This is a genomic window from Chitinophaga sp. W3I9, from assembly GCF_050434025.1.
In the GTDB taxonomy this organism is placed as follows: Bacteria; Bacteroidota; Bacteroidia; order Chitinophagales; family Chitinophagaceae; genus Chitinophaga.
This window is the reverse complement of the sequence record NZ_JBNPWC010000001.1, coordinates 7057892-7115562: the sequence shown is the minus strand read 5'-3', so window position 1 is coordinate 7115562 and position 57671 is coordinate 7057892. Positions and strand designations below refer to the sequence as shown.

General features: G+C 47.6%; 50 protein-coding genes (2 of these 50 running past the window's edge). 28 read left to right on the top strand and 22 right to left on the bottom strand.

Going from position 1 to position 57671, the window contains the following annotated elements:
- Nucleotides 1–195 carry the 3' portion of a 30S ribosomal protein S15 gene (gene rpsO / locus QFZ51_RS28750; protein WP_079470431.1) on the top strand. Its footprint begins 78 nt before the window's first position, so the window shows 195 of its 273 coding nt (coding positions 79–273); its start codon lies beyond the left edge, outside the window; it ends in the stop codon at nucleotides 193–195.
- A gap of 124 nt (nucleotides 196–319) precedes the next feature.
- Nucleotides 320–2680: a polyribonucleotide nucleotidyltransferase gene (locus tag QFZ51_RS28745; RefSeq protein WP_429050840.1), complete on the top strand. Its 2361-nt coding sequence runs from the start codon at nucleotides 320–322 to the stop codon at nucleotides 2678–2680.
- A gap of 90 nt (nucleotides 2681–2770) precedes the next feature.
- Here QFZ51_RS28745 and QFZ51_RS28740 read toward each other — a convergent pair whose 3' ends face one another.
- Nucleotides 2771–3340 carry a hypothetical protein gene (locus QFZ51_RS28740; protein ID WP_370912413.1) on the bottom strand — a complete coding sequence of 190 codons (570 nt, stop codon included), beginning with the start codon at nucleotides 3338–3340 and terminating at the stop codon, nucleotides 2771–2773.
- A 121-nt stretch (nucleotides 3341–3461) separates the two neighbouring features.
- Here QFZ51_RS28740 and prmA point away from each other — a divergent pair, with 121 nt between their 5' ends.
- The 3 genes from prmA (at nucleotide 3462) to QFZ51_RS28725 (ending at nucleotide 5956) form a co-directional block, all read left to right on the top strand.
- The gene (gene prmA / locus QFZ51_RS28735; protein ID WP_429050839.1) at nucleotides 3462–4289 is read left to right on the top strand and encodes a 50S ribosomal protein L11 methyltransferase; all 828 of its coding nucleotides are present in this window, start codon (nucleotides 3462–3464) and stop codon (nucleotides 4287–4289) included.
- A gap of 115 nt (nucleotides 4290–4404) precedes the next feature.
- Nucleotides 4405–5046: a glycerol-3-phosphate 1-O-acyltransferase PlsY gene (gene plsY / locus QFZ51_RS28730; protein WP_429050838.1), complete on the top strand. Its 642-nt coding sequence runs from the start codon at nucleotides 4405–4407 to the stop codon at nucleotides 5044–5046.
- 106 nt (nucleotides 5047–5152) lie between these two features.
- Nucleotides 5153–5956 carry a M48 family metallopeptidase gene (locus tag QFZ51_RS28725; protein ID WP_429050837.1) on the top strand — a complete coding sequence of 268 codons (804 nt, stop codon included), beginning with the start codon at nucleotides 5153–5155 and terminating at the stop codon, nucleotides 5954–5956.
- A gap of 63 nt (nucleotides 5957–6019) precedes the next feature.
- Here the strand turns inward: QFZ51_RS28725 and QFZ51_RS28720 are convergent, their stop codons facing one another.
- Nucleotides 6020–6964: a LysR substrate-binding domain-containing protein gene (locus QFZ51_RS28720; RefSeq protein ID WP_429050836.1), complete on the bottom strand. Its 945-nt coding sequence runs from the start codon at nucleotides 6962–6964 to the stop codon at nucleotides 6020–6022.
- Nucleotides 6965–7089: 125 nt separating this feature from the next.
- Nucleotides 7090–8394 carry a hypothetical protein gene (locus QFZ51_RS28715; RefSeq protein ID WP_429050835.1) on the bottom strand — a complete coding sequence of 435 codons (1305 nt, stop codon included), beginning with the start codon at nucleotides 8392–8394 and terminating at the stop codon, nucleotides 7090–7092.
- 211 nt (nucleotides 8395–8605) lie between these two features.
- Between QFZ51_RS28715 and QFZ51_RS28710 the strand changes: the two genes are divergently transcribed.
- From QFZ51_RS28710 to QFZ51_RS28700, 3 genes are read left to right on the top strand one after another with little or no spacing between them, the layout of a single operon-like run.
- Nucleotides 8606–9343 carry a glycosyltransferase family 2 protein gene (locus QFZ51_RS28710; protein ID WP_370912419.1) on the top strand — a complete coding sequence of 246 codons (738 nt, stop codon included), beginning with the start codon at nucleotides 8606–8608 and terminating at the stop codon, nucleotides 9341–9343.
- A 14-nt stretch (nucleotides 9344–9357) separates the two neighbouring features.
- Nucleotides 9358–10155: an O-methyltransferase gene (locus QFZ51_RS28705; RefSeq protein ID WP_429050834.1), complete on the top strand. Its 798-nt coding sequence runs from the start codon at nucleotides 9358–9360 to the stop codon at nucleotides 10153–10155.
- 37 nt (nucleotides 10156–10192) lie between these two features.
- Entirely contained in the window at nucleotides 10193–10990 is a 798-nt protein-coding gene (locus tag QFZ51_RS28700) for an alpha/beta hydrolase-fold protein (RefSeq protein ID WP_429050833.1), read from the top strand.
- 49 nt (nucleotides 10991–11039) lie between these two features.
- Here QFZ51_RS28700 and QFZ51_RS28695 read toward each other — a convergent pair whose 3' ends face one another.
- The 11 genes from QFZ51_RS28695 to hemA all read right to left on the bottom strand — a co-directional run bounded on the left by QFZ51_RS28695 (nucleotide 11040) and on the right by hemA (nucleotide 24659).
- Nucleotides 11040–12470: a TolC family protein gene (locus tag QFZ51_RS28695; RefSeq protein ID WP_429050832.1), complete on the bottom strand. Its 1431-nt coding sequence runs from the start codon at nucleotides 12468–12470 to the stop codon at nucleotides 11040–11042.
- Nucleotides 12463–15603: an efflux RND transporter permease subunit gene (locus QFZ51_RS28690; RefSeq protein WP_429050831.1), complete on the bottom strand. Its 3141-nt coding sequence runs from the start codon at nucleotides 15601–15603 to the stop codon at nucleotides 12463–12465. The genes QFZ51_RS28695 and QFZ51_RS28690 overlap by 8 nt, the downstream gene beginning before the upstream one ends.
- A 32-nt stretch (nucleotides 15604–15635) precedes the next feature.
- A complete protein-coding gene (locus tag QFZ51_RS28685) occupies nucleotides 15636–16754 on the bottom strand; it encodes an efflux RND transporter periplasmic adaptor subunit (protein WP_429050830.1) in 1119 nt (372 codons plus the stop codon).
- A 138-nt stretch (nucleotides 16755–16892) separates the two neighbouring features.
- A complete protein-coding gene (locus tag QFZ51_RS28680; protein WP_429050829.1) occupies nucleotides 16893–17315 on the bottom strand; it encodes a hypothetical protein in 423 nt (140 codons plus the stop codon).
- Nucleotides 17316–17469: 154 nt separating this feature from the next.
- Nucleotides 17470–18756 carry a glutamate-1-semialdehyde 2,1-aminomutase gene (gene hemL / locus QFZ51_RS28675; RefSeq protein WP_370912426.1) on the bottom strand — a complete coding sequence of 429 codons (1287 nt, stop codon included), beginning with the start codon at nucleotides 18754–18756 and terminating at the stop codon, nucleotides 17470–17472.
- Between the two features lie 37 nt (nucleotides 18757–18793).
- Entirely contained in the window at nucleotides 18794–19765 is a 972-nt protein-coding gene (gene hemB / locus QFZ51_RS28670; RefSeq protein ID WP_429050828.1) for a porphobilinogen synthase, read from the bottom strand.
- Between the two features lie 42 nt (nucleotides 19766–19807).
- Nucleotides 19808–20719 carry an oxygen-dependent coproporphyrinogen oxidase gene (gene hemF, locus QFZ51_RS28665; RefSeq protein ID WP_429050827.1) on the bottom strand — a complete coding sequence of 304 codons (912 nt, stop codon included), beginning with the start codon at nucleotides 20717–20719 and terminating at the stop codon, nucleotides 19808–19810.
- A gap of 6 nt (nucleotides 20720–20725) precedes the next feature.
- On the bottom strand, nucleotides 20726–21754 hold the full coding sequence (gene hemE / locus QFZ51_RS28660) for a uroporphyrinogen decarboxylase (protein WP_429050826.1): 1029 nt from the start codon (nucleotides 21752–21754) through the stop codon (nucleotides 20726–20728).
- Complete coding sequence (locus QFZ51_RS28655; RefSeq protein WP_429050825.1) at nucleotides 21751–22491, bottom strand: uroporphyrinogen-III synthase; 741 nt, start codon at nucleotides 22489–22491, stop codon at nucleotides 21751–21753. Before QFZ51_RS28655 ends, hemE begins: the two co-directional genes overlap by 4 nt.
- Nucleotides 22481–23401 carry a hydroxymethylbilane synthase gene (gene hemC / locus QFZ51_RS28650; protein WP_429050824.1) on the bottom strand — a complete coding sequence of 307 codons (921 nt, stop codon included), beginning with the start codon at nucleotides 23399–23401 and terminating at the stop codon, nucleotides 22481–22483. Before hemC ends, QFZ51_RS28655 begins: the two co-directional genes overlap by 11 nt.
- A 4-nt stretch (nucleotides 23402–23405) precedes the next feature.
- A complete protein-coding gene (gene hemA / locus QFZ51_RS28645) occupies nucleotides 23406–24659 on the bottom strand; it encodes a glutamyl-tRNA reductase (RefSeq protein WP_429050823.1) in 1254 nt (417 codons plus the stop codon).
- Between the two features lie 228 nt (nucleotides 24660–24887).
- Here hemA and hemH point away from each other — a divergent pair, with 228 nt between their 5' ends.
- From hemH to QFZ51_RS28610, 7 genes are all read left to right on the top strand, one after another.
- Nucleotides 24888–25931, top strand: coding sequence for a ferrochelatase (gene hemH / locus QFZ51_RS28640; protein WP_429050822.1), 1044 nt, complete (start codon nucleotides 24888–24890; stop codon nucleotides 25929–25931).
- Nucleotides 25932–25940: 9 nt separating this feature from the next.
- Nucleotides 25941–27287 (top strand): protoporphyrinogen oxidase, encoded by a 1347-nt coding sequence (gene hemG / locus QFZ51_RS28635; RefSeq protein ID WP_429050821.1) that lies wholly within the window; start codon nucleotides 25941–25943, stop codon nucleotides 27285–27287.
- Between the two features lie 60 nt (nucleotides 27288–27347).
- Nucleotides 27348–28478: a Re/Si-specific NAD(P)(+) transhydrogenase subunit alpha gene (locus QFZ51_RS28630; RefSeq protein ID WP_370912434.1), complete on the top strand. Its 1131-nt coding sequence runs from the start codon at nucleotides 27348–27350 to the stop codon at nucleotides 28476–28478.
- Nucleotides 28479–28508: 30 nt separating this feature from the next.
- Nucleotides 28509–28820, top strand: coding sequence for an NAD(P) transhydrogenase subunit alpha (locus QFZ51_RS28625; protein ID WP_079470407.1), 312 nt, complete (start codon nucleotides 28509–28511; stop codon nucleotides 28818–28820).
- Between the two features lie 24 nt (nucleotides 28821–28844).
- Nucleotides 28845–30311, top strand: coding sequence for an NAD(P)(+) transhydrogenase (Re/Si-specific) subunit beta (locus QFZ51_RS28620; protein ID WP_429050820.1), 1467 nt, complete (start codon nucleotides 28845–28847; stop codon nucleotides 30309–30311).
- Between the two features lie 249 nt (nucleotides 30312–30560).
- The gene (locus QFZ51_RS28615) at nucleotides 30561–31964 is read left to right on the top strand and encodes a methyltransferase RsmF C-terminal domain-like protein (RefSeq protein ID WP_429050819.1); all 1404 of its coding nucleotides are present in this window, start codon (nucleotides 30561–30563) and stop codon (nucleotides 31962–31964) included.
- Nucleotides 31965–32245: 281 nt separating this feature from the next.
- The gene (locus tag QFZ51_RS28610) at nucleotides 32246–33208 is read left to right on the top strand and encodes a LysM peptidoglycan-binding domain-containing protein (RefSeq protein WP_429050818.1); all 963 of its coding nucleotides are present in this window, start codon (nucleotides 32246–32248) and stop codon (nucleotides 33206–33208) included.
- Between the two features lie 229 nt (nucleotides 33209–33437).
- Here the strand turns inward: QFZ51_RS28610 and fmt are convergent, their stop codons facing one another.
- Together fmt and QFZ51_RS28600 are read right to left on the bottom strand one after the other, a co-directional pair.
- Nucleotides 33438–34364, bottom strand: a complete 927-nt coding sequence (gene fmt, locus QFZ51_RS28605; protein ID WP_429050817.1) for a methionyl-tRNA formyltransferase — start codon at nucleotides 34362–34364, stop codon at nucleotides 33438–33440.
- Nucleotides 34365–34433: 69 nt separating this feature from the next.
- Entirely contained in the window at nucleotides 34434–35600 is a 1167-nt protein-coding gene (locus tag QFZ51_RS28600; protein ID WP_429050816.1) for an exo-beta-N-acetylmuramidase NamZ family protein, read from the bottom strand.
- A 104-nt stretch (nucleotides 35601–35704) separates the two neighbouring features.
- On the opposite strand from QFZ51_RS28600, the gene QFZ51_RS28595 reads away from it, so the two are divergent.
- Nucleotides 35705–36133 (top strand): FKBP-type peptidyl-prolyl cis-trans isomerase, encoded by a 429-nt coding sequence (locus QFZ51_RS28595; RefSeq protein WP_089904439.1) that lies wholly within the window; start codon nucleotides 35705–35707, stop codon nucleotides 36131–36133.
- A gap of 136 nt (nucleotides 36134–36269) precedes the next feature.
- Here QFZ51_RS28595 and QFZ51_RS28590 read toward each other — a convergent pair whose 3' ends face one another.
- Both QFZ51_RS28590 and metE read right to left on the bottom strand, forming a co-directional pair.
- The gene (locus QFZ51_RS28590) at nucleotides 36270–36476 is read right to left on the bottom strand and encodes a cysteine-rich CWC family protein (RefSeq protein ID WP_429050815.1); all 207 of its coding nucleotides are present in this window, start codon (nucleotides 36474–36476) and stop codon (nucleotides 36270–36272) included.
- Nucleotides 36477–36556: 80 nt separating this feature from the next.
- The gene (gene metE / locus QFZ51_RS28585; protein ID WP_429050814.1) at nucleotides 36557–38848 is read right to left on the bottom strand and encodes a 5-methyltetrahydropteroyltriglutamate--homocysteine S-methyltransferase; all 2292 of its coding nucleotides are present in this window, start codon (nucleotides 38846–38848) and stop codon (nucleotides 36557–36559) included.
- Between the two features lie 194 nt (nucleotides 38849–39042).
- Between metE and pepT the strand changes: the two genes are divergently transcribed.
- The 3 genes from pepT (at nucleotide 39043) to QFZ51_RS28570 (ending at nucleotide 41499) form a co-directional block, all read left to right on the top strand.
- On the top strand, nucleotides 39043–40290 hold the full coding sequence (pepT, locus tag QFZ51_RS28580) for a peptidase T (protein WP_429050813.1): 1248 nt from the start codon (nucleotides 39043–39045) through the stop codon (nucleotides 40288–40290).
- A gap of 86 nt (nucleotides 40291–40376) precedes the next feature.
- Nucleotides 40377–41093 (top strand): MotA/TolQ/ExbB proton channel family protein, encoded by a 717-nt coding sequence (locus QFZ51_RS28575; protein WP_079470399.1) that lies wholly within the window; start codon nucleotides 40377–40379, stop codon nucleotides 41091–41093.
- A 10-nt stretch (nucleotides 41094–41103) separates the two neighbouring features.
- Nucleotides 41104–41499, top strand: coding sequence for an ExbD/TolR family protein (locus QFZ51_RS28570; RefSeq protein ID WP_079470398.1), 396 nt, complete (start codon nucleotides 41104–41106; stop codon nucleotides 41497–41499).
- A 57-nt stretch (nucleotides 41500–41556) separates the two neighbouring features.
- Here the strand turns inward: QFZ51_RS28570 and prmC are convergent, their stop codons facing one another.
- Nucleotides 41557–42411: a peptide chain release factor N(5)-glutamine methyltransferase gene (prmC, locus tag QFZ51_RS28565; RefSeq protein ID WP_429050812.1), complete on the bottom strand. Its 855-nt coding sequence runs from the start codon at nucleotides 42409–42411 to the stop codon at nucleotides 41557–41559.
- A gap of 108 nt (nucleotides 42412–42519) precedes the next feature.
- On the opposite strand from prmC, the gene ribD reads away from it, so the two are divergent.
- The 6 genes from ribD to QFZ51_RS28535 all read left to right on the top strand — a co-directional run bounded on the left by ribD (nucleotide 42520) and on the right by QFZ51_RS28535 (nucleotide 52671).
- Nucleotides 42520–43569 carry a bifunctional diaminohydroxyphosphoribosylaminopyrimidine deaminase/5-amino-6-(5-phosphoribosylamino)uracil reductase RibD gene (gene ribD, locus QFZ51_RS28560; RefSeq protein WP_429050811.1) on the top strand — a complete coding sequence of 350 codons (1050 nt, stop codon included), beginning with the start codon at nucleotides 42520–42522 and terminating at the stop codon, nucleotides 43567–43569.
- Nucleotides 43570–43589: 20 nt separating this feature from the next.
- The gene (locus tag QFZ51_RS28555) at nucleotides 43590–44192 is read left to right on the top strand and encodes an IMPACT family protein (RefSeq protein WP_370908389.1); all 603 of its coding nucleotides are present in this window, start codon (nucleotides 43590–43592) and stop codon (nucleotides 44190–44192) included.
- Between the two features lie 289 nt (nucleotides 44193–44481).
- On the top strand, nucleotides 44482–46290 hold the full coding sequence (locus tag QFZ51_RS28550) for a type VI secretion system Vgr family protein (protein ID WP_370908388.1): 1809 nt from the start codon (nucleotides 44482–44484) through the stop codon (nucleotides 46288–46290).
- A 16-nt stretch (nucleotides 46291–46306) separates the two neighbouring features.
- On the top strand, nucleotides 46307–47677 hold the full coding sequence (locus tag QFZ51_RS28545; RefSeq protein WP_429050810.1) for a hypothetical protein: 1371 nt from the start codon (nucleotides 46307–46309) through the stop codon (nucleotides 47675–47677).
- Between the two features lie 35 nt (nucleotides 47678–47712).
- Entirely contained in the window at nucleotides 47713–52044 is a 4332-nt protein-coding gene (locus QFZ51_RS28540; protein ID WP_429050809.1) for a DUF6531 domain-containing protein, read from the top strand.
- A gap of 15 nt (nucleotides 52045–52059) precedes the next feature.
- Nucleotides 52060–52671, top strand: coding sequence for an Imm25 family immunity protein (locus QFZ51_RS28535; protein WP_429050808.1), 612 nt, complete (start codon nucleotides 52060–52062; stop codon nucleotides 52669–52671).
- A gap of 97 nt (nucleotides 52672–52768) precedes the next feature.
- Here QFZ51_RS28535 and QFZ51_RS28530 read toward each other — a convergent pair whose 3' ends face one another.
- Nucleotides 52769–53653, bottom strand: coding sequence for a 3-hydroxyacyl-CoA dehydrogenase family protein (locus QFZ51_RS28530; RefSeq protein WP_429050807.1), 885 nt, complete (start codon nucleotides 53651–53653; stop codon nucleotides 52769–52771).
- 58 nt (nucleotides 53654–53711) lie between these two features.
- Entirely contained in the window at nucleotides 53712–54317 is a 606-nt protein-coding gene (locus QFZ51_RS28525) for a carboxypeptidase-like regulatory domain-containing protein (RefSeq protein WP_429050806.1), read from the bottom strand.
- A 189-nt stretch (nucleotides 54318–54506) separates the two neighbouring features.
- Here QFZ51_RS28525 and QFZ51_RS28520 point away from each other — a divergent pair, with 189 nt between their 5' ends.
- The 3 genes from QFZ51_RS28520 (at nucleotide 54507) to pyrF (ending at nucleotide 57338) form a co-directional block, all read left to right on the top strand.
- Nucleotides 54507–55604 carry an Mrp/NBP35 family ATP-binding protein gene (locus QFZ51_RS28520; RefSeq protein ID WP_370908382.1) on the top strand — a complete coding sequence of 366 codons (1098 nt, stop codon included), beginning with the start codon at nucleotides 54507–54509 and terminating at the stop codon, nucleotides 55602–55604.
- A 70-nt stretch (nucleotides 55605–55674) separates the two neighbouring features.
- Entirely contained in the window at nucleotides 55675–56301 is a 627-nt protein-coding gene (locus QFZ51_RS28515; protein WP_429050805.1) for an FMN-binding negative transcriptional regulator, read from the top strand.
- 215 nt (nucleotides 56302–56516) lie between these two features.
- Nucleotides 56517–57338 carry an orotidine-5'-phosphate decarboxylase gene (gene pyrF, locus QFZ51_RS28510; RefSeq protein ID WP_429050804.1) on the top strand — a complete coding sequence of 274 codons (822 nt, stop codon included), beginning with the start codon at nucleotides 56517–56519 and terminating at the stop codon, nucleotides 57336–57338.
- A gap of 73 nt (nucleotides 57339–57411) precedes the next feature.
- On the opposite strand, the gene QFZ51_RS28505 is transcribed toward pyrF, so the two are convergent.
- Nucleotides 57412–57671, bottom strand: the 3' portion of a protein-coding gene (locus tag QFZ51_RS28505; RefSeq protein ID WP_370908379.1) for a YciI family protein. 25 nt of this gene lie beyond the right edge of the window; only the last 260 of its 285 coding nucleotides appear in the window; the start codon falls outside the window, past its right edge; it ends in the stop codon at nucleotides 57412–57414.

Genomic DNA, 57671 nt, shown 5'->3' with positions numbered 1-57671 from the left:
GAAGCACAAATCGCACTGCTGACTGAGCGTATCAACAGCATTTCCGGTCACCTGAAACAAAACAAAAAAGATTTTTCTACCCACCGTGGTTTGATGAAGATGGTTGGCCAGAGAAAGCGTTTGCTTTCCTATTTATCTAAAACCAACCTCACAGGCTACCGTGCCCTCATTGAGAAGTTAGGTATCAGGAAATAACCATGACTTAATTATAGCGCTATTCCCAACTTATATGGTTGGGAATAGTTTTTTTGTATGTATACCTTTTGTTATTCTTTAGCGATCAAAAAAGAATAATTTTATTTTTAATCCTCACTTTATTATGAATCTGACACCTATTTCAGTGAAATTCGATATAGGAGACGGTCGTATGGTGACCATCGAAACCGGCAAGTTGGCCCGTCAGGCTGACGGTGCCGTTACGGTGCGTTTAGGGAATTCAATATTGCTGGCCACCGTGGTAGCAAATAAAGAACCCAAACCAGGCCAGTCTTTCTTCCCCCTTACAGTTGATTACCAGGAAAAGTTTGCATCCGCCGGCCGTATCCCTGGTTCTTTTTTCAAGCGTGAAGGCCGGTTGTCTGATTCCGAGGTACTTATTTCCCGTTTGATTGACCGCGCTCTGCGTCCCCTGTTCCCCGATAATTATTTATGTGAAGTACAGGTACTGGTGTCCCTGATTTCATCTGATCCCGAAGTAATGCCCGATGCACTGGCCTGTCTGGCTGCATCTGCTGCATTGGCTGTATCCGACGTTCCCATCCAGGAAATTATTTCTGAATGCCGCGTAGCGCGCATCGATGGTAAATTCGTGATCAACCCTAACCGTACTGAACTGGCTAAAGCCGACATGGACTTCATCATCGGTGCTACCGATAAGAACATCATGATGGTGGAAGGTGAAAGTAAAGAGTGCCAGGAAGAAGACCTGATCCTCGCTATTGAAGCAGCACATGCTGCGATCAAAGTGCAGGTTAAAGCACAGGAAGAACTGCGTGACCTGAAAGGTGTAACCGGCAAACGTGAATACGCACAACCTCATCAGAACGAAGAACTGAAAGCAAAAATAGCAACTTTTGCAAAAGATAAAATTTACCAGGTAGCTAAGTCAGCTTCAGCCAAGCACGATCGCAGCGATGCGTTTGCTGCCATCGGTACCGAACTGAAAGAACACCTGGGTGAATTACCGGAAGAAGACCAGCCACTGGTAAAAGAATATCTGCATGACCTGGAAAAAGAAGTGATCCGCAACATGATCCTGGATGAATCCGTTCGTCTGGATGGCCGTGCACTGGATCAGGTTCGTCCGCTGGCAATGGAAACAGATATCCTGCCTTCTCCTCACGGTTCCGCCCTGTTTACCCGTGGTGAAACACAGTCGCTGACTACCGTTACACTGGGTACTCCGGAAGATGAACTGCTGATCGAAAGCGCAGCCGTTTCCAACTATTCCAAATTTATCCTGCACTACAATTTCCCTCCATTCTCTACAGGTGAAGTGAAAATGATGCGCGGTCCCGGCCGCCGTGAAGTAGGACATGGTAACCTGGCCATGCGCTCCCTGAAGCAAATGATGCCAGGCAGCGACTACGCTTACACTGTAAGGGTGGTTTCTGATATCCTGGAATCAAATGGTTCTTCCTCCATGGCTACCGTATGTGCTGGTTCGCTGGCACTGATGGACGCTGGTGTGCCCCTGCCTAAACACGTTTCAGGTGTGGCAATGGGTCTTATCTCCCGCGCTTCCGATGGTAAATGGGCAGTATTAACCGACATCCTCGGTGATGAAGATCACCTGGGTGACATGGACTTTAAAGTAACCGGTACCCGCGATGGTATTGTGGGTATACAGATGGATATCAAAGTAGATGGTTTAAGCATGGATGTAATGCGCTCTGCACTGGCCCAGGCCAGGAAAGGCCGCCTGCATATCGTGGAAGCCATGTACGAAGTAATGCCGGCTGCACGTCCTGAACCAAAACCACATGCACCACGCATGGAGAAGATCATCATCGACCGTGAATTTATCGGCGCTGTTATCGGACCCGGTGGTAAAATTATACAGGAGATCCAACGCGAAACCGGTACTACCATCAACATCGAAGAAGTTGGTGAAACCGGTGAAGTAAGTATCTTCTCCGCTCAGAAAGAAAGTCTCGATAAAGCAGTTGCATGGGTGAAAGGAATCATTGCAATACCTGAAGTAGGTGAAGTATATGAATCCGTTGTAAAATCCATCATGCCTTACGGTGCTTTCGTGGAGTTCATGCCTGGTAAACAAGGCTTGCTCCACATCTCCGAAGTTTCCTGGAAACGCCTGGAAACAATGGAAGGTGTGCTGACAGAAGGCGAAAAAGTAAAAGTAAAACTGACTGGTACCGATCCTAAAACCGGTAAGTTTAAGCTGAGCCGCAAAGTGCTCATGCCTAAACCGGAAGGTTACGTAGAAAGACCAGAACGTGAAGAGCGTGGCGACAGAGGCGACTTCCGTGATCGTGGAGATCGTGGAGACCGCGGCGGTGATCGTGGAGACAGACGTGGTCCCCGTGACGACAGACGTGGCGGTGATGACAGACGCGGTGGCGGCGAGAGACGTGATTTCAACCGCGACGGTAACCGTGGTGGCGGAAATTACAACGCCGGTCCTGATAAACCTCAGGAGCCTACCTTTGATGCCGAATAGGCGCTGTTATAGCTAGCAGATAACTGGAATTAAATACAAAAGAAAGCAGTCACCCAGGTGGCTGCTTTCTTATTTTTATGACAAGGTGGTTTATCTCCTGGTCAGTTGCTCTACACGGAAAGTGCTTTCCCTGAAAATTTCGCGGCCGCTGTTCAGGCGAAACACCCGGTAATTATTGCCATCCACCGGTTCGGCAATCATCTTATAAGCAGGTTGCAGCGCTTTGGTACTCCTGTCTATCACCCGTACTTCCCCGCCAGCCAGCAGGTCTGGCATAATTTCTTCCACGTAGGGGAGCATAATACCGCCATCTTCTGCCCACAACATATTCATTTTACCGGTACTGTAGCTGAAGTCCTTGTTGGCAGTGTCTTCCAGGTAGCAATAAGCCTTGCGGAAATGATTGCCCATATCTATGGCATTCAGGTGTGCAAACTGCACGCTGTTAAATACCTTGTTACTGTATTTACTGTTGCGCAGGGTGGAATCCATACCCGTCATATATTCCGTGAGATGCTTCCGGTCAAAGATCAATGTTACATTTTCAGTCTGGTAAATGATGGAATCTGTGATAGGTTCAGGAGGCCGTACTTTAATTACCTGGGCCATTCCCGACAGGGACAACGCCACGCCGGTGAGCAGGAGGAACAGTGCTTTCATAGGATATATGATATGATTTATTAATCAAATATAACAATTTTTAATATTGAGTGATGATTTTAGCTGCGGATGGGGTGTCAAAACGCTGAAAGCTAGCAGCTAATGGCTATATTTGCTGCCTATGTCTTACATTGCTATTACCATGCGGGCCGGCGCCGCACAAACAGACCTGCTGATTGCCCAATTATCTGAGCTGAAATATGAAGGGTTTGAGGAGCAGCCGGATACGCTGATTGCTTATATTCCTGCCACTGACTTTGACGAGGCCGTATTGCAGCAGCAATTGGAAGCCTACGGGGTAACCTATACAAAAGAAACGATTTTACCGGTGAACTGGAATGCCCTGTGGGAAAGCAATTTCCAACCGGTGCAGGTAGATAATTTTTGTGGTATCCGGGCGGAGTTTCATCCGCCATTTGATCCGCAGCCCGCATATGAAATTATTATTACGCCTAAGATGGCTTTTGGTACGGGGCATCATGCTACCACGGCCTCTATGATAAAGCTCATGGAGCCGCTGGATTTTAAGGGCAAAAAGGTATTTGATTTTGGTACCGGAACCGGTATCCTCGCCATCCTGGCGGAGATGATGGGGGCTGACACGGCGGATGCAATTGACTACGACGAATGGTCCGTAAATAATACGTTGGAGAACATTGCTGCCAACGGGATGAACAAGGTAAAAGTATGGCAGGCGGACAACCTTGAGGCAATTACCGGAAAATATGATATATTGCTGGCAAATATCAACTATAACATTTTACTGAAATTTATGGGAGATATGGGGCATTTGTTAGTGCCGGGGGGCAAATTACTATTGAGCGGCATCTTACCTACGGATGAAGAAAACATTGCAGCGGCCGCGGTTTCAAAAGGATTTATCATGGAGAAACGGATCGAAAAAGACAACTGGCTGGCGCTCCAATTTTCTGTACCGGACTCAAAATAGATTAAAACTTACATATAAACAGCGTTGATAATCCAACTTTTGTGTTATAATCTTTTCTAATATTCTCTCTATTTTAACACAGAATTTGTTATCTTAGCATTCCTAACTTGTAGTGATGATAGAAATTTTATTGCTTTTTTGTGCTTATCTGATAGGATCTGTTCCTACAGCTGTTTGGGTGAGTAAAGGCGTTTTTGGTATGGATATCCGGGAGTATGGCAGCGGCAATGCCGGCGCCACCAATACATTCCGGGTGCTGGGGCCTAAAGCGGGTACTTTTGTAATGGTAGTAGACATGCTGAAAGGTGTGTTAGCAGTACGTTTAGCTTATCTGGCTCCTTATTATCTTGATCCTGAACATCTTACTCAATTGGTGAACCTCCAGATCGGCCTGGGGCTCGCTGCAGTGGTAGGTCATATATTCCCTATCTGGGCAAACTTCAAGGGCGGTAAAGGAATTGCTACCCTGTTCGGGCTGGTGCTTGCCATACAGCCGTTGGTAGCTTTATGCTGTGTGGGTGTATTTTTAATGATCCTTTTTTTAACGAGATACGTTTCTCTCAGTTCTATTATTGCCAGTATCGCTTTCCCGATCCTGATCCTCTATATCTTCAATGAACCTGAAATCTTTTATCGCATATTTGCTATTGCTGTAGCTTTAATGGTGGTGTTAACCCATCAGAAGAATATCACGCGGCTGTTGAAAGGTGTAGAAAGTAAAGTGCCGTTATTCAAGAACAGAAAAGACAAGAACTAGTTACAGTTATATATTAAAGCAGGAAGCAAAAAGCGACAGCCATAAAAATGTGCATGCTTTTTGCTTTTTGCTTTTTGCGTTTTCGCATATTTAAATTGATGCTCCCATGAAAAAGTATGTTTTATTCTTTACTGCAAGCCTCGCATTGGCGGCCTGTTCTCGTGTACCCATCACCGGCCGTAGTCAGCTGAACCTCGTTCCTGAAAGCACGATGCAATCAATGGCTGTGCAACAATACCAATCATTTTTGTCTGAAAACAAAGTAGTGGCGCAAACTGCCAGTAAAGACGCTGAGATGGTGAAAAGAGTGGGGCAGCGCATTGCGTCGGCTGTTACCAGGTACATGAACCAGAATAATATGGGGGGTGAAATATCCAGCTATAAATGGGAATTTAACCTGGTAGATAACAAAGAAGTAAATGCCTGGTGTATGCCCGGCGGTAAAGTAGTGGTGTATACAGGTTTGCTGCCCGTAACCCAGAATGAAACTGCCCTGGCCTGTGTAATGGGACATGAAATAGCACATGCCATTGCGCGTCATGGTAACGAACGTATGAGCCAGGGACTGGTAATGCAGGGTATCCAGGTAGCCGGCGCTGTAGCGCTGAACAAGAACCCTACCGCGGTAAACCTTTTTAACCAGGCATTTGGCGTAGGCGGCAACTTAGGTACACTCGCCTTCTCCCGTGGTAATGAGCTGGAAGCCGATCACCTGGGAGTAATATTCATGGCGATGGCCGGTTACAATCCGCAGGAATCAATTCCTTTCTGGCAACGCATGGCCAGTATGAGTAAAGGTCAGAAACCACCTGAACTCCTGAGCACACACCCCAGCGACGCTACCCGCGTACAAAAATTACAACAGCTGATGCCGGAAGCAATGAAGTATTATACACCGGCGAAAGCATAGGGTCTTTAAAAAGCAACGGGCTGGTAATGTAGTATTACCAGCCCGTTTTCTTTATATCTTCCCTTATTCCGTTATAATCTCAATTACCTTCTTATTTTTCTGCACCTTCATCTTCTCGGGCACATGTGCCAGGATTTCTTTTTTAAAGGCTTCTATCAGCGCCTGTTTAATAAAGTGACGATGGGTTACCAGGCTGATTTCCCTTACCGGTTCCGGCGCCTTGAAATAGCGGACCATGTTCAGTTGCCGGGAGGAGAGATCCTGTAACGACAGCTCCGGTAAAATTGTATAGCCTTCGTTGAGATCTACCATTCTTTTCAGCGTTTCCACACTGCCGGTATTGTATTCCAGGTTCTTGTTATCGCCCATGGTAAATTTATCCTTACAGATATTCAACACCTGGTTACGCATGCAATGCCCTTCATTGAGCAGCCACACATCTTTGATATCCAGCTCGTCTGTTTTTACGATTTTTTTCTCGTATAAAGGATTGCTTTTAGCAGTGTACACCACAAAGGACTCATAAAATAAAGGATGTTCTTCCAGGTGCGGGTTATGCAGGGGAGTGGCCAGCAAACCACAATCCAGCAGTTCCTGTTTCAGTTGCTGCATAATTTGCTCGGTAGGATATTCCCATATTTCCAGGCGCACCTTCGGATATTTTTTCATAAACCCGGTGAGGATACGGGGAAGCAGGTAAGGCGCCAATGTAGGAATGATGCCTACTTTCAGATTGCCTTGTACTTCCTTTTTCTGGTCTGCTATAATTTCACGGATGCGTGCATTTTCCTTAATGATGATCCTGGCCTGGGCAACCACGGATATACCTATTTCAGTAGGGACTACCGGTAATTTGCTGCGATCAAACAGTTTAATGCCTAACTCATCTTCCAGCTTCTGAATCTGCATGCTCAGCGTTGGCTGGGTTACAAAGCACTTCTCTGCTGCTACTACAAAACTTCTGTATGTATCTACCGCAACAATGTACTCCAATTGAACTGTCGTCATTTCCTGTAAGATTGTGCAGCAAAGGTATAAATAAAATCTATAGGAAGACGTTAAAACCTATAAAAGCAACGGGGGGTAGTGAAATCCTTCACTACCCCCTGTTGCTTTTATAGTAATATGTTTAACTAGAATATCCTGTAACGGTATTTGATTTTTTCTGTATTGCTATACAGTTCCCTGATATTGATAGACGCCTGGATTTCTCCTACTGCTTCTGTTTTCAGGTTCCTGAACTCCGCCTGTTTGGCATCGATGATGCTTTTATCAGCCAAGCCGTTGTCCTGGGCTATTTTCAGCGAGTTGTTTACTTTAGTATAGTAAGAATCCAACAGCGTGAAATATTCGTTATAAAGATTTTCAAATCGCTTGGTTTGTAAAACCAGGTCTTCCAGCTGGTTGTTTACTTCTTTCAGGGAAGAATTTTCGCGCAGCAGGGATTCATAATCGATCCGTTTGCCTTTGGTATATTTCTCTTCCAGTTTCGCGAAGTAATCAACTACCTTTTCTTTCTTAAAATCAAAAAAGTATTCATTCATCGTTTGGCTCAAACCCTGATTCCCTTTCTGTGGAGCAGGGAATTTAAGGGAAGTGGCAGTAAACGAAAGATGATCAAACAGGTTATCCTGTAACAGGCTTAGCTGATCTTTATTAAAGTTCAGGCCATATTCAAATTTCTGGTTGGCATCATTCAATGCGGTGTAGTACACTACATATTTGTTCAGCTCTTTTTCGAAATCCTGTAATGACTTCTGGTTAATCTGTTTGTTGTTCACACTCACACTGTGCAGAAAGTTCATTACTGAGTTGGCAATCGCCAGCGGAGGAGTGAGGGAGGTAAAGCTCTGGAAAATAGGACTGTTGATGATGGATTTGGTAGACTCTACAATTTTAGAATTCTTCTCTCCTTTATCTCCTTTATTTTTCAGGATGATCTTTTCCACCAGCTCTACAATACGGTCGCTCAAAGAAAAGCCCAGCGCTTTACTTTCCGGGTTATTCAGGGAGGTGATGAAAACATCGAGGTTATTGGTCGTAGTACGCGACTTCAGATCGATAATTTTCTTATTCAGCAGATAATACGTTTCACTGGCATTAATGATATTATTTTTTATCAGGTCGTACTTCGTGATATTATCTATTTCCTTTCCCTGTAACAGGGCCTGTATAGCGGTAGAGTTTTGTTTGTCATTGTCGGTGATCCGTTGTACATCTTCCAGCAGTTTGCGGATAGTGGTATCCTGGGTTTTGATAACAGGAGACGTGGTGCTTTTCAGTTCCGGGTCCTGTGCATAAGCTGTCTGGAAAGTAAAAAGTAAAACAAGAGGGGCTGGTAGCACTTTAATCCATCTGGTCGTCAGGAATTTTTGAGCCAGGTGTACTAACGGTAATGACTCATCGGGCTTGCTGGTCAAGCGTTTATCGTGCCTCATTTCCGTTGGTAGGTGTTTTAACATATTGTTTTTGCTTTTTGTTAACAAAAATTTAAGAAAATATGATGCCAAAAACATCATCAGGCAAAGATAAATAATTAATAACAGTTAAAATTAAATCATGATAGGTGGTGTCCGGAATGCATTTTCCGGATATATTTTGAATTATCAGCAGGTGAGTTACCTTTGCTGCCAAATTTGATCCACTTTCATGCTTAATAACAAAAAGATAGTGGTTGTATTACCGGCCTACAACGCAGCACTTACGCTGGAAAAAACATTCCGGGAAATCCCTTTTGACATAGTTGATGATGTAGTGCTGGTAGATGATGCCAGCAGAGACGATACCCTTGAAGTCGGCAAGCGGCTGGGGATTCAGCACCTGATACGCCACGACAACAACAAGGGTTATGGCGGTAATCAGAAGTCATGCTACAATAAAGCACTGGACCTGGGAGCTGATATTGTGGTGATGCTGCATCCCGATTATCAGTATACACCAAAGCTCATTACAGCGATGTGCAGTATTATTGCCAATGAGGTGTACCCGGTGGTTTTTGGGTCCAGGATTCTTGGAAAAGGCGCCCTGAAAGGGGGAATGCCGATGTACAAATACATATTTAATCGTTTCTTAACATTGACACAAAACATCCTGATTGGTCAGAAGCTGAGTGAATATCATACCGGCTACCGTACTTTTTCATCGGAAGTATTGCGTAATATCAACTACATGGCTGATAACGACGATTTTGTATTTGATAATGAAATGGTTTCGCAGATATTTATGAAAGGATACGATATTGCAGAAATTACCTGTCCTACCAAATACTTCGACGAGGCCTCCAGTATCAATTTCAAACGCAGCGCCATTTACGGGTTGGGTGTTTTGAGAGTATCACTGCAGCATCGTTTGCATATGTGGGGCATCGTAAAAGGAAAGATCTATTAAAAAATAATTTAGCAGTGGGTTTAGCGCAACAGTATAATTTAGCCGGAAAATACCTGAAGTATTATTTTACCTCAGGCAATCGTCACGACGTACATTCTCCCTTTGTATTTTCACTGATCGAGGATGTATTGCTGGATAAAAAACAGCAGCCGGCTTTCCGGGAAATAGAACAGTTGCGCAAACAGTTGCTGCAAAGTAATGAAACGCTCCAGGTAACCGACCTGGGCGCCGGGTCGCTGATATCAGCCGGTAATGAACGCCGCGTAAAGGATATTACCCGCTACGCAGCAAAACAGCCTAAATTCGGGCAATTCTTCTACCGGTTGATACAATACCTCCAGCCGGCCCGTATTCTTGAACTGGGTACTTCTATGGGGCTTTCTACAGCGTATATGGCAAAGGCCGCCCCCCATGCCCGCATTTATACCATTGAAGGCTGCCCGAATATAGCAGCCAGGGCCGCCAAGAATTTCGAAGCGCTTCATATCAAAAACATCACGCAGGTAACCGGAAATTTTGATACTGTGTTACCGGATGTGTTAAAACAAATGCAGTTGCCTGATTGGGTGTATATCGATGGCAACCACCGCAAGGAACCCACGCTGGCTTATTTTGAGCAATGCCTGCAGTTTGCAGATGAATACTCTGTTTTTATCTTCGACGATATCCACTGGACGCCTGATATGGAAGCCGCCTGGCATACGATACAGGAACATCCGCAGGTAACCATGACCATCGACCTCTTTTTTATCGGGTTGGTATTTTTCCGGAAAGATTTTAAAGTCAAGCAGCATTTCACCCTGAAATACTGACTTTGCCGTAGTATATTGGGAATAAAAATACCCCGTTATGCGTTACCTTAAATTATTCTTCCTGGCCTGCGCGCTCACCGGTAGCCTGGTGGCGGCTGCACAGGACGATCTTTCCCAGTACAGCAGGGAATCGTTTATCCGTAAGGGTGATACCCTCCGCTACCGTCTGCTGCTGCCCGCCAACTATAACCGTCACAAAAAATATCCGCTGATCGTTTTCCTGCATGGGTCCGGTGAAAGAGGCAGTGACAATAACGCGCAGCTGCTGCATGGCGGCGCCATGTTCCTGCGTGATACCATCCGCGCCAATTACCCGGCATTCGTTGTTTTCCCGCAATGCCCTGCCAATCAAACCTGGGCGCCCATGAAATTTGTGCGCGACAGCACCGGTAAGGTAATCCAGGCAGATTTTCCGCTGGAGGGCGATCCTACACCGCCCACCGCCTTACTCAACCAATTACTGGATAGTTTACTCGCCGGCGGAAAAGTGGATACCAAACGGGTGTACATCGGCGGTTTATCACTGGGTGGAATGGGCACCTTCTACGAAATCACCAAACGCCCCGATATATTTGCAGCTGCATTTCCTATCTGTGGCGCCGGCAACGTAGAGGCGGCGGACAGGTTTGCTAAAAAAGTGCCGGTGTGGATCTTTCATGGCGGCGATGATAAAGTAGTACCGGTAGAAGCCTCCAGGGCGTATGACGCCAAACTGAAAACGCTTGGTGCAGAAGAAAAATATACAGAATACCCCGGCGTGGGTCACAATAGCTGGGATAATATGTTTGTGGAACCAGGCGTAATGCCGTGGTTGTTTCAGCACCGTAAAAAATAAAATATACAGCGGATCGCCTCGTAAAGCGATCCGCTGTGTTTAAAAACAATTAGTTGCCTCCCAGCGCACGATATAGCGATACCATTCCCTGGTACACATTCCGGCGCGTACTAACCAGCGCCAGCTCCGCTTCCAGTACACTCTTCTGTGCAGTAATCACTTCCAGGTAATTGGCATATCCGGTGGTAAAAAGAATGTTAGCGGTAGACACAGCCTCCTGCAATACCAGTACTTCCTTGCTTTTCAGCGCATAGGCTTCCTGCTGGTTTTCCACTTTATTTAAGGCGGAAGCTACTTCCTGGTAGCCATTTACAATTGCCTGCTGGTATTCGTAGAATGCCGTCCAGGCATTGGCGGTACTGATATTGTATTGTGCCTGTATCTGTTTTTTATTGAAGATGGGGGCGGTTAAATTGCCTACAGCGCCCCATGCGATAGACGCGGGTGACTGGAACAACAGTCCTGCTTTGAAAGCGTTAAAGCCCGCATACGGTGTGATGGTAAGTCCGGGTAAGAAGGCAGCACGCGCAGCTTTTACATCTGCTTTTGTAGCAGCCAGCTCCAGCTCTGCACGCTGTATATCCGGGCGTTGCAATAACAGGCTGGCGGGTATCCCTTTTTTAATCGCTTCCGGCAACGCCTGCGCGTCTTTTACCGTGCTGCGTACAATTGGCTGTGGCAGCCTCCCCAGCAGGGCGTTGAGCTGGTTTTCCAGGGAAGCGATTTCCTGTTTTACGCCATATTCCAATGCCTGTGTACTCAGCAACTGGGCGGTGAATTGTTGCACTGCCAGCTCGGTGGCGCGTCCGCCGGCTTTTTGAATATGCACGGTAGCTACCGCCGTTTCCTGCAATTTGATATTGCGTTGTATAATAGCCAGCTCGTTGTCCATCGCAGTGAGCTCGTAATACAGCCCGGTAACGCCTGCCACTATTTGCGTGGTGAGCAGGCGGCGTCCCTGTTCACTGCTGAGAAAGCGTGCATAAGTGGCCTGGCGCTGACTTTTCAGTTTCCCCCAGAGATCTATTTCCCAGCTGCTTCTCAGGCCGGCAAAATATTCAGGTGTGGGGCTGGGAATGCGTTGGTCTTTACTGATATTGGGCGACAGGTTGGTATCGAAATTACCAACGCCATTGAGCGTATAATCTGCATACTTATCCACACCGGCTGACAAGGCAAGGTTCAGCGATGGCAGCCAGGCATTTTTAGCCATCATCAGGTTGGCCTGTGCCGTAGCTACACGCTGTGCGGCGGAGAGCAGGTCGTAGTTGTTACGCAATGCGGTATCAATAAGGCTTCGCAAGTTCGGATCATTGAACACCTGTGCAAAATTGTGCAGCGAAATGGTATCACTGTTATTGCCTGATACAACGGGAACGCTTATACGTTCTGGCAGCGACAGTTCTTTTTGTGTGCTGCAGGCCACTGTTGCAGTGGCCATCGCCGCATATAAGGTGTATTGATATATTCGTTTATTCATTGGTGTAATCTTTTAGTTCAACGGTTTTTTTCCTGATCATGGAAGCAAACAGCACATATAATCCGGGTATGATCAGTACACCGAAAATGGTTCCGATGAGCATGCCACCGGCTGCGGCGGTACCAATGGAACGGTTACCCATGGCGCCTGCACCGGAGGCAATACACAAGGGTATTAACCCGGCAATGAAAGCGAAAGACGTCATGAGAATAGGGCGCAGCCTGGATACGGCGCCTTCTTTAGCTGCGGCCAGGATGGTAGCCCCGTGTTTGTTTTTCAGGATCGCAAATTCCACGATGAGGATGGCGTTTTTACCAAGTAACCCTATCAGCATTACCAATGCTACCTGTGCGTAGATATTGTTTTCCAGGCCCAGTAACTTCAGGGAAAGGAACGCGCCGAAAATACCGGCAGGTAATGATAGCAATACTGGCAGCGGCAGCAGGAAACTTTCGTATTGGGCGGCGAGCAAGAGGTATACAAACACCAGCACAATGATGAAAATGTAGAAGGCCTGGTTACCGGAAAGGATCTGCTCTCTCGTCATACCACTCCATTCATAGCTGTATCCCCTGGGCAGCTCTTTGGCGGCTACTTCCTGTACGGCGGCAATGGCCTGGCTGCTGCTGAATCCTGGTTTGGCGTCGCCATTGATCATAGCGGCAGTGTACATGTTATAGCGTGTCAGTTGTTCCGGTCCGTATACACGTTCCAGTTTTACGAAGTCGGAGTAAGATACCATTTCGCCGCGGTCATTTTTTACATAGAGGCGCAGCAGGTCATCGGGTTTGGTGCGGTAGGAAGGATCCGCCTGCACCATTACCTTATACATTTGCCCGAAGCGGATGAAGTTGGATGCATAGAAACTGCCCATTAGTGTTTGAAGGTTGCTCATGGCATTTTCAATACTCACGCCTTTTTTCGCCGCCATCGCCTGGTCTACGTGGATCAGGTACTGAGGGAATTCCGCATCAAAACTGGTGAAGGCGCTGCCTATTTCCGGGCGTTTTTTCAGCGCGTCGATGAACTGGTTGGTGACCTGCGCCGTTTGCCGGAGATCGCCGGTGCCGCTGCGATCGAGCAGCCGCAGTTCAAACCCGCTGGAGTTACCGAATCCCGGAACGGTAGGCGGCGGGAAAAATTCTATGCTGGCATCTGCAATACCGGCTGTTTTCTTTTGTAATATTTCATTGATATCCTGAACAGATGCTTTGCGGTCGTCCCAGGGTTTCAGGTTCACCATGCCCATACCATAAGAGGCGCCGGCTACTTCGTTTACCAGGCTGTATCCCGCAAGTGTGGATACAGATTCCACTTCTCCCAGTTCAGCGGCAATGGCCTGCACCTGGTCCAGTATGGCTTCGGTACGTTCCACGGTTGCGCCCGGGGGAGTAGTCACGTTTACATAGATCATGCCCTGGTCTTCCGTAGGAATAAACCCGGAAGGCAGGATGGCGCTAACACCCCAGGTAGCGGTGAAGAAAAACACCAGGCAGGCCAGCGTGATCAATCTCCTGCCGGCGATGAAGCTGATAAGCTTCGCATATTTATTTTCGGTAGCATTATAGCCTTTGTTGAAACCGTTAAAGAAGCGCTGCAGCAGGCTCTTTTTGCGGGGTTTGCCATGTGTATCTCTGAGCATGATGGCACAGAGTGCAGGCGTTAACGTTACTGCGTTGATACCTGAAATCACAATGGAAATGGCCAGTGTGAGAGAGAACTGCCGGTAGAATACACCCACCGGGCCGGACAAAAATGCTACCGGTATAAACACAGCGGACATAACGAGGGTAATTGCCACCAGCGCTCCGCTGATCTCTTTCATAGCGGCCAGCGTGGCTTCCATCGGAGGCAGGTGTTCCTCGCTCATTTTCACGTGAACGGCTTCCACCACCACAATGGCATTGTCTACCACGATACCGATAGCCAGCACCAATGCAAACAGCGTAAGCAGGTTAATGGAGAAGCCCATCATCTGCATAAACGCCAGCGTACCAATCAGCGCTACCGGTACTGCAAGCGCCGGGATGAGGGTGGAGCGGAAGTCCTGCAGGAAAATAAATACCACGATAAATACCAGCAGGAATGCTTCAAATAAAGTTCTCACCACTTCGTGGATAGAGGCGTCGAGGAAGCGGGATACATCGTAGTTGAAATTGAAGGTCATGCCCGGAGGAAAGGAGGAATTCTTCATTTCTTCCATTTTTGCCTTCACATTGTTAATTACTTCACGTGCATTGGAACCGGGGCGTTGTTTGAGCATGATGGAAGCAGAAGGCTTGCCATCCGTTTTGGAAACCATGCTGTAGGTAAGCGAGCCGAATTCCACATCGGCTACATCTTTGAGATGCAGCACGGAACCATCCTGGCCTGCCCGCAGCACAATTTGCTGGTACTGTTCCGGCTCAAAAAATTTACCGGTATAGCGTAATACATATTGCAGCATCATCGCGTTTTTATCAGAGCTTTCGCCGGTTTTACCGGGCGCCGCTTCAATATTCTGTTTGCGGATCGCCTGGATCACTTCATCCGCAGATACGTTGTAAGCCAGCATGCGATCGGGTTTCAGCCATACGCGCATGGCGTATTCCTTGGCGCCCATGATTTCCGCACGGCCTACACCGTCGATACGTTTTAATTCCTGTAGTACGTTGATGTCGGCAAAGTTGTAGATAAACTGTTCATCCAGGGTAGTGTCCTCGCTCATTACGTTGAGGTATAACAGCATGCTGTTCACTTCTTTTTCCGTGGTAACGCCGGCCTTGATTACTTCTTCCGGTAGTTCATCAATAATAGTGGCCACGCGGTTTTGCACGTTAACAGCGGCCTGATCGGGGTCGGTACCTACCTGGAAGAATACCTGTATCACGGTGATCCCGTCGTTACTGGATACAGACGACATATACGTCATACCCGGTACCCCGTTGATGGCCCTTTCCAGCGGTGTAGACACTGCCTTGGCAGATACTTCGGCGTTGGCACCGGTATATTTAGCCGTTACCGTTACCGAAGGCGGTACAATATCGGGGAACTGGGTGACCGGCAAGGTGAATAGCGCAAGCAGGCCTACCAGTGTGATAATAAGCGATATGACCAGTGATAGCACTGGTCTTTTTATAAAAGTTTCAAACATTGTTCCGTGATTTCAGCTCAAAAGCTGTGTGATTATAAACTGAGTAAACTATCCATGGCAACGCCGCGTGGTGAAATCCGGATACCATCGCGGATGTTGCGTACACCTTCGCACACAATACGTTCTCCGGGCTGAAGTCCGGACTGAACAATATAAAAATGTGCAAAGCGGGCCTGTGGAGTAAAGTTTCTCATTTTCACTTTGTTGCTGCCGTCTACCACGAACACATAGTTTTTGTCCTGCATTTCGAATACTGCTTTTTGCGGGATGATTACGGCGCTGTCTATTTCAGTGGTAAGACGAACTTTACCGCTGGCGCCATGTTTCAGCAGCTTGGAAGGATTGGGGAACCGGGCGCGGAAGGCAATGGAGCCGGTATTTTCTTCAAATTCACCTTCTATGGTTTCTATTTTACCGGTATGGTGATAATCGGTGCCATCAGCCAGTACCAGCGCTACCTGGCGGTAGCTGTTGTCGCCTTTGGCCAGCGCTTTATTATACTGAAGGTATTCTGTTTCCGATACGTTGAAGTATGCATAAATTTCGCGTGTATCCGATACCGTAGTAAGCAGGGTGCCTTCACTGATGAGGCTTCCTTTCTTTAAAGGGATACGGTCGATGATACCATCAAAAGGTGCGCGAATGCTGGTGTAAGACAGCCGCATTTCCGCATTGGCGGCGGCAGAGCGGGCTTCTTCTATTTTTGCCTGGGCTGCGGCGAGCTTTGCACTGGCTACTTCCAGTTCGGAGGGCGCTACTACTTTTTTCTCCACCAGTAATTTTACGCGGTCCAGTTCCAGTGCGGCGGCCTTGCTTTCTGCAACCACGCTGCTGAGAACGGCTTTTGCTTTGGCCAGTTCAGCCCGGTATTCCGCGTCATTGATCCCGAAAAGCAGTTGTCCTTTTTTTACTTCCTGTCCTTCGTCAATAAATATTTTATCAAGAAAGCCGTTGACACGAGCGCGTATTTCCACATTTTGTACTGCCTGAATATCTGTTACATAAGAACGGTGCAGTACTGTATCTTTTGTTACCAGTGTGGTAACCGGCAAAACTTTCAGATCCTCTTTGTTGGTGCTTTCTCCTTTGGTGGCGCAACCAGCCATGAAAAGAGCGATCAGCGATGTTAAAATCCCTGTATATTGACGCATAGCAATAAGATATTGATCCCGGCATAACCGGAATAGGTGAATACAACACATCAGGAGGCCATCCGCTATGATAGCAGAAAAGACAGGCATCTCCCTAAGAAAAATTAAAAATGATTACAATAGAAACTGTGTTGCTATTCAAAAGGGCGTGAACCGGAAGAGAAAGGAATAGTAGGCGGGCCGGAAAGATTTCTGGCTGCCATACTCACCGGTTTTATTTTCAGGAATAAGACTGTATGCAGTATTGTCCGCATCAAGATATACAATGCGGGTGGCAGTACTTACCTGTGGAGCCGCAGCAGAAAGGTACCACCGTGTTTTACGTCGATGCTTGGTGACGTGCCATATTTCAGCACTATCATCATCCGCTTCGAGGTGTACCGGGATTTTATTAACAAGACTTAATAACCGGTCCTGCTCTACCTGTTGTTTGTGAAGATCAGGCAACAGGAAATGATGACGATGTGCCGCAAACGAAGGCAGGACGGCTGTTGCCAGCTGTAAGCACAGCAGGAAGCAGACGAGGGTCCAACGTTTTAATATGTACGTACGATCATTCATTAAACCGCAAAATTAATAGTTTTTAGTTTATTTGAAGATTAGTTTATTGTAAAGGGATTATTTTTTGATAGATGGTAAGGTTGTTTTAAAAATAAAGGGCCGTCTCGTTTTATAGAGACAGCCCTTTCCACTCTGCACAGGATTGAATTGTTAACTATTTTATTGCCTGCATGGCAGATTTAGCGGCAGCAATGGTTTCATCCAGGTCTTCGGTAGTGAGTGCATTACTCATAAACCAGCTTTCGAAAGCGGAAGGCGGCAAATAAATACCACGCTCCAGCATGGCATGGAAGAAACGTTTGAATAATTCGTTGTTGGCGGCAGAGGCGGCGGTGAAATCCACAATTGGATACTCCGTGAAATGTGCACTCAGCATTGATCCCATCTGGTTGATGCTATGCACAATGCCGGCAGCGCCAAATGCTTCTTTTAATCCATTCACCAGGTAGCTGGCTTTATCTTCCAGTTGCTGGTAAATAACAGGATTATCGTTCAGCGTTTGCAATAAAGTATAACCGGCAATCATTGCAATCGGATTACCGCTTAATGTGCCTGCCTGGTATACTTTTCCGGCGGGGGCAAGATGTTCCATGATTTCTTTCGGACCGGCCACTGCACCTACCGGCATACCGGCGCCAATGATCTTACCAAAAGTTACGAGGTCGGCCCTGATGCCCAGTAATTCCTGTGCACCGCCACGGGCCAAACGGAAGCCTGTCATTACTTCATCAAAGATGAGCAGGATATTGTTGGCATCGCAAAGCTGGCGGAGCCCTTCCAGGAAGCCCGGCTGTGGAAGGATACAGCCCATGTTGCCGGCTACCGGTTCAATGATAACAGCGGCAATCTGGTTGATGTTATCGGCAATCAGTTGTTCTACTGCAGGTAAATTATTATACGGGGCAGTAAGCGTGTCTTCTGCTACTGCAGTGGTAACGCCTGGCACGGATTGAATGCCCAGGGTGGCTACGCCACTGCCGGCGCTTACCAGGAAGGCATCTGCGTGACCATGGTAGCAACCTTCAAACTTGATAAACTTATTACGGCCGGTATAACCCCTTGCCAGCCTGATGGCTGTCATGCAGGCTTCCGTACCGGAGTTTACCATGCGTATCATATCGATATTAGGCACCATGCCTGTAATCAGTTCTGCGATCTTTGTTTCCAGTTCTGTAGGCGCGCCGAAAGATGTGGAGTAGGTGGCATATTCCTGTATAGCCTTTACTACCGGCTCATATGCGTGGCCGAGGATCATTGGGCCCCAGGAATTGATGTAGTCGATATAACGGTTGCCATCTACATCGTACATATAGGCGCCCTTGGCACGTTCCATAAATACGGGCGTGCCGCCTACACTTTTAAATGCACGTACGGGAGAGTTAACACCGCCGGGAATTACCTGCTTTGCTTTCCCGAATAACATTTCACTTTTACTGTACATCTGTTTCGTGGTTTATTATTTTACGCAAGATAGGGAATTATGCATTCAGCAGTTTTACCGCATCCTTTGCAAAGTAGGTAGCGATCAGATCCGCGCCTGCGCGTTTCATACTGGTCATAGATTCCACGATGGCCTTGTTTTCATCCAGCCAGCCTCTTTCTGCAGCTGCTTTGATCATGGCGTATTCGCCGCTTACATGATAAGCACTAACTGGTACGGTTACACGATCTTTAATAATGCGCATAATGTCGAGGTAAGCCATAGCAGGTTTTACCATTACTATGTCGGCGCCTTCTTCAATATCCATCAGTGTTTCCCGGATCGCTTCGCGGGAATTAGCATAGTCCATCTGGTAGGTTTTCTTATCGCCGAAGCCCGGAGCAGAGTCGAGTGCATCACGGAAAGGACCGTAAAAGCAGGAAGCGTATTTAGCGCTGTAAGCCATGATGCCTGTTTTATCGAAGCCATTTTCTTCGAGGATGTTGCGGATGGCCAGGATGCGGCCGTCCATCATATCGCTGGGCGCTACAAAGTCGGCGCCTGCCTGTGCGTGGCTCAGGCTCATGCGTGCCAGTACTTCTACAGTAGGATCATTTACAATTTCTGTTCCTTCCACAATACCATCGTGGCCGTAGGAAGAATAGGGATCCAGGGCAACGTCGGTCATCACCACCATTTCGGGGATGGCGTTTTTAATGCCACGGATGGCGCGCTGCATCAACCCGTTGGGGTTTACTGCTTCGGTGCCTTTATTATCTTTTACGCTGTCGGGCGCCTTTACAAACAGCAGTACACTTTTAATACCCAGGCCCCAGAGCTCCCTGGCTTCTTTAATAGTAAGGTCCAGGGAGTACCTGAAATAACCTGGCATAGAGCTGATCGCGTCCTTCACATTTTCTCCTTCGGTAACAAATAACGGCGCTATAAAATCGCTGGGTGTTAAAATTGTTTCCGCCACCATTGCACGAATAGCGGGAGATACTCTTAAAATTCTGTTTCTTCTGATCATCTTTATAAAAATTTTATTGTTTTTATATCGTCGCCTGCCTTGTTATTTTACCCATTCCCTGGGCTTCAGGAACTCTTCCAGCTGCGCTTCCGGGCTGCCGGGTGCAGGATGAAAGTCGTACTCCCAGCGGGCTACCGGTGGTAAGCTCATCAGGATGGATTCTGTGCGGCCGTTTGTTTTCAACCCAAACAAAGTTCCCCGGTCGTGAACAAGATTAAACTCTACATAACGTCCGCGCCTATACGCCTGCCAGTTTTTATGTGCATCGGTATAAGGCAGGTTTTTTGTTTTCTCTACCAGCGGAAGATATGCTTCGAGGAAGGCATTTCCATTTGCTTTTGAGAAATTCAGGAGTTCTTCTGCGGTTCTTTCCGCGTTGGGACGGAGGTAATCATAAAAGATACCGCCTATTCCACGCGCTTCGTTGTTACGGTGTTTATTGATAAAATATTCGTCGCAGTGTTTTTTATATGCCGGATACAATTCCTTTCCAAAGGGATCACAGGCATCTTTAAAGGTACGGTGGAAATGAATACCGTCTTCTTCCTCGAGGTAATAAGGCGTAAGATCTGCACCACCACCAAACCAGCTGTCTTTCAGTGTTCCATCCTGGTCATACAATTCAAAATAGCGGAAGTTCGCATGCACGGTGGGTACAAAAGGGTTCACCGGGTGAAGCACCAGCGAAATACCACATGCCATGAACTGGCTGTTGGTAACGCCGAACTGTTGTGCCATCGCTTCCGGCAATTCGCCATGCACGACCGAAGTATTTACACCGCCTTTTTCAAATACATTCCCGTTGGCAATTACCCGTGTTTTGCCACCGCCGCCGCCGGGACGCTCCCAGCGGTCTTCCAGGAAAGTAGCTTTGCCGTCTGTTTTTTCCAGCGCGGCACAGATTTCATCCTGCAAGCCGTGTATGAATGATATGAAATTATTTTTGATGCTCATGGTTAATTATCCGTGTGCTTTAACTGTTTCCACAAATGCTTTGGCATGATCAACCGGAACATTTGGTAAGATTCCATGCCCCAGGTTGGCAATGTAACGCTGTCTGCCAAAACCTTTCAGCATTTCCTTTACGGCCTTTTCAATTTCAGGGATGGGCGCCAGCAATTTAGCCGGGTCAAAATTTCCCTGCAGGGTGATGTTGCTGCCGGCAAACTGGCGGGCCAGTTCCGGTTTAATACACCAGTCGATGCCCAGTCCATGCGCGCCGGTAGCGGCCATATCTTCCAGGGCAAACCAGGCGCCTTTTGCAAATACGATAGTCGGACAAACATCCTTCATCGCGGCTACTATCTGGCGGATATATTGTAAAGAGAATACTTCGAAGTCCTGCGGGCTGAGTAATCCACCCCAGGAGTCAAATACCTGTACGGTATCGGCGCCTGCGACCACCTGTGCTTTCAGGTAAGCGATGGTGGTATCGGTGATCATCTGCAACAGCTGGTGTGCTACAGCCGGTTGCTGATAACAGAATGCTTTTGCTTCATCAAACGTTTTGGACCCTTTGCCTTGCACCATGTAGCAGAGTAAGGTCCAGGGAGCGCCACCAAAGCCGATCAGCGGCACCCTGCCATCCAGTGTTTTTTTAGTGAGTTTCAGGGCATCAAATACATAGTGCAATCTTTCCTGTACATCGGGAACGCATAAACGCTGCAGGTCCTGCGCGGTTTTAATGGGGGCGGGCAGGAGTGGTCCTACTTTTTCCACCAGCTGTACTTCCATGCCCATTGCCTGGGGAACTACCAGGATATCGGAAAAGATAATAGCAGCATCAACGCCTACCTGGTCTACCGGCATCACCGTTATTTCCGTTGCCAGCTCCGGGTTTTCGCAGCGTTCAAAGAACGTATATTTATCACGCAGTTTGATATAATCCGGTAAATAGCGACCAGCCTGACGCATCATCCATACCGGTGTGCGGGAAACAGTTTCGCCTTTAAGGGCCTTCAGCAATAAGTCGTTCTTCAATGCGCTCATTCGTAGCAGTTAATGTTGTTAAAATAAAATATAGCAGTTTGCACCATGCTTTCTTCGCTGATATCGGTGCTGATAATAATTTTGTTATCGGTATGTTCCCGCAGTTCGGTGGCAGTTGTTCTGCCAATGGCGAAGCAAACGGTTTTACTGTTTAGCCGGTTGGCCGACAGGTAACTTTTTACCGCACTGGGACTGAAAAATAATATGCCGTCGTAATGGTCCGCTATTACGGCCGGAGCGGGAATATTCTCGTAGATCACGAATTCTTTTACTTCAATACCGGCTTCCTGTAAGGTATCCGGTAATTCGTTTCTCCGGATACTGCCGCAGAAGAAGTTAACGGAAGTTATATCAAGTTGTATAATTATCCTGGCAAGTTCGCTGCCATAGGGCGATTCCGCTAAGATTTTACAATCAGTGAATACGTTTTCCACTGCTTTCCTCGTGCTGCCGGAGATACAGCAGATATTTGGCTCGCTGATCACATAAAACGTATCATCCTGGTGGAGATAGTATTTATCCAGTATTCTTGCTGCATTGGCACTGGTGAACACATGTACTGCTTCCGGCCGGAACACCTGCAGCAAACGCTCTTCGCCCAGCAGCATTTCATTTTTAAGCGGCTTTATCTGTATAAAATCCTGTACATCTATGTGAATACCACTTTCACCAGCAACAGCCACAGAGCTGTCTGTTAAATGCCTGGTGCTTAATATGCGGTATTTATCATTTTGCATTTCTGATCTGTGCTACAATTTCAGCGCCGCCCTGGGCCATAATATCTTCTGCAGCTTCCTGTCCGAGGTGTTTGGCTTGTTCCAGTGGCACTTCGCGTGAAACAGAGAAGAACCGGGCGCCATCCAGGCTACACAGTTCGCCGTTGAAATGTATGTGATTGTTTTGTATATATGCGTAAGCGCTGATAGGGGTGGTGCATCCGCCCATCAGCGTGCGTAAAAATTCGCGTTCAATATGTGTAGTGAGTGCGGTTTCTGCGTGGTTAAAAGCTGCGCAGGCATCCAGGCAAAATTGATCATCTTCCCTGCAAACTGCTACTACAGCACCTTGTGCAGGCGCCGGTAACATCCAGTCGAGATCAATGGAATTGGCAGGACGGACGTTAATTCTTTCCAGTCCGGCTACCGCGAAAATGGCGCCGTCCCAGTTTTCCTCCGCCAGTTTCTTCAGGCGGGTATTTACATTACCCCGCAGGTTATGCAGCTGGTGTTGTGGATATTTTCGCAGCCACTGGGCTTTACGGCGTACACTGCTGGTAGCGATGTTCGCTATATAACCGGGTTGTGAAAGGAAATTTGTATCGTTTTTGTATACCAGCAAATCTTTTACCGGCCCGCGTTGCAGGATAGCGGCATGCACAATTTGTTTCGGCAGTTGTGTGGGAACGTCTTTGAAGGAGTGAACGGCAATGTCTATACGGTTATTGAGCAATGCCAGATCGAGGCTTTTAGTGAAGATACCCTGTACGCCTATTTCATACAGGGGTGTTACCAGGTCTATATCTCCTTCGCTTTTGATAGGTACCAGTTCTGTACGGTAACCTTGTGCGGTGAGCAGATCATTTACCTGGTTTGCCTGCCACAAGGCCAGCTGACTTTCTCTTGTGCCTATCCTGATAACTTTATCCATTTGTTTATTCCTGGTTAACTCCGGTCTCAAAAATATCGTTGATCATGGCGATGTACTGGTCGCTTTTGTCTGTTTCCTTGCGTACTTTACCAGCCATGAGATTAATCATTTTTTGTATGATACGGGAAGATACGAGTTCGATATCCTCCATGTTGTAGTGTCCTCCGTTTTTCTGTTGCTGTATTTCGCGGGTATGTATTTCCTGCAGTTTATCTTTTACGGCTTTCAACACTACCGCGTGTTTGCGCATTTTATACCAGTAAAGGAATTCCTCCATATGTTCATCGATGATGGAGATCGCCTTTGGTACTTCTCCCAGCCTGTTTTGCAGGGTTTCGTCCTGTACTTTGGAGAGTTCATCCACATTCACCAGGGTGATATGCGGGAGTTCACCTACTGCAGCTTCTACATTGAAAGGAATGGATAAGTCGACGATGAGTTTGGGAGAAGTGTTGCCGAGGTGTTTTGCCAATACCGTTGGATGCGGGGCATTGGAAGCAACGAGGATCACATCTGCCTGCTGCATTTCGCTGACCATATCTTCGATAGGAGCGTATTTCAGCCCGTGCTGACCGGCGAATTCGGCGGCCACCTGCAGGGTGCGGTTAATAAGGGTTACTTCTTTTACGCCGAGGTATTCGATCATGTTCTTGCAGGTATTGCGGCCAATTTTGCCTACACCCAGCAATACAATCTTTTTATCTTTTATATCAGGACAAATGCGTTCCAGCATCCTTACGGTGGCAAAAGCCACTGATACCGTGCCTTTGCTGAGTCCTGTTTCAGTTTTGATGAGTTTGGAAACCTGTAAAACGCTGTTAACAAGCCTTTCCAGGAAGCTGCCGAGGCTGTGATGCGCTTTGGCAAATTTAGTGGCGTTACGTATCTGACCTATGATTTCGTAGTCGCCGAGGATCTGGGAGTCGAGGCCTGTACCTACCTGGTACAAATGCCTGATAGCTTCTTCTCCCGATTTGGTATAAGCTAATTCTTCCAACTGGCTTCTGTCGCCGCTTGATTCCCTGCAAAGCAAATCCAACAACTGCCCCGGGTTCGCTGCAAATCCGTATACTTCCGTTCTGTTGCATGTAGAGAGCACAAAAAGATCGTCTAATTGCACTACCCTGGCATGCTCCAGGAGTTGTTGATACTGAGCCGGATTGATGGCGTATAATCCCCTGATAGCAGCGTCTGTTTTCTTATAGTTGATGCCAACGATATGAAAATTTGCTATTTCTTTTGAATGACTGACCTGCATGATTTTGTATAAGCTTCCGGTTGCAAAAGTACTTTCATACGTCCCAAACAAAAGGGGTTAGCTGTCATTAGTGTGTCATTTCTACTACTGGTAATCATTACGACGAAAAAATGATTTTTATCAGGTTTTGCCTTTACAAAAGAATGACACTAATCGTGCAGGCTGCATGGCGACTATAATGCTTTTCGCTTTCGGCTTTTTGCTTACTTTTGCACCAATTTAAAAGAAATGGTATCTAAATCTGATGTTGGAATAGTATTAATGAACCTCGGATCGCCTGATTCTACCGCCGTGCCGGATGTTAAGCGTTATCTGAATGAGTTCCTGATGGACAAGCGTGTAATTGACTATCCGTGGTTGTTCCGCAAGATCTTAATTGAAGGTATCATTGTGCCTAAGCGTGCGGAGCAATCTGCCCGGGCTTATGAATCTATCTGGTGGGAAGAAGGATCACCATTGGTGGCTTTAACAAAGCAGCTGCAGATGGCGGTGCAGAACGACATGGAGATTCCGGTGGAAATAGCTATGCGCTATGGTAATCCGCATCCGCAGGTAGCTTACGACAACCTGCTCAAACAAAATCCTGACCTGAAAGAAGTAGTGCTGTTGCCGTTGTATCCGCATTATGCCATGTCTTCTTATGAAACAGCAGTGGAATACGCACAGGAAATCTACAAAAAGAAAAAATACAAATTCAAGCTATCGGTAGTGCCGCCGTTTTATGATGAACCGGACTATATCCATGCACTTACAGAAAGCATGCGCCCATATCTTCAGCAGGACTATGATTACGTATTATTCAGTTATCATGGGTTACCGGAAAGGCATATGCGCAAAGCTGATCCTACCGGCGCTCATTGCATGAAGGTAAACGACTGCTGTCATGTAAAATCGCCCGCACATGACTACTGCTACCGTCACCAGATTACAGTGACCACTGAGCTGGTAGCGGAAAAGCTGGGACTGCCGCGGGAAAAATGGGGCATCTCTTTCCAGTCGAGGCTGGGCCGTGAAGAGTGGCTGAAGCCCTACACCGCAGGTTTGCTGGAAACATTGCCCGCCGAAGGGAAAAAAAGACTGTTGATCGTGTGTCCTGCTTTTGTATCAGATTGCCTGGAAACACTGGAGGAGATTGCAGTAGAAGGGAAGCATTCTTTCCTGAACAGCGGTGGTGAATCCTTCACCATGATTCCGTGTTTGAATATTCACCCGTTGTGGGTAAAAGCAGTGGTTAAATATTGCACGCAGATAATCGCAACCGAAGCCGTTTAAATTTAACATATGTCCGATCAACCCGTATTGATTGTCGGCGCCGGCCTGTCCGGGCTGAGCATTGCATATGAATTGCAGAAACTGCAGGTGCCTTACCAGGTACTGGAGGTTTCCGATCATAGCGGGGGTGTAATCAAATCTATACGGGAAGATGGTTTTGAGCTGGATGCAGGCGCCAATACCATTGCAGCCTCTCCTGAATTGCTACAATACTTTACAGAACTGGGGCTTGACAAGGAGATCCTGACCGCTGCTGCCGCCAGCAAGAACCGCTTCCTGGTAAGAAGAAAACAACTGCATGCAGTTTCTCCCCACCCTTTTAAGATCATGGCTTCCCCGTATCTCAGCCGGAGCAGCAAGTGGCGGCTGTTTACAGAGCGCTTCCGTAAACCGGCAACCGTATCTGGAGAAGAAACAGTAAGTGATTTTGTAACAAGAAGATTTAATAAAGAGATTGCTGAATATGTTTTTGATCCGGTATTATCAGGCATTTATGCCGGTAATCCCGATCTGATGAGCGTAGCGGAAGTATTACCTGCACTTCCGCGATGGGAGCGGGAATACGGCAGCGTAACCAAAGGACTGATGAAAGACAAAGGGGCTATGGGCGGCCGGAAAATCATCAGCTTTAAAGGCGGAAACCAGCTGCTCACAAACCGTTTACAACAGTTACTCACTACTCCTGTACGCTTTAATTGCAACGTAACCGGCATCACAGCTGCCAATGGTGGGTACATTGTGAGTGCGGTAGAAAACGGTGTTTCGGAAAGTTATACTGCTTCAAAAGTTGTACTGACCACTCCCGCTTACAGCACCGCGGAAACCATCACCCAACTTGATGCGGCCACCGCAGCCTTATTAAACAACATTCATTATCCCCGCATGGGCGTGCTGCACCTGGGCTTCGACGCTGCTGCGCTGCCACAGCCGCTGGAAGGCTTCGGTTTCCTGGTGCCGAATGCAGAAAATATGCATTTCCTCGGTGCTATCTGCAACTCTGCTATCTTCCCGGATAAGGCGCCTGCAGGGAAAATCCTGTTTACGGTATTCCTGGGAGGAGCGAGGCAGGAACGCCTGTTTGACCAGATGGATCCGGAAACCCTGCAGCAGCAGGTAGTTTCGGAAGTACAGTCTTTACTGCACCTGTCGGCCCCGCCGGTGATGCAGCGGTTCAGTACCTGGAATAAGGCTATTCCACAGTTGAATGTTGGTCATGTTAAGTTGCGGAATGCTGTAACAGACTTTGAAAAAAAATATCCAGGTATTCACATTGCAGGAAACTACCTGCAAGGCGTAGCCATCCCGGCTTTACTGCAACATGCGGCTGCTTTGGCCGCTTCGCTGAAGAAAAATTAAACAGGAAAATAGTTCGTTGTTGCCGTTTTTTCTTTAAATTCCATTATAAATTTCCACCAGATGATTGCAGGAATTTTAAAAGAAAAAAACGGCGAAACCAGGGTGTCTCTTGTCCCTGAAGTAGTAAAGCAACTGCAGCAAATGTCGGTAACCGTGTGGGTGGAGCAGGGAGCCGGCGACAATGCCTTTTATAACGACGACGCCTATATGCAGGCGGGCGCGGAAATAAAAACAGCTGCGGACATCCTCACCGGGGCAGATATCATCTTTACCCTGCAGCCTCCGTCAAAAGAAATAACAGACCAGATCCCTTCCGGGAAAATTATCGCCGGTATTCTGCAACCGTTGTACCGGGTGAACGAGGTGGAGCACTGGGCGTCCCGTAATATCACCGCATTCAGCCTGGATACCATCCCGCGCACCACCCGTGCGCAGGTAATGGATGTGCTTAGTTCCCAGGCCAATATAGCCGGCTATAAGGCGGTATTGCTGGCTGCGTATAGCTATTCCCGTTACTTTCCTATGTTTATGACTGCAGCAGGCAGTATTGCTCCCGCCAAAGTATTGATATTAGGCGCCGGGGTAGCTGGTTTGCAGGCTATTGCCACTGCCCGCCGTTTGGGTGCCGTGGTGGAAGTATTTGACACCAGGCCTGCGGTAAAAGAAGAAGTGATGAGCCTGGGTGCCAAGTTTGTGGAAGTGGAAGGAGCGGCAGATGCTTCCTCCGCCGGCGGCTATGCGGTAGAACAAAGCGAAACCTATAAGCAGCAGCAACAACAACGTATTGCGGAGAGCATTGCGAAAGCAGATATTGTGATCACCACCGCGCAAATCCCGGGTAAAGCCGCACCGGTACTGGTAAGCAGCGATATGCTGGACCGCATGCGCGCCGGTTCCGTGATTGTAGATCTTGCCGCCGCTACGGGCGGTAACACCAGCGTTACAAAGAACAATGAAACCGTGCAGTACAAAGGAGTTACCATCATCGGGAATTCCAACCTGCCTGCCACTATGCCGGCGGATGCCAGCAAGTTATATGCAAAGAATCTATTCAATTTCCTGAAACTGATATTAACAAAAGAGGGAGCGCTGCACCTGAATTTTGAAGATGATATTGTGAAAGGCGCCTGTATTACGCACAACGGTGAAATTGTGAATGACCGTGTGAAAAACCTGATGCAGCCAGCTTAGTAGTCGAGATCGTAAAAATACCCGTCTGATATGGAATATATTTTAACTTTTCTTCACCAGCATATCGATCTTATCTACATCGTTATCCTGTCTGTTTTTTTAGGAATAGAAGTGATTTCGAGGGTGCCGTCTGTATTGCATACACCATTGATGAGCGGCGCCAACGCTATTCACGGCGTTGTAATTATCGGGGCCATCATTGTGATGGGGAAGGCCGAAGCGGATAATTATCCCGCGCTGATCATCGGCTTCCTGGCGGTGATCCTGGGTACGATCAATGTGGTAGGTGGTTTTGTAGTCACCGACCGTATGCTGGAAATGTTCAAAGGCAAAAAGAAATAGCTAACGGCTAAAAGCATAATACTTATGGGATCCAGCATTTTATCAATTATTTACCTGATCGGCTCTGTTACTTTTATCCTCGGACTGAAAATGTTAAGTAAACCGGATACTGCCCGAAAAGGCAATCTGGTGGCTGCCGCAGGAATGTCGCTGGCTATTCTCGGCACTATCTTTCTCTACCGGGTAAATGATGCCCCCCTGCATAATTATGGCTGGATATTCACCGGGCTGGTCATCGGTGGTGTAATAGGCGTGTTGTCCGCAAAGAAAGTGAAGATGACGGCGATGCCGGAAATGGTAAGTATGTTCAATGGGATGGGCGGTGCATGTGCGGCGCTTATTTCTATAGTGGAATTTGACCACCTGATCAAACTGATAAAGAATTTATATGCACCCGTTTCTGACGATCATCTGGCACTTCAGTTACTGGAGTCGTCTGCATCCAAAGGCATGGTGATCATCATTTTGCTGAGCCTGATCATTGGCGCGGTATCCTGTGCAGGCAGTATTGTTGCCTGGGGAAAGCTCACCGGAAAGGTGAAGGATTTTTCTTTCAATGGACAGCACTTCCTCAACATGGGCGTATTGGCGCTGATAGTAGGGCTGTCTGTTTGGCTGGTGTGTATTTTTGGATTGTCGCCTGGAACAGGCATGGTTGTATTTTATGTTATTTTTCTGCTGGCATTGTTCTATGGGGTATTATTCGTGCTGCCGATTGGCGGGGCGGATATGCCGGTGGTGATTTCCCTGTTGAATTCATTTACAGGCGTAGCAGCGGCCTGTGGCGGGTTCCTGTACAGTAATCCAGTGATGCTCACCGGTGGTATCCTGGTAGGTTCAGCCGGAACTATCCTCACCATCCTCATGTGTAAGGCCATGAACCGTTCCTTGAAAAACGTGCTGATAGGCTCTTTCGGCGGTGGTGCGACCGGCGCTGCTGCCTCCGGAAAGGAGCAGGGCAACTATAAAGAAATTAGTTTGAATGATGCCGCCGTAGTACTGGCATATGCCAATAAAGTGATCATTGTACCGGGTTATGGTTTGGCGGTGGCGCAGGCCCAGCATGCTTGTCACGAGCTGGAGAAGCAGCTGGAGGAGAAAGGTGTGGAAGTAAAATATGCGATCCACCCGGTAGCAGGCCGTATGCCCGGGCATATGAATGTGCTGTTGGCCGAAGCAGATGTGCCCTATGAAAAGTTGTTGGAAATGGAGGATGCCAACGCCGAATTCCCCACAACAGATGCGGTATTAATCTTAGGCGCCAATGATGTGGTAAACCCGGCAGCGAAGAGCGATCCGGCCAGCCCTATTTATGGCATGCCTATCCTGGAAGTTGAAAACGCCAAAGTGGTAATCGTTAATAAACGCAGTATGAAACCTGGCTATGCCGGTATCGAAAACGACCTCTTTTTCCAACCCAAAACCTCCATGCTTTTCGGCGACGCCAAGAAGGTGTTGCAGGAGCTGCTTTCCGCTATCAAGGAGGTATAACGCGAATTTTGTCTTTCTCGCTGATTACGCTGATTATACTGATTTAGGGATTTGATCACTTTGGATTTTAAAGGATTTGAGTAGATATAAGCGGACATATTCGCTTTTATCTACCCAAATCTTTTTAAATCCTTTATAAAATCCAAAAAGTAAAAATCAAACTAATCAATATAATCAGCGTAATCAGCGAGAAAGACAACCTACGCTCATATCTCCGCATTTTTGCTAAATTTGCGGAAAAAATTTCCTTTGTCCAGTCAATTACCAGCAGCGCTATTAGATTCGTTAGCGGGACTTCCGGGTTATAACCGGGAAACATTTGAGCAGGTGCATGCCGCCGCCGAAAAGATTACTTCACTGAGATTGAATCCCAATAAAATAAAAACGCCGGAACGGGCGGCAGCCGTGCTGCAATCCTTGTCTGTCACCGGTGCCACCCCGGTCCCCTGGAGCAGGGAGGGGTATTATTTACCGGAGCGGCCTTCCTTTACTTTTGATCCTTATTTTCATGCGGGCGCCTATTATGTGCAGGAGGCATCTTCTATGTTCCTGGAACAAATGGTGCGGGCAACAGTGGATCTTTCGCAACCACTGAAGGTGTTGGATCTTTGCGCTGCTCCGGGCGGAAAATCCACTTTACTGCAATCCCTGATCAGCCAGGATAGCCTGTTGGTGGCCAATGAGGTAATTAAGCCACGCGCTGCGCTGCTGTCAGACAATCTCACAAAATGGGGGGCTGCGAATGTAGTGGTGAGTAATAATGATCCGCGTGACTTTTCACGATTGCCTGGTTATTTCGACCTGGCGGTAGTGGATGCGCCTTGCTCCGGCTCCGGTTTATTCCGTCGCGATCCGGAACTGGTGGAGGAATGGTCGCCGGAAAATGTAACGCTGTGCAGCCAGCGGCAGCAAAGGATTATGGCAGATATGCTGCCAAGTGTAAAAGAAGGCGGCGTTGTCATTTATTCCACCTGTTCTTTTTCTGCAGAAGAAGATGAAGCGATCCTGGATTGGCTGGCGGATCATTTTGAACTGGAAAATATCCCGGTTACCCTGAACCCGGAATGGAGTATTGTTACAACGGTAACGCACAAACGAAATTGTGCCGGTTACCGGTTTTACCCGGACAAACTGAAGGGAGAAGGGTTTTTTATAGCTGCCTTCCGTAAGCGCAGCAGCGAAACTCCGCGTAAACCGAAGCAGCATAAATCAACAGCATTAACTGCCCGCCAGCAGGAAGTGATTACCCCCTGGATAAATATACCCGACAATTACCAGTATTTCATGCACCAGGAAGAAGTATTGATTTTACCACCTTTGGTGGCAACAGAAATACCATTGTTGCGGCAACAATTGTATATTCGCAAGGCGGGTGTAAAAGCGGGGCATCCCAGTGCGAAGGAATTGATTCCCGATCATCAGCTGGCAGCCAGTACATTGGTATCTGATGAGCTGCCGGTGGTATCCCTGGATTTGCGCCAGGCATTACAATACCTGAGAAAGGAGGATCCGGGAGTGAATACAAGGGTGCGTGGCTGGGCACTGGTAAGATATGAGGACATGAACCTCGGCTGGGCGAAAATTTTACCCAACCGCATGAACAATTACTACCCCAAAGAATTGCGCATCCTGAAAGAAATTACCGGGGTGTAAAAACAGCCGGGCGCTATTTATCCGGGAATGATACCAACTTTGAAATACAGTGCCAACGGGGCGCCGTTTATACCGGTGGCCACAACAAAAAGGGATTTTCTCCGTTTGGTTTATTAAATAATTTTGTCAATTTTAACGCATATATTCGTTGCCCGAAATAGCAGATAAAAATTCAGGATCTGCTGCTGCTGTGATACCGGATTAATATGCTTTGCGGAACAGATGTTTCCGTAAAATGAAAGAGAGCAGTAGTCAGCATATCCATCATAAACAGAGTTAGTATGATAAAATCGATTCTATCAATCGTCTTGTTTGGTTTTAGTGCAGCGGCGGCGCAGGCGCAGGACACGCTGGAAGTACAAGGTACTTCCCCCGCTCTCTATATATCCCATGTTGTTAAAAAAGGAGAAAATTTTTATAGCCTTAGCCGCGCTTACGGATTACCACCGAAGGAAATTGCTGCGGCCAATAAAGTGAATATGGAACAGGGATTACAGCTTGGCCACAAGCTTCACATCCCGCTCACTACCGCCAATTTTTCACAAAAGGCGGATGCATCCGGCAAACCCGTATATCATAAAGTATCCGAAAAAGAAACTTTATACCGTGTAAGCGTAAACTACAATAAAGTGCCGCTGGATAATATCCGTCAATGGAATAATTTTTCCGGAGATGGACTCAAAAAAAACAGCTACATAGTTGTGGGCTTTATGAAAGCCGGCGGAGCTGCCGCAGAAGTAACTCCCCGTCCTGAAAAAGTAAAGGAGAAAGCCACACCGGCGCCTGAACCAGTGGTTACACAGGCACCACCACCACCCCCACCTCCGGTAGAAAAGGAAACAGCTAAGAAAGAACCTGAAACACGCCCCGTAGCAGAAGTAACAGAAACTCCTGCGCCTGCCCCGGTTAAAACTGCACCTGTTAGCAGCAGCACTGATTTTGAACAATTGTATGAGCAGCAAACCAATAACGGCAAGAAAACTACTTCCGAAAAGGGCCCTGGTACCTGGTTTAAGAGTAATGCAGTAGGCAAATACTATGCGCTGCACAACACTGCACCACGCGGCACCATCATCAAAGTAACCAACCCTCTCAACGGCAAAGCGGTATACGCCAAAGTACTGGATGTAATACCACAGATGAAAGCCAATGCAGGCCTCATCATCAAGTTGAGCGACAGCGCCATGCAGGCACTCGGCAGCAACGAAACGAAGTTCTACTGCGAACTGAGCTACGAGGATTGATGATCGCGGATTTTGTCTTTCCCGCTGATTACGCTGATTATACTGATTAGTTTGATTTTTACATTTTGATTTTATAAAGGATAAGGGAGATAGAAGCGGATAGATTCGCTTTTATCTCCCTTAATTATTATTGTAAGAAAATCTAGAAATCTAAAAAAAAATCCAAAAGTAAAAATCCAGCTAATCAGTATAATCAGCGTAATCAGCGGGAAAGACAAGATCCGCGCGATTAGAAGCGATAACCCCGGAGGAAAGACTCCACATCCATTTTCTTCTTGCCTTCCAGCTGGATTTCATCCAGGTAGAGATAACCGTCCGGCGCTGCTATTTTTATATAGGTTTTTTGATCGGTGTCGAAGTCGCCCGGTGCTTTTGCGGGTGTAGTAAGTTCCTTATGGGCTTTGTATATCTTCAGCGTTTTGCCCTGGAAGGTAGTCCAGGCAGCGGGGTAGGGACTAAGGCCGCGTACCAGGTTGTAGATGTTATTTAATGGCTCCTGCCAGTTGATCTGGCAGGTTTCCTTGAAAATTTTTGGCGCATGTTTTATTGCTGCCGCAGGAATATTGGCCTGCGGTGTTTCCTTGATATCGCCGGCAGCAATGGCTTGTACAGTTCTCAGCAGTAGGCGGGCGCCTGTTTGCATGAGGGCATCATGCAGTTCACCGGCGGTTTCATCTTCACGGATGGCTACTTTGTCGCTAAACAGGATGTCGCCGGTATCTATTTCATGCTGTAGTTTGAAGGTGGTAACGCCGGACTCTTTTTCGCCGTTAATGATAGCCCAGTTGATAGGCGCGGCGCCGCGGTAGTTGGGCAGCAGCGAGGCGTGTACATTGATAGTGCCTTCCGGCGGCATATTCCATACTATTTCAGGCAACATGCGGAAGGCCACTACTACCTGCAGGTCAGCTTTCAGGTCTTTTAAGGCTGCAATAAAATCGGGATTTTTCAGTTTCTCCGGTTGTAAAACAGTAAGTCCTTTACTTACTGCGTATTGTTTCACTGCGCTTTCCTGCAGCTGTAAACCACGACCGGCGTGTTTATCGGGCGCTGTGATCACACCCACTACGTTAAATCCGTTCTGTACTAATATATCGAGGGAGGCCACTGCAAAATCAGGGGTACCCATAAAAACAATGCGAAGATCTTTACTCATAGGATGCAAAAATAACGACCTTTCGCGGATTTTAGCGAAGGGATAGCGGAAAGCTATCCCTTCTGCTTTTTAATACAACAGGTATTTTGCTCTTATAACCTTAAACTTCGCCAGTCCGGGTTCCCAGCTTTTGCGGATCTCTGCTTCAGACATCCCTTTCACGATCTGTTGCTGCAGTATGTTGTTACCGGCAAGTTTGCTGAAGAAAGGAATGAAAAATTTAGATTTATCAGGGAACATGCGATAGGCCTCCAGCAGCCATTTTAATTCAATTTTACGGCCGGTATGCGGCGTGGCTTCAGGCGCATTGCTCAGGTCGAAGCCGTAGCACAGCTGGTCTTTCAGCACAGGCGTTGGATTGATAGCGCTGGCGCGGGGCGTAAATGAGTAACCCTTTTTAGGAAAATCCGGTGAGCCATACACCTGGAAAGGCTTGTCGGTACCACGTCCCAGGCTAAGTGCGGTGCCTTCAAAAAAGCAGAGGGAGGAATACAGGTTGATAGCGGCCATATTGGGCAGGTTGGGTGAAGGTTTGATAGGTACCCGGTAAAATGTTTTATGGCTGTAGTTTTCGCAGGGAATAACTTTGATATCGCACTGCACGCTGTTGCGAAGCATGCGTTCGCCGTTCAGCATCCGGGCGTATTCGCCAACCGTCATGCCATGCACAATAGGAATGGGTTGCATGCCAATAAAGGAACGGTAGGCGGTATCGAGGATGGGACCGTCTACATAGTCGCCGTTGGGATTAGGGCGGTCCAGTATGATGAGTGTTTTTTTATTTTCCGCTGCGGACTCCATCAGTTCCTGCAGGGACGAAATGTAGGTGAAAAAGCGGGTACCCACATCCTGGATATCGAACAACAGGATATCCACATCTTTCAGATCGGCAGCGGTAGCTTTACGGTGTTGCCCGTAGAGCGATACAATGGGAATGCCGGTAGCGGAATCGATACTGTTGGCCACTTTTTCGCCATGACCGGCATTGCCGCGGAAGCCGTGCTCAGGACTAAAGATCTTCTGGATTTTTACATTCAGTTTCAACAGGGAATCTACCAGGTGCATTTTATCGATGGTGGCGGTTTGATTCACCATCATCGCTACCCGCTTGTTTTTCAGCAGTGGAAGGTAACGCGCTGTTTGCGTGGCGCCTGGCAATACATGGTCCGCATATTGCGCGGAGGTTTCATAAATACATCCTGCCAGGAAGATGCAAAGAAGGAGAATACGGTTCATACCGTTAAGATAATGCAAAGCTTTATTGACTGTATCAAAAAGCTCGGATTATGGCTGCTTTTTGTATCTTGCGCGTAATTATTAACACTAAACAATTAATTTTTATGCAAACTGTTAAAAACGGGGATACAGTGAAGGTGCATTACCATGGCCGTTTAACGAACGGAACTACTTTTGATTCTTCCGAAGGTAGAGCTCCGCTCGAATTCAAGGTAGGTGCCGGTATGGTTATCAAAGGTTTTGAGAATGGTGTGCTGGACATGAAAGTTGGCGACAAGAAAACCATTCATATCCCTGTTGATCAGGCATATGGTCCCAAAAGTGATGAAATGATCATGGATTTTCCAAAAGAAAATATCCCGGCTGATCTGAATCCTGAAGTAGGTATGGAATTGCAGATGAGCAATCCCCAGGGACAGGTTTTCCAGGTAAAAGTAGCCGCTATCGGCGACGAATTTATTACCCTGGATGCTAACCACGCGCTGGCTGGCGAAGACCTGGTATTTGACCTCGAACTGGTTGAAATCGCATAATATTCAGTTATTTTTTTGATTTACGGATGCAGGAACCGGTGGATAACACTACCCTTGCATCCGTAAATTTTTTTATGCTGCTGCCTGATTTTCAGGGAGATGGAACAACGGCGGAAACCCATTAAGGGAAACAGTTTCAGGACGATGTTTCCGGTTGCTGGTAAATCGTTTTCATATCACGTAAACAGTCTGCACAAAGACAACCACTGTATTTTTGCTGGATGAAATATCGCTCTTCTTCACTCAACACCACATCCTGGCACTGACAGCGCAGAATAGTGCCTACGCGGCATTCAAAGGTGCGTTCGCACCGCGGACAGGTTACGGTTTCATGACATGCCATCCCTAAAATTACGGATTTTACACAGCATTCAGTAAATGCAGCGCGGATGATTTTCGCTGCATTTACCAAAGCCACCGGCGCTAATTGCTCACCGCCTGCCGCACATTCTTTGCAGCAGTCACCATATTACGCAACGCCATCTCTGTTTCCGGCCACTTCCGCGTTTTCAATCCGCAGTCGGGGTTTACCCATATATTGCGCAGCGGCAGTAATGCGGCCGCCTTGTGCAATAATGCCTCTATCTCCGCCACCGCCGGTACTCTTGGCGAGTGGATATCGTATACACCCGGACCTGTTTCATTCGGATATTTAAATCCTGCAAATGCTTCAAGCAGCTCCATCTGTGAGCGCGATGTTTCAATGGTAATTACATCGGCATCCATTGCGGCGATGTGCTCAATAATATCATTGAATTCCGCATAGCACATATGCGTGTGGATCTGCGTGGAATCATCCACCGTGCTTACGGCCAGGCGGAAAGCTTTCACAGCCTGTTCCAGGTAGGCGGCGCGCTGTGCTTTACGCAGCGGCAGGCCCTCGCGCAGGGCTGGTTCATCTACCTGTATAATCGTAATGCCGGCGTCTTCCAGGTCTTTCACTTCATCACGGATAGCGAGTGCAATCTGCATAACGGTTTGCATGCGGGGCTGGTCATTTCTTACAAACGACCATTGCAGAATGGTGACGGGGCCGGTCAACATACCTTTCACCGGCTTATTGGTCAGCGACTGCGCAAAACGGCTCCAGGCAACGGTCATGGGTTCCGGCCGTTGTACATCCCCAAAAATGACCGGTGGTTTTACACACCGCGTTCCGTAACTCTGTACCCAGCCGTTTTGGGTAAATACAAATCCGTCCAGCTGCTCGCCAAAATATTCCACCATATCATTCCGCTCAAACTCGCCATGCACCAGCACATCCAGTCCGAGGCTTTCCTGGCGGTAAATGGTTTCCGTAATGGCATGGCGGATATCGGCGTTATAAGTTTCCGGTGTGATGATCCCTTTTTTAAGATCGGCACGGAGTTGCCTTATTTCCGTGGTTTGCGGGAAAGAGCCGATCGTAGTGGTGGGGAACAGGGGAAGTTGTAATACCGATTGCTGTAATTTCTGGCGGTGCGGGAAGATGCTGTGCCGCTGTGTATCCGCTGTGGTAATACTTTCCAGCCTGGCTTTCACTTCCGGCCGGTGTATCCGGGAGGAAGTTTTGCGGCTGTTCATCACCGCTTCATTATCCACAAGCAGGGAAGTATCGCTGGCTATAATGTGTTTCAGCGCTATTACCTCGGCTACTTTCTGTTTGGCAAAAGCCATCCATTGTTTTATTTCCGGGTCTAATGCGGTTTCATCTTCCAGGTTATAGGGAACATGCAGGAGGGAGCAGGAAGTTCCCAGCAGTACCCGGTCTTCACCGATTTGTTGTATTGCTTTTTCAATCAGCGTAACGGAAGCGGCGTAATCATTTTTCCAGATATTGCGTCCGTCCACTACACCGAGTGACAACATTTTATCTGCAGGCAGGGCCGCCAGTACGGCGTCCAGCTGCTCCGGAGCCCTTACCAGGTCGATATGCACCGCCTGCACCGGCAGCTGCAAAGCCAGGGTGGTATTGTCTTCCAGCGCCCCAAAATAGGTGGTGAGCAGTATTTTGAGCGCAGGTAATGCCTGGCTGATAGCAGTATATGCGGCCTGGTAAAGGTCTCTGGTGGCGGGGTCCAGGTCGGTCACCAGGAAAGGCTCATCCAGCTGGATCCATGTAGCGCCCGCCTGTTGAAGGGATCTTAGCAATTCGATATAAACGGGCAGCAGTTTTTCCAGCAGCCGGGTGTGCGTAAGGTCATCTCCCTTAATTTTTCCGCATAAGAGAAAAGTAACAGGCCCGATGAGTACGGGTTTGGTGGTGATACCATGACTAAGCGCTTCTTTGAATTCTTCCACACACTTGGGCTGGTGAAGGGTATATTGCTGAGCGGATTCAAATTCAGGTACCAGGTAATGGTAATTGGTATCAAACCATTTGGTCATTTCCAGGGCGGTGATATCGAAGTTATTTTTCTGGTAACCCCTTGCCATAGCGAAATACAGCTCGGGGCAACCGGGATTGGCAAATGTTTGCTGCAATGCTTTGAAACGCGAAGGAATTACGCCCAGGGTCATGCACATATCCAGTACCTGGTCGTACCAGGAGAAATCATTGGAAGGGATCAGGTCAACACCGGCTTCCTGTAACCCGCTCCAGTTTTCTTTTCGTAGCTGCCTTGACGTTAGCTCAAGACGTTCCAGTGAAATTTTTCCGGCCCAGTAATTTTCGCAGGCTTTTTTCAGTTCCCGCTGGCTACCTATTCTCGGGTAGCCTGGAATGTTGGTTAGCATATATAGGATGTATTTTATTCTATACAAACCTATCATTATTAGATCTTTGTCCGATCATTTCGGATAATTTTGGTTTTTTGTCTTAAAAAAGTAGCATTTTGAAGAATAATTTACTGTTGATGATATTGTGAGAGATGGTAAAACAGAATAATCTACGGCAGGAGTGTGAAGATGATTTTCCTTACGTTTGCAATATGTTTACAAATTACTCATATACAGTAGATAAACGCTTCATGCGTTACGCACAGATAGATACACAGTCGGACCCGATGAGCAACACTTTTCCTACCACGGAAAAACAGAAGGATCTTTCCCGGTTGCTGGTAAAGGAATTACAGGAAATGGGTATTACCGATGCAGCACTGGACGAACATGGTTATGTATACGCCACCATTCCGGCCAACACCGACAAAAAAGTGCCGGTGATCTGCTTTTGTTCACATGTGGATACTTCTTCAGACAGCAGCGGCACCGGCGTGAAGCCAATTGTGCATCGCCAGTACAATGGGGGCGATATTGTGTTGCCCGACGATGAAACAGTGGTGATCAGTGCAAAAGAACATCCTTACCTGGCCAGCAAAAAAGGCGACGATATTATTACTGCCAGTGGCACCACGCTCCTGGGAGCAGACGATAAGGCCGGCGTGGCCGAAATCATGGATGCCGCCAACTTCCTGATGACGCATCCGGAAGTGAAGCATGGCGCTATCCGCATCCTGTTTACGCCGGATGAGGAAGTGGGCCGCGGTGTGGAAAAAGTGGATATGAGGAAGCTGGCCGCAGATTTTGGTTATACCATGGACGGCGGTGAACTGGGCTCCCTGGAAGATGAAAACTTTTCGGCTGACGGCGCCAGGATCACAGTGTATGGCATCAGCGCCCACCCGGGTGCTGCAAAAGATAAACTGGTAAGCGCGATCAAAATAGCCGGTGAAATCGTAGATGCGTTACCGAAAGACGGTCTTTCCCCTGAAACCACCGACGACCGGGAGGGCTTTATTCACCCGGTTCGCATACAGGGCACTGTGGAAAAAACGGAGATCGATTTTATTATACGTGATTTTGAAACTGACCACCTTGAAGCACATGAAACTTTCCTGCGCCGGATCATGGATAAGGTGCTGGCAAAGCACCATGGCGCAAAGGCTACGCTGAAAGTAACAGAGCAATACCGCAATATGAAAGAGGTGCTGGTAAATCACCCCGAGGTAACGGCCAATGCGGCAGAAGCCATTCGCCGTGCAGGTGTGCAGCCCCTGAGAATGAGCATCCGCGGTGGTACCGACGGTTCCCGCTTGTCGTTTATGGGCCTGCCGTGCCCCAATATTTTTACCGGTGAAATGGCGCTTCACAGCAAACATGAATACGTGAGCATACAGGATATGCAGAAAGCCGTGCAAACAATTGTGTATCTGGCACAGGTTTGGGAAGAGAAGGCGTAAAATATTGCCACGCACATTCGCAAATATTTTTTTACTTTAACCGTTTATAGTAGTGTTCTACTTATGCACCCGTTAAAATATAGTTCATGTTGTTAGGTTTTATTACATTATTACAGGATTCTTTATCGTCTCTTCCGGCTGATTCAGCAGCCCTGGCAGCTGGTGCTGCCGGAGCCCCGGCGCCGGAAATCCATCTGATAGATATGCTGATGAAAGGCGGTGTGCTGATGATCCCCCTGGGAATACTTTCGCTGATAGCGGTATATGTATTCGTGGAAAGGGCCATCACCATCAGTAAAGCCGGCCGGTTGCCTGATAACTTTATGCCCATGATCCGTGATCAGATCACCACGGGTAACATGCAATCTGCCAGATCACTGGCAAAAAATACCTACGGACCAATCGCCCGTATGATCGAGAAAGGGATTCAGCGCATAGGCAAGCCTATTGAGAATATTGAAAAATCCATGGAGAATGTGGGTAAGCTGGAAATTTACCGGATGGAAAAGAACCTGGTGATCCTGTCTATCATTGCAGGCATTGCCCCTATGTTCGGCTTCCTCGGTACAATTGCAGGGATGATCCAAACCTTTTTTAATATCTCCATCACCTCTGATATCACACTGGGCACCATTGCCGGCGGTATCTATGTAAAAATGATTACTTCCGCCTCCGGTTTAATTATCGGTATCGTGGCCTTTATCGGCTACAGTTACCTGAACGCCCAGATAGACAAGGTAGTAAACAAGATGGAAGGCGCTTCTGCTGAATTCATCGATATTTTGCAGGAACCAACCCGCTAAAACCACCCTCATGAATTTACGCAGACGAAATAAGAGACAGGTGGAAATGCACAACTCAGCACTGAATGACATCCTGTTCATTCTGTTGTTGTTCTTCCTTATTGTTTCCACCCTGGCTAATCCGAATGTGATCAAACTGCTGCTGCCGAAAGCAAAGAGCAATACCAAGTCGAAACAAACGGTAGTAGTGAGTATTAACGATAAACGCGAGTTTTTTGTAGGCACCAATAAAGTAACCTTTGATCACCTGAAACAGGCGCTGGCGCCTTCTATCGGCAATGAAAAGATTGATCCCACCATTGTTATCAATGCGGAAAAATCTGTACCGGTGGAAGATGTAGTGAGCGTGATGGAAGTGGCCAGGGAGATGGGAGCCAAAGTAGTATTGGCCACCGCACATAAGTAATAATGCCTTTAATGTATAGCAGACCTGGTGGTGCGATACCACCAGGTCTTTTTTATTTTATGCCTTCTTTCCTTTTACCATCCTGTCTTTCCCGAACATATCCTGTTTCAGCGTTACTGCGGTAAACCCGATACTTTCCATCAGTGCCACTACTTCTTTTCCCAGCGCCTCGTTGATCTCAAAATAGAGGGCGCCGCCGGGAACCAGCCTGGAATGTGCCATTTCGGAGATATGTCGATAAAACAGCAGGGCATCATTATCGGGAACAAACAGGGCCAGTGATGGCTCGAAGCCCCAAACCAGCTGTTGCATGGAGGTTTGCTCACTCTGCGTGATATACGGGGGATTGCTCACAATCATGTCAAACTCCGGTAAACCGGCCATCTGTTCAGGGTTCAATGCATCAAGGTGCAGGAACTCTACTTCCAGCCGTTGGCGTGCTGCATTGCTGCGCGCTACTTCCAGCGCGCCTTCACTTACATCAATGGCAGATACCTGCGCATCCGGCAGTGATTTTTTCAGTGCCAGCGGAATACATCCGCTGCCGGTGCCTACGTCCAGCAAGTGAAGCCGGTGGCGGTGTGCCGCATCCTGCACCATCCATTCTACCAGTTCTTCTGTTTCGGGGCGGGGAATAAGTACATTTTTATTAACTATGAGTTCCATGCCGTAAAACCAGCTGGTGCCGGTGATATATTGTACCGGTTCATGGCGTTGCAGCGCTTCTATGGCTGCCTGGAGACGTTGCTTCTGATCGGGGGAAAGGATTTTTGTTTTGTGGACAATCCTGTCCAGTTTACTCATACCCGTTAGATATTCCATTATGATATGTGCGATGTTGGCGGCTTCCCGCTCATCATATAGTTCACTGATGGCGCCTGTAATATAGGTAAAGGCCGTTTGTATAGTCAATATAATCAGTTTAAGGCATGTGACAGGAAAAGTGCAAACCTGGGGGAGCGGCATTTTCCATTCGTTAAAAACGATACTTTTGCAAAAATATTACTTCGCGCGGTGATTATGAATAGCACGTTCAATGAATTTTATATGCAGCGTTGCCTTGAACTGGCTGCTATGGGAGCCGGTCAGGTGGCGCCTAATCCAATGGTGGGCGCCGTACTGGTACACCAGGGGCGTATCATCGGGGAGGGCTATCACCGGCAGTACGGGCAGGCCCACGCGGAAGTGAACTGTGTGAACAGTGTGGCCCCGGAAGAACGTTCGCTCATTCCGCTGGCTACCATGTATGTAAGCCTGGAACCCTGCGCGCATCACGGTAAAACGCCGCCCTGCGCAGATCTTATCGTATCACAAGGCATCCGGCAGGTGGTGATTGGCTGCGTGGATACCTTTTCAGCAGTAGCCGGAAAGGGTATTGAAAAACTGGAGACAGCCGGTGTACAGGTGCAAACAGGCGTGCTGGAAGCAGCCTGCCGGCAAATCAACCGCCGCTTTTTTACTTTTCATGAACAACAACGGCCTTATATTGTACTGAAGTGGGCGCAAACCAGCAATGGCCTGATCGCCGGCGCAGGTGGGGCGCCCGTGCGGATATCCAATCAATACAGCGACCGCCTGGTGCATAAATGGCGTAGCGAAGAAATGGGCATCCTGGCAGGTACCCGCACTGCCATAAATGATAACCCCCGGCTCAACAACCGGCTGTGGACCGGTAAAGACCCGGTACGCCTGATCATTGACCGGGATCTGAAAGTGCCGCGGTCCCATCATGTGTGGGATGGCAGCATTCCTACCATCTTTATCACTGCCGCATTGGCGGAAACCCACGGTCTTACCGAAACCCTGCCACTGGATTTCAATACCGCCCTGTTGCCGCAACTGATGCAGCAATTACACCGGCGGCAGATCCAGAGCATCCTGGTGGAAGGCGGCCAGGCGGTGCTGCAGCAATTCATTGCGGCCGGTTTGTGGGATGAGGCGCGTGTTATAACCGGTACGGGTACACTACCGGAAGGACTGGCAGCGCCGGTACTCACCAACGCATTGCTCATGCATACCCTGCAGGTAGCGGGCGATCGTATCGATTTTTATCATCCCGCGCAGCTTTAAGCGCGTATTAAATTATTTTGATGGAGGTTTATTTTACAATTGATAAAACAGCAGTCGCAGAGTTCAAAGACAGGGGCAGCAAATTTCTCGCATACGCATTTCCTGTTAAATCGCCGGAAGAAGTAAAAGAATGCCTTGCAGAGGTGAAAAAAGAACACCCAAAGGCCACCCATCACTGTTATGCTTACCGCCTTGGCACCGCGGGGCTCCAGTTCCGCGCCAGCGACGATGGAGAGCCTTCCGGCTCAGCAGGCAAGCCCATCCTGGGGCAAATAGACAGTAAACAGATTACGGATGTGCTCATTGTAGTAGTGCGTTATTTCGGCGGCAGCCTGCTCGGTGTACCGGGGCTTATCAACGCTTATAAGATGAGCGCCGCTATGGTGCTGCAACTGATCCCCGTGATCCAGAAAAACATAGAAGCAAAATACCACCTCAGCTTCGACTATACCATCATGAACGACGTGATGATGGTGGTAAAGCAAAATAACTGCACCGTTATCTCACAGGAACTTCAGTTGTTCTGCGAAATGGTGATAGGCGTTCCGAAATCAGGTGAAGAACTTTGTCTGCTGCGCTTAAAAGATATTTACGGATTGCAGGTGCAACCGCAAAAAAATTAATAAGAAGAATGGATGATCCTGGTAAGCGGGCGGATGTTACAACATGTAGATAGGAATCCGTACTTCAGGATCATCTTCCCCCAAAAAATAACCCTGAAAATATTTTCCCCATTTCCATAAAATGAGGGGGTTGTAATATAAATTTCCTTAAATTTAATTTTGTTAACTAGGATTTCCTTAACCCGTTTTTCAGGTATTTTTTGAGATGAGAGTTGCTTATACAGCAGCACCCATCCAGCTTTTTCAGATCAGATATAGGACCATATTAATTTAAAAGCCCCCCCTGTATATGTTACATACCATAACAACCGTATCTATTGCTGACAAACAGTTTAAACAATTTCATTCCCTGCGCCTGGAACAACAGTTACAGGGACATCATCATTTTGAGCTAAAAATAGGCTACGACTGGCTGCAGGAACTGGGCCCCGGTATAGTGTCGGCTACCAAAGCATTTCTGGGAAAAGAAGTGAGCATTACCATACAGGCCTTTGAACAATTACAAACCTATGAACCGCTTATTTTCAATGGTATTGTGATGTCTGTGAGCTCGGGCAAAGAAAGTGACGGCACCCACGGCTTTTGCGTGATCCGCGGATACAGCCCCACTATTCTGCTGAGTAACGACCTGCATGTACAGACCTTTGAAAACCAGGACCTGGGCGCTATTGTAAACACAACGCTGAAAGCCTGCGGCCCATATGTGGCACGCCCGATGGTAGACCCCAATACCACATCGCCGCTGAAGTATATAGTACAATACAAAGAAACATCATTCGACTTCCTCCACCGGCTCTCCGAGCGGTTCGGGGAATGGTTTTTTTATAACGGGCAACAATTGGTTTTTGGAAAATATCAACCCCGCGAAGTATCGTTGGTTCACCTGGTTGACCTCATGAGCTTCGACCTCGAAATGAAGGTGCAACCCAACAATCAGCAGTTGAACGGATTTGACTACCGGAACAATAAAGTAGTGGAAAATACCACGGTGGCACAGCCCGCCGGGAAAGTCAATGACTATACCTCGCATGTACAGGGACTAAGCGAAAAATTATACAGCAATACATCCACCTATAAAATGACCCACGCCTTTACCAGCAATGCCAAAGCAGAACTGGATACGCTGGTAACCCGGCAGAAAAAAGGACGTATGGCCGCTATGGTGCAACTGAAAGGCAGCAGCAGGCATACTGCGCTCCGCGTAGGAGATCATATCTCTATCCAGGAGAACGTATATGCAAAAGATGATCATGGGAAATTCATGATCTGGGGCCTCACCCATCACGTAACCGGCAACGGCGACTATTACAACGAGTTTGAAGGTATCCCTGCAGATGCGGCCGCTCCGCCGGTGAACCTGGAAAATATGCCTTTCTGTGAGGCGCAGAGCGCCATTGTAGTAGACAATCATGATCCGAAGGACCTGGGAAGGGTAAGGGCCCGTTTCAAATGGCAGCAACAAGGCATGACCCCCTGGATGAGGGTGGTTGGCCCGCACGCTGGTGGCAGCAAAGGCATGTACATGGTACCGGAAAAAGGGGAAGAAGTGGTAGTGGATTTTGAAGGAGGGAACCCCGAACTTCCCTTCGTGCTGGGAACCACTTATAACGGGGAAGGTAAGTCGGGATTTGGTACTGCCAACAACGACATGAAAGCCATCCGTACCCGCACCGGCATCTCCATTTTGCTGAATGATGCCGATGGCAGCGTTACCGTTTCAGATAAAGCCGGTAACACCATCTTCATTGATGGCACAGATAAAATGTCCCTCTTCTCCAAAACAAAAATGTCCATATCTTCCAAAGAAGTTGAAATAACCTCAGAGAAATTCAGCATCGCAGCCTCCGAGCAGGGCTCTATCACAGCCAAGAAAGGAATCTACCTGGAAGGCACCGAAACGGTAACCGTAAACAGTAAAGACGCTATCGTGAAAGGAGGAGAGTCACTCACCTTGTTATCGAAAGACCTGCTGGCGTCCGGAAGCAAAAATGCCAACGTTACCGGCGCCTCCGTTTCGGTAAATGGTACAAAAGATGTTACCGTGACCGGGCATGGCGACGTAGTAGTTTCCGGCGGGCTGGTGAAAATAAATTCCTGATCCTTAAAGCTCACTTATGACAACCTCACCAACTATCGGGCAGGAGTTTTATAAAGTAAGGGAAACATGGGCTGCCGCCGACCGTGATCACCAATGGAAACTGGCTATCTGGCTGATACAGTATGCGGATGTGGAAATTATCGATAAATTCCTGGAAACCGAACGTACCGCCATTGGTGTTTTTAAAGAGATATTTTTCAGATTCGATTCCCCTTACCAGGAAGATCACGAGGCATATGAACAGTCGCTGTGGAATGAATTCCTGGAATGGTTTGAGCCCGTACCCCGCGAAGAATATGATGTTTACAGTGCACTGAAAAAAGACGGGCTGCTGAAAACAGATTATCAGCCCGACCGCCACCTCGCACCAACAGTACAAAGCATCTGGAAAGAACTGCGGCGTTTTATGGGCTGTGTGCACGGACTGGAAGAAACCGGGTGCTGTATTTATTTTCCTCCCTTAAGACCCGAGCAGCCCGATGCAGGCGCCTGGTATGCTGATGTACTGAAAAAAGGACTGCCGGACGGTATCCGGCTTGTTACGATAGATATAGCGGCTAATTCCCGTATAACCATACCGAGAACATTTGCCCACCAGGTAAAGATATTACAGCCATCACTGCAAATGGTGGCCGCTATTAACCATGAAATGGATAAAGGCGGTGGCAATTCCGACACCATCAGTGTAGATGCACGTTTCCGTAAACAGATCCGTAAAGTGATGGATTGTACCACACAACCCGATTCACCCACGCTCGACCAGGAAATATCGGTGCTGCTTTCACTGAGCAAAAAAATGGGGGGCGAGCCTCATGAAGTAGCTGGTATGATGATAGCCGCACAGGCTTATTTCATGGCGCGTGAATCCGATAAGAGCGCAGGCTACGCCGATAAAGCCATCCGGTTGTCGAGGCGGCTGATGGACAGGAATGATCCCGCAGGGTATCCCACCTGGAAATCCTGTGTGATGATCCGCGCCGCCATACTGGCCGGTAAGAAGAAAAGAAAACAGGCCATTGCACTCTATGAAGCGCTGGCGCTGGAGGCTGTGAATAAAGGCGATGCTTTTATGATCATGGAAGGATACCGGCTTTGCGGTCACCTGTATTATGAACTCGGGCAAATGAATACGGCTTTTGAAAACCTGTTGCTGTCAATGACCGGCGGCAGTTACCTGGAACGGGAAGTAAGAAGACAATCCACTTTCCTGCATGCCGCAGCAATGGCTGTACACCTCTGTGAAAAGATCCGCGGGCCGGAAGATCTGGCAATACTGGAAAGCAACTTACAGGAATTATTGGGCGACGACTGGCATACATTGTTACAGGCAGATGGTATGGATAAAGCCACTGTAAGACGTAAATCAACCTTGTTTGAGTTTAACTAAGATCCTATCCCAAGAGGGAGTAAAGTAATCATATCATGGCTGTAGAAAACAAAGGCTTTGGGGCATTATTTGCAGAAAAGAAAAACTCACTGGACCATATCCAGAAAGGAATGGCCAGTATCCTACCTGCTTTCCCGGGAATGCCCGCTGCAAAATATTTTGACCTCGGCATAGGCATCGACTTTCACGATTCCGTATTTCCTCCTTCGCCGTTATTGCCGGTGCCGCACATCGGTATGGTGTTCGATATCATAGGCGCTATTATGGCTGCTATTGCCAGTGTAGTGCCACCACCGCCACCTCCTCCGCCAGTGGAGGAAGGGAAAGAACCCGCACCGGAACCATTCTCGCTGGCTGCCACCGCACAAATGCTGGTACATGCGCTCAGCCCTTCGGTAAAAGTTCATAACCAATGGGTAGCCAATGCAGGTACACCTATCCTGCATTTACCCGCCATCATTGCACACTTGCCCTTCCCGATCGTGAAGCCCAAAGCAGCTTCTGAAATGTGGATGGGTAGTTCTACCGTGCTGGCAGATGGCGGCCCTTTTTCTACGCAGTTCCATCCGGCATTGTCGTGTAACCTGGTAGGACTTCCTTCGCCGCCAAGGCTGAATAAAAAAAGTACGGCTATGGCGCTGATGGCGCCCACGTCCATGTTGCTGATCATGACATCCTCCGGAAAACCGGTATTGGTAGGCGGTCCGCCGACCATCGACCTGTTTCAGCTGATGTTTAAGCTGGGCCTGAAAGGAATGTCCAAAGCAGCAGGCGCGGTTTTGCAGAAAACCGTCAATAAAATGGAAAGCCGGTTTCCCAAACTGGCTGGTATGCTGCAGGACTTTAAATGTAAAAGATTTGGAGAACCAGTGGATGCCGTAACCGGCAGGGTGGTTTCCAACAATATAGATTTTGAATTGCCCGGACCTATCCCACTGGTATGGGAACGCACGTATTACAGCGACGCAGAAGTGCCAGGGCCATTAGGGTACAACTGGCACCATAGCTACAATCTCAGCCTGTATGACCTGCGTAACGGTTACTTCAGCATCCGCCTGGCAGACGGCCGCGAAACCGTGATGCCGGCAATACCGCCAAACAGCAGCTATTTCAACAGGGGAGAGCAGTTATGGTGGCGCCGTGACAGCAGTGGCTATTACCTGGAAGATAAAGAACAACTTCAATATCGCTTCAGCGCCCGGCCCGGGCCCGATGGCAGTTGTATGTTATCTGAAATCCGCAACCCCGCCGGGTTCCATATCCAGTTCCGGTATAACGGGCAAGGCTATCTGCAACGGATCGTGGATAGCAGCAACCGGCTGTTACAGGTAACCACCGATGACTATGGCCGCATTGAAGATATTTACACCCACAAAGGAGCAGAAGTTATTCACCTGGTACGTTATTCCTTTGATGAAGGCGGTAATCTTAGCAGCACTACCAATGCGCGGGATGTCAGCAAATACTTTTTTTATAAAGGACACTTATTGGTGCGGCTAACGAACCAGAGCGGAATGAATTTTTACTGGGAATATGAAGGTAAGGGAGATGATGCACGCTGTGTGCATACGTGGGGAGACGAAGGCGTACTGGAATACCATGCACGATATGAAAAAGGGAAAACCATTGTTACTAACGGTCTTGGGCACACGACAACTTACTATTACGACGAACGTCAGCTTATTTATAAATTCATTGATGGCAATGGCGGCGTTACCCTGCAGCATTACAACAGGTATGACGAACTGGAAGTAGTGGTAGATCCTACCGGCAACACTGAGAAATACGAATACGACGCCTTTGGAAATAAAGTGAAAGAAACCAATGGTAACGGGGAATCCACCTTGTTTTATTTTGATGAAGAGCAGCGCTTAACAGGGCTTAAAACGCCCGGTGGCAAACGAATGGAATGGATGTTCAACGACGAAGGGCTGATAGTGAGGAAAAAGAACATGGAGGGAGTGGTAACGAAATACAGGTATACAGGCCCTTATCTTACCCATGTAACCTATAAAAATGGCCGCACCTTTGAGCTGGAATATGATGAGCAACATAACCTCAGCAAAATTACGTCACCTGAAAATGCACAGCGCCACTGGAAGTATGATGAATTGGGGCAGTTGATAAAAGAAACCACTGAAACGGGTTACTGGTACGCATATGAGTATGATGTTGCCGGTAATGTTATTCGCGTGGAAGAAGCCGATGGCAGTATTCATCTGTTTAGCTACGACGCCGCTGACAACATGATAAAGGCAGGAGACGGCCATCGGGAAGTAAGTTTTACTTATGGACCACTGGGCGTGTTAACGGGAAGAAGTCAGCATGGCGTAAATGTCCGGTTTAATTATGACAAGGAGTTGCAGTTACGCAGTATTGCCAATGAAGGAGGAGAGCTGTACCGGCAGGAGCCGGATGCAAACGGGAATATCATTAATGAATGGGGCTTCGATGGCGTGCATTACCACTACGAGCGGGATGCCGCAGGCCGTGTGAAAAAGATATTCCGGCCAGACAATCGCTGGACTGCCTGCGAATATGATGGTACCGGTTTACTGGTGCGGGAGGAGTACAGTGACGGCAGCGTAACGGCATATGGATATAACAAAGACGGGCAGCTGACAGGCGCCTTCAATGAAGACGGCGCAGTTACCATTCAACGCGATGCGTATGGCCACACTATCGGTGAAATACAAGGCGCTTACGCAGTAACCCGCGAATATAATGAATGGGGAGAACCGGTTTTTGTAGGAAGTACGTTGGGCGCGGCTATTCACCTGGAACACCATGCCGCAGGATATGTAGATGGAATGCAGGCAACTGATGGAACCGATAATTCCTGGCAGGCGCAGTGGAAACATAATGAAAGTGGATTGGAAGTATTGCGGATGTTATCCGGTGGAGTAACCGTGCAAACACAGCGTGATAAGCAGGGAAAGGTGGTGAGGCAATCTATCGGGGTACATAAGGCAGAACAGAGCCGCATTCGTTATGAATGGGGAAGAAATACAAAGCTGCGGCGGATGGTGAATGAACTGAATGGTGCGCAGGCGCAGTTTTCCTACGATGAATTTGATAACCTGGTAAGTGCCACCTACGGTCAATCAAACGGTAACGCGGTCGACACCGTTTATCGCATACCCGATAAGCTGGGGCATCTTTTCAGAACACCAGCACGAACAGATCGCGTGTATGGCAAAGGCGGACGCTTACTGGAATGCCCGGATTACTTCTATTACTATGATGGAGAAGGAAATCTTATCTGCAAGGAATTCCGTCACAACCACCAGGTAGCGGAAGATAAGCAGGTATGGGCCAAAGCAAACAAAATAGTGTTGAAGGGAAGCCGTACCGGCTGGGTATATGAGTGGAAAGCAAACGGATGGCTGTGGAAAGTGATCACACCGGCGGGAGGAGAAATTGTATTCAGTTATGATCCGCTGGGAAGGCGTATTGCGAAGGTAAATAAACGGAAGCAGGAGGTAACCCGCTGGTTATGGGATGGCAATGTGCCATTGCATGAATGGCAGTATACAGGTGATTATCCACCACACCTGGAAGCAGTAGCCGATGGGGCATTGCAGATTGAACAGGAGCCGGTAGACAACCTGGTAACCTGGGTATTTGAAGAAAGTTCCCTGGTACCCTGCGCGAAGCTCACCGCAGCAGGATCTTACAGTATTGTTGCAGATCACCTTGGTACGCCGGTGCACGCATTTGATACATCAGGAAATAAAGTTTGGGAGCGCGAACTTGATTGCTACGGAAAAGTGAGACGCCTGCATGGTGATAAAACATTTTGTAATTATCTTTATCAGGGACAATATGAAGACGCCGAAACAGGGTTAAGTTATAACAGGTTCCGGTATTACGACTCCGGAAGCGGCATGTATATTTCCCAGGATCCAATTGGATTGCTGGGAGGTATGAAGTTTTACAGCTACGTGCATGATCCGAATAGCTGGGTAGATGTGTATGGATTGGCTGGTGGTGCAGGAGCGGGATCAGGCAGGGGCTGGCTCAACTGGGCCAAACAATGGCATGATAAACGTGCCGATGAGATATTTGGAACAGGTAATAAGGGACGGTCTATCAGCGGTCGTAATTATGATAAATATTATGACGGCAAGGATATTGAGTTCAAATCTGATAACTTCTCCAAAGGCCCGAGATCAAAAGAATCTTTAGCCAGGATGGATAAACAGATAGATAAAGATATTGCCAACAAAGTTGCCGGAAGAGCAGATCCGCACTGGCATTTTGATCATGATCCAGGTGTAGCGACAGAAATGAAGGCTTTACTGAAGAAAATGGATGATGCCGGCATAACGCGTACACATGGTAAAACATACCCTGGTCACCACTAAAATAAGAGATATAGTATGTCTGAATTTTTTAGCGTAGTCAATGAATTTGAAGATCTGATTAAGCAATTTGATTTTAAACAGCCGAAGAAATTATGGTATTCCCATTTGGTGGCATTGAGCAAGCATATCGAAGATATTTTCTATTGTTATGTCATCGCCAGGGTGTATAAGGAGGATGGTTCCCTGCAAACCACTTTGTGGGTTGGACCTATTGACAGGCCTGATGATGGGCTTAGTAGCCTTTCGGCTCACATTAAGGTGGATATTGGCTACACCCAAGTCCTTGATGAGAATTTTTTCCGGAATTGTGAAAAGAAGATCATCCGCCTGATCGAAGAAGGAGCTTTAACGTCATTATTGGCTACCTCAAAAAAAGAGTTGGCAGATCCGTCTGTCAATAACAGAAGACATGAGGTATATACCGCTTATCTGTTACCTTTTTTCAGGAAGATTTTAGCCGTAACAAACAATGATGTAAAAGTGCTGAAGAGCAAAACGAAATGTGAAGCAGTGATTGAAAAAGAGTTTTCAAATCTGGAAGGTGAGATGAAAGCATTCTTTGATAAATTTGGACTGAAGGCTACTAAAGACAGCATTTGGGAGTTATGCTACATTTATTCTCTGTAGCATGCAGTATGATAGCTGATAAATTTCAACCTTTTATATAATCTCATTATACAAGGCCTTTAGCAATTGACAAAGTCAATCGCTAAAGGCCTTCTGATTAAAACCGCCCGCTTACAACAAGGTCTTTACTACCGGGCGTATATTTATAAAATCCTTCACCGCTTTTAACACCAAGATAACCCGCTGTCACCATGTTCACCAGCAGCGGGCAGGGTGCATATTTAGGATTGCCAAAGCCGTCGTGCAGCACCTGCAGGATAGAGAGGCAAACATCCAGCCCGATGAAGTCGGCCAGCTGCAGTGGTCCCATCGGATGCGCCATACCCAGTTTCATGACCGTATCAATTTCAGCTACACCGGCTACGCCTTCAAAGAGAGAGCAGATAGCTTCGTTGATCATGGGCATCAGGATGCGGTTGGCGATAAAGCCGGGATAATCATTTACTACGCAGGGAACTTTTCCCAGTTTTTCGGAAAGTGCCACGATCGTGTTGGTTACTTCTTTATCAGTTGCATAGCCATTGATGATTTCGACCAGTTTCATCACCGGTACGGGATTCATGAAGTGCATGCCTATTACTTTTGCCGGGCGTTTGGTAACTGCCGCAATTTTTGTAATAGAGATAGAAGAGGTGTTGGTAGCGAGAATGGCGTCAGCAGGAGCATGGAGGTCGAGGTCCTGGAATATTTTCAGTTTCAGAGCAATATTTTCTGTAGCGGCTTCCACTACCAGGGATACTTCTTTTACGCCGGTTGCCAGGTCGGTTTGCAGGGAAATATTACGGAGGGTATCCGTTTTTACGGCTTCGGTAATAGTGCCTTTTGCCACCTGGCGGTCCAGGTTTTTGGTAATGGTTTGCAGCGCCTTATCCAGTGCGGGGGCCGAAACATCTATCAGGTTTACGGCGTAGCCGTGTTGGGCAAATACATGCGCAATACCATTTCCCATAGTACCAGCGCCTATAACCGCAATTTTTTGCATGGTGTAGTGATTTGTCGGAATTGAATAAGGCGCTAATTTAAGGTATTACGCGTTACAGTTAGTAACTGCCATAACTATCGTCTTTCCTTTTAAAGTCGCCCTGTTTCCAGGCCTGGATAAACTGGGCCCATGCCAGTGGATTAAAGATATTTTGCGGAGGTGGCTGACCGGCATAATAAAGGCTTTGCGCCTGTTTCTTGAGGTATTGACTGGTGCCTTCCGTGCCGTCCATAGGTGTATAACGGGCCATGGCGCGAAGCCTGGCATTACTGGTATTTTTTCGTGCTACCTCATAGGCATCATCGGGAATGTCCATATTGGCAAAGGCCCTTTCAAATTCTTCCCTGGAAAGATAAGGTTTGATAATAGTTACAGGGAGATAGGTGGTATCTTCCACCATCAGCTGTATCAGGGAAAAGCTATTGCCTTTGATATCCGGAGGTATGCGGTAATTTTTATGCTTGAAACCTACTGCGGTGAACGACAGGGTATCGCCTTTGAATACAACGATAGAGAATATACCGGATCTGTTGGAGATAGTACCCCTGTTTTGCCCCTTTACCAGGATGCTCACCGCGGGGATGGCCCGCAGGCTGTCTGCCGTCATGGTAATACCCGAAATTTGTATAACGCTGTCTCTGAATTCCGCGATCTGAGCTTTCAAAAGGAAAGGAGATAAAACGAAAACAATTATGAGTGACAGTATGTAGGATCTTTTCTGATGCATGCCGGCCCTAAGATATAAAAATTTAATTACGTGTTTCCATGCAGTTGATCACCTGCTCAGAGAAATTGTAAATTAAATCCCAATTGGGTTAACTTTGCTGTCTGGATTCAAAATTAACAACAATTTATGATCACGAAAGAGCAGGTTTTAAAGGCCCTGAGCAACGTAGAAGAGCCGGATCTGGGCAAGGATCTCGTTACGCTGAACATGGTAAAAGATATAGAGATTGATGGCAATAAAGTGAAATTTACGGTCATTCTTACCACGCCCGCCTGTCCGTTAAAGGACCTGATCCGCAATGCCTGTGTGAACGCTATTCACATGCTGGTAAGCAAGGATGCCGAAGTGGAAGTTGTCATGACGGCCAATGTAAATACCAAAAGAGCAAACGGGCAGGGTGTCCTGTCTAATGTAAAAAATATCATTGTGGTGGCCTCCGGAAAAGGAGGAGTGGGTAAATCCACTGTGGCAGCCAACCTGGCGCTGGCTTTGGGTCGTGATGGCGCCAAAGTAGGGCTGATGGATGCGGACATCTATGGTCCTTCCGTTCCCATTATGTTCGGATTACGCGGCGAAAGACCCCTGATGGTGAATGTAGATGGCAAAGGCATGATCCAGCCGATTGAAAAGTTTGGTATCAAGGTGATGTCCATCGGTTTGCTGATAGATGAAAGACAGGCGGTGGTATGGCGCGGACCTATGGCCAGCAGTGCTTTGAAGCAATTTATTACGGATGTATACTGGGATGAACTGGATTACCTCATTATCGATATGCCGCCCGGCACCGGTGATATTCACCTCACCCTGGTACAAACAGTGCCTGTTACCGGCGCTGTGATTGTAACCACGCCGCAGGATGTAGCCCTGGCAGATGCCAAAAAAGGCATTTCCATGTTCATGGGACAGCAGATTAATGTGCCAATTCTCGGATTAGTGGAAAATATGGCCTATTTCACCCCTGCTGAACTGCCGGAAAATAAATATTACATTTTTGGAAAAGAAGGTGGAAAACAACTGGCAGAAGAAATGGATATTCCGTTCCTTGGCCAGATTCCGCTGGTACAAAGCATCCGCGAAGGCGGTGATGCCGGTGTGCCCGCTATGGCCGGCGACGATAAAATAACCCGCAAGGCTTTCCTGGATGTTGCCGGTGCAGCTGCACGCAGCATCGCTATGCGCAACGCCAATGTTGCTCCTACCAGGATTGTAGAAATTATTGTATAAAAGAATCATCCGTTACGGATTACAGATAGGAATATCTGTGATCCGTAATTTTTTTCTCTAACAACTCCGTATGTATACACCAAAACTCACCCGGGAAACCAACTGGGATACTATTGCCAATTTTATCAGGGAGAATGGTTTTGGATTGCTGATCAATACAGATAATGCCGGAACCCCGCATGCTACGCATATTCCCATGACCTTGGTGGAAAAAACACCGGGAGAATTTGTTTTACACGGACATATCGCACGGATCAATCCCCAGTGGGAATGGTTTGAGAAAAATGAAACGCTGGCGGTGTTTTCAGGACATCATGCGTATATTTCTTCCTCGTGGTATGAAAAGGAAAAGATACCTACCTGGAATTACATGGCCGTGCATATTCACGGTACCATTCGTATCCAGGAAGAAGCAGAAGTAGTACAGGCGCTGGGCGCGCTGGTGGATCACTACGAGGCGGCATCTGCCTGCCCGGTGCATATCAGCGATATTGATGATAAAACACTCAGCAACAATGTAAAAGCTATTGTGGGATTTGAAATGAGCATCCGCGAGGTAAATGCCAATTATAAGCTCAGCCAGAATAAAAAAGATGCGGATTATTTCAGCGTAATCGCTCATCTGCGGGCATTGGGCGATGAAAATTCATTACGTGTGGCTGCAGAAATGGAAGCCCGCCGGTCAACCCAAAAATAGACGGAAACATTTTATTTTTGTTGATGGTCGTAATCCCAAAAAGGAATATCTTTATTTTAATCTTCCGCGTTAAAAAAATATCCAACATTGTCGGTAAACCACAACTACCACAGTGAATAAATAGCGTTGTTTTTCAATTACAGGTAATCATAATATGTTTAAAGAAGCGTCAATGCTTAAGTTTTTCTTAACTTTGCGCCCCAAATTAACCGACTATGAATCGACAGGAATTGGTGAATCTGATTAAGGAAAAGCAGTCTTACCTGTGCGTAGGACTGGATACGGACATTCAAAAGATTCCAAAACACCTGCTTTCTCATGCAGATCCGGTGTTTGCCTTTAACAAGGCGATTATTGACGCTACCAAAGATCTTTGTGTGGCGTATAAAATTAATACGGCCTTTTACGAAAGTATGGGCATGCGCGGCTGGGAAAGTTTACAACGGACCATTGAGTATATCCCGGACGGGATATTTACTATTGCAGACGCCAAACGTGGTGATATCGGCAATACTTCCACCCAGTACGCCAAAACATTTTTCGAAACCTATAAGTTCGATTCAGTGACTGTTGCGCCGTACATGGGTAAAGACAGTGTAACGCCTTTTCTCCAGTTCTCTGAAAAATGGGCGATCCTGCTGGGATTAACCTCCAATGAAGGCAGCCAGGATTTCCAGATGCAACAGATCGGAGATGAGTTCCTTTTTGAAAAAGTGCTGAAAGCCGGCATGGAATGGGGCACTCCGGACAACCTCATGTTCGTGATCGGGGCTACCCAGTCTTCACAGCTGGGATATATCCGTAAACTGGTACCTGACCATTTCTTCCTGGTACCAGGTGTGGGCGCTCAGGGCGGAAGCCTCGAGGAAATTTCCACACAAGCCATGAATAAGGATTGCGGACTGCTGGTAAACGCCAGTCGCGCTATCATTTATGCAGGTAATGGAGACGATTTTGCTACAGACGCCCGTCGCATAGCAAAACAATACCAGGTGGAAATGGCCGGGTATCTCAACAAGATTGTAGCTACCGTGTAAATAACTTTTTAATACCGGTACCTGGCAGCTGCGGTTTGCAGCAGGCGCCAGGTACCGGCATCTCCCTGATCTTTTACTTGAAAATACAGTTCTTTACGGTCCACCACGGCTTTACCTCGAAATTCAGCCGGCCCGCTATTACAGCAGCATCCTTGTTCACCAGCGACACTACCTCCAGGCTGTCTTTACAATCCATAATTAAAATACCACGCAGTTCTTCATCATTTTCAAAAGGACCCGCTACCAGCAATTTGCCGGCAGTTGCCATTTTATTGATATTGTCCATGTGAGCCTGTTGGATTTTTGCCGCAAGGGCAGTATCCTGGTTCCGGA

Excerpts from the sequence above, each read along its gene's own strand:
- QFZ51_RS28745 (WP_429050840.1), top strand. The coding sequence starts at position 320 with ATGAATCTGACACCTATTTCAGTGAAATTCGATATAGGAGACGGTCGT.
- QFZ51_RS28740 (WP_370912413.1), bottom strand. The coding sequence starts at position 3,340 with ATGAAAGCACTGTTCCTCCTGCTCACCGGCGTGGCGTTGTCCCTGTCG.
- prmA (WP_429050839.1), top strand. The coding sequence starts at position 3,462 with ATGTCTTACATTGCTATTACCATGCGGGCCGGCGCCGCACAAACAGAC.
- plsY (WP_429050838.1), top strand. The coding sequence starts at position 4,405 with ATGATAGAAATTTTATTGCTTTTTTGTGCTTATCTGATAGGATCTGTT.
- QFZ51_RS28725 (WP_429050837.1), top strand. The coding sequence starts at position 5,153 with ATGAAAAAGTATGTTTTATTCTTTACTGCAAGCCTCGCATTGGCGGCC.
- QFZ51_RS28720 (WP_429050836.1), bottom strand. The coding sequence starts at position 6,964 with ATGACGACAGTTCAATTGGAGTACATTGTTGCGGTAGATACATACAGA.
- QFZ51_RS28715 (WP_429050835.1), bottom strand. The coding sequence starts at position 8,394 with ATGAGGCACGATAAACGCTTGACCAGCAAGCCCGATGAGTCATTACCG.
- QFZ51_RS28710 (WP_370912419.1), top strand. The coding sequence starts at position 8,606 with ATGCTTAATAACAAAAAGATAGTGGTTGTATTACCGGCCTACAACGCA.
- QFZ51_RS28700 (WP_429050833.1), top strand. The coding sequence starts at position 10,193 with ATGCGTTACCTTAAATTATTCTTCCTGGCCTGCGCGCTCACCGGTAGC.
- QFZ51_RS28695 (WP_429050832.1), bottom strand. The coding sequence starts at position 12,470 with ATGAATAAACGAATATATCAATACACCTTATATGCGGCGATGGCCACT.
- QFZ51_RS28690 (WP_429050831.1), bottom strand. The coding sequence starts at position 15,603 with ATGTTTGAAACTTTTATAAAAAGACCAGTGCTATCACTGGTCATATCG.
- QFZ51_RS28685 (WP_429050830.1), bottom strand. The coding sequence starts at position 16,754 with ATGCGTCAATATACAGGGATTTTAACATCGCTGATCGCTCTTTTCATG.
- QFZ51_RS28680 (WP_429050829.1), bottom strand. The coding sequence starts at position 17,315 with ATGAATGATCGTACGTACATATTAAAACGTTGGACCCTCGTCTGCTTC.
- hemL (WP_370912426.1), bottom strand. The coding sequence starts at position 18,756 with ATGTACAGTAAAAGTGAAATGTTATTCGGGAAAGCAAAGCAGGTAATT.
- hemB (WP_429050828.1), bottom strand. The coding sequence starts at position 19,765 with ATGATCAGAAGAAACAGAATTTTAAGAGTATCTCCCGCTATTCGTGCA.
- hemF (WP_429050827.1), bottom strand. The coding sequence starts at position 20,719 with ATGAGCATCAAAAATAATTTCATATCATTCATACACGGCTTGCAGGAT.
- hemE (WP_429050826.1), bottom strand. The coding sequence starts at position 21,754 with ATGAGCGCATTGAAGAACGACTTATTGCTGAAGGCCCTTAAAGGCGAA.
- QFZ51_RS28655 (WP_429050825.1), bottom strand. The coding sequence starts at position 22,491 with ATGCAAAATGATAAATACCGCATATTAAGCACCAGGCATTTAACAGAC.
- hemC (WP_429050824.1), bottom strand. The coding sequence starts at position 23,401 with ATGGATAAAGTTATCAGGATAGGCACAAGAGAAAGTCAGCTGGCCTTG.
- hemA (WP_429050823.1), bottom strand. The coding sequence starts at position 24,659 with ATGCAGGTCAGTCATTCAAAAGAAATAGCAAATTTTCATATCGTTGGC.
- hemH (WP_429050822.1), top strand. The coding sequence starts at position 24,888 with ATGGTATCTAAATCTGATGTTGGAATAGTATTAATGAACCTCGGATCG.
- hemG (WP_429050821.1), top strand. The coding sequence starts at position 25,941 with ATGTCCGATCAACCCGTATTGATTGTCGGCGCCGGCCTGTCCGGGCTG.
- QFZ51_RS28630 (WP_370912434.1), top strand. The coding sequence starts at position 27,348 with ATGATTGCAGGAATTTTAAAAGAAAAAAACGGCGAAACCAGGGTGTCT.
- QFZ51_RS28625 (WP_079470407.1), top strand. The coding sequence starts at position 28,509 with ATGGAATATATTTTAACTTTTCTTCACCAGCATATCGATCTTATCTAC.
- QFZ51_RS28620 (WP_429050820.1), top strand. The coding sequence starts at position 28,845 with ATGGGATCCAGCATTTTATCAATTATTTACCTGATCGGCTCTGTTACT.
- QFZ51_RS28610 (WP_429050818.1), top strand. The coding sequence starts at position 32,246 with ATGATAAAATCGATTCTATCAATCGTCTTGTTTGGTTTTAGTGCAGCG.
- fmt (WP_429050817.1), bottom strand. The coding sequence starts at position 34,364 with ATGAGTAAAGATCTTCGCATTGTTTTTATGGGTACCCCTGATTTTGCA.
- QFZ51_RS28600 (WP_429050816.1), bottom strand. The coding sequence starts at position 35,600 with ATGAACCGTATTCTCCTTCTTTGCATCTTCCTGGCAGGATGTATTTAT.
- QFZ51_RS28595 (WP_089904439.1), top strand. The coding sequence starts at position 35,705 with ATGCAAACTGTTAAAAACGGGGATACAGTGAAGGTGCATTACCATGGC.
- QFZ51_RS28590 (WP_429050815.1), bottom strand. The coding sequence starts at position 36,476 with ATGGCATGTCATGAAACCGTAACCTGTCCGCGGTGCGAACGCACCTTT.
- metE (WP_429050814.1), bottom strand. The coding sequence starts at position 38,848 with ATGCTAACCAACATTCCAGGCTACCCGAGAATAGGTAGCCAGCGGGAA.
- pepT (WP_429050813.1), top strand. The coding sequence starts at position 39,043 with ATGTTTACAAATTACTCATATACAGTAGATAAACGCTTCATGCGTTAC.
- QFZ51_RS28575 (WP_079470399.1), top strand. The coding sequence starts at position 40,377 with ATGTTGTTAGGTTTTATTACATTATTACAGGATTCTTTATCGTCTCTT.
- QFZ51_RS28570 (WP_079470398.1), top strand. The coding sequence starts at position 41,104 with ATGAATTTACGCAGACGAAATAAGAGACAGGTGGAAATGCACAACTCA.
- ribD (WP_429050811.1), top strand. The coding sequence starts at position 42,520 with ATGAATAGCACGTTCAATGAATTTTATATGCAGCGTTGCCTTGAACTG.
- QFZ51_RS28555 (WP_370908389.1), top strand. The coding sequence starts at position 43,590 with ATGGAGGTTTATTTTACAATTGATAAAACAGCAGTCGCAGAGTTCAAA.
- QFZ51_RS28550 (WP_370908388.1), top strand. The coding sequence starts at position 44,482 with ATGTTACATACCATAACAACCGTATCTATTGCTGACAAACAGTTTAAA.
- QFZ51_RS28545 (WP_429050810.1), top strand. The coding sequence starts at position 46,307 with ATGACAACCTCACCAACTATCGGGCAGGAGTTTTATAAAGTAAGGGAA.
- QFZ51_RS28540 (WP_429050809.1), top strand. The coding sequence starts at position 47,713 with ATGGCTGTAGAAAACAAAGGCTTTGGGGCATTATTTGCAGAAAAGAAA.
- QFZ51_RS28535 (WP_429050808.1), top strand. The coding sequence starts at position 52,060 with ATGTCTGAATTTTTTAGCGTAGTCAATGAATTTGAAGATCTGATTAAG.
- QFZ51_RS28530 (WP_429050807.1), bottom strand. The coding sequence starts at position 53,653 with ATGCAAAAAATTGCGGTTATAGGCGCTGGTACTATGGGAAATGGTATT.
- QFZ51_RS28520 (WP_370908382.1), top strand. The coding sequence starts at position 54,507 with ATGATCACGAAAGAGCAGGTTTTAAAGGCCCTGAGCAACGTAGAAGAG.
- QFZ51_RS28515 (WP_429050805.1), top strand. The coding sequence starts at position 55,675 with ATGTATACACCAAAACTCACCCGGGAAACCAACTGGGATACTATTGCC.
- pyrF (WP_429050804.1), top strand. The coding sequence starts at position 56,517 with ATGAATCGACAGGAATTGGTGAATCTGATTAAGGAAAAGCAGTCTTAC.